Consider the following 55,067-nt stretch of genomic DNA (forward strand, 5'->3'; position numbering starts at 1 on the left):
TTTCGCCGTAGGCCACTTCCAGGTCGGCTACTTTATAGCCGTCTTCTTCGCTCATCTCCGCCAATGCGTAGATGCGGTCGCGCTCTTCCTTCACCGCCCACAGTTCGGTGTGACCCATGATCACGGTGTCCAGCACGCTGTACTGCTCGAAGGCGAACTGATCCTGACGCAGTTTACCCAGGCGCTCGTTCGGATCGAGGAACACGTTGCCGCCGCTCGGCACCAGATCGCCGCCGAGGATTTTCATAAAGGTGGACTTGCCGCAGCCGTTGGCGCCGATCAGGCCGTAACGGTTGCCGCCGCCGAATTTAACAGAGATGTTTTCAAACAACGGCTTACTGCCGAACTGCATGGTGATGTTGTTAGTGCTTAACACAGCGCTCGCTCTTTATACATAGGGAATGTGATTTGGCGCGCATTATGCCACAACGGGGTGCAGAGATCGCGGGAAGTTTCGGTGACATTTTGAGCGTCAGGCTGGTGCCGTTTGCCGGTGGGCATTGGCTTGCGTACAAAAAGTCTGCTCGATTCGCGCTTCATATTGAAAAGGATTTCTATGAAAAGCGCAAAGCAGATAGCCAACGACATGGCGGATGCCGTAAACATTGACAGCAATTTAGTGCGCGGGTTTGCACAAGGTTTTATCAGCGTACCGGTCGATTTCTACTACCTGGGCTACGACTATATTGATACTGAAAACATATGGTTAAACTCGCAAGATAAAGAGCGATTTATCAGACTCATCAAGTCAGGCCTGGCCAATAAAGCAAGCATCGAGAAAGTGGCTCATATCTTCATCGAAAACTTCGCCAGTAAGGTCAAGTTTGAAGATGTTAAGGACATGACCATAAGAACATCAGGCAAACTCATCGGCAAATTCGCCTTTAATCAGTTAGCCACCGCAAACATGGGATATATATTCTCTAAACAAATCATCCCACGGCTTGTCTCCGGTGTTGCCGTTGGCTCAATTCTCACCGCTGGGGCAAGCATATCGCGCTCTGTCTATACATCACGCGACTTGAGGGCAAGAAACTCACGGATGTATGATCAACTCAGACGCCTGGGAAACCTCGATCTGCTGTACTTTCTGTTAGAAAACAAAGTCCGACCATTCGAGGATGCCGTCTCGGTTTGGGAAAGAGATCGAAAGAAATTCAACCAAATTTGTCAGTACTTTTTTGCAAAGGTTAACGTATGAAGAACTTTATGCTGGCGGCTTTATCCAGAATTATTCAGGGCATTGGGTGCGGCGTTGTGGCCCTCTCGCTGTTAGCCATTGTCTGGTTCATGTTTTATTCCGACGATAGTTTTAAGTATCTGTGGGTTGCGACCTCCATAGCTGGAATTTTCTTAGGGTATTTCATTTTCAGGTTTGCGGTTAAAAAAATACACGACGGAAGCCCTGATTAAATAACATTGTGTTCAATTGAGCAGCAGATCACTCAGTCCAAAGAAACTCGCGTCAATTATTACATAGTTTGTCCTAATACCGACGCTCAGCGCAGCTGCTTCTCCAGCCACGCGCGCATATCCGCCACCACCCGCGTCATTTCACTCTCGCCATTTTCGCGCCGCATCACATGGTCTAAAGCCGGATAATTCAGGTAAGTGATATTCGTTTTGCCGTCGGCCCGCAGCTCGGCGATCATTTTCCCGACCGCCCCCGGCGAAACGGCGCGATCCTGGTCACCCTGCACGATCAGCACCGGCGTCTTGATGCTGCGCAGGGTGGCAAGCTGATCGATGTTCAGCATGCCATGCCACCAGGCATAGCCATGATCGCTGGCGTTCAGGGGGAACGGCGGCGCCGTCAGCACCTGCTGTAAAAATGCGTTCAGCCCGGCTTTCTCTTCTTTTGGCGCGTCGGCCACGCTGTGGCGCACATCGTCAATAAACCAGCGTCCGCCGCCGCTGAACGCCAGGGTGGCGTCAACCAGGCCCGAGGAGGCCGTCACCAGATTGGCGATCACCGCCCCTTCGCTGCCCCCCAACACCGCGACCTTTTGATAGCCGTTGCGCGCAATCACCGCCTGCAGCACCTGGGTGACATCGCTCACCCGCCGCTGCGGCGTATCATGCTGCACGAAAGCATCCGGGCAATCCTGCCGCGGTACTTCTTCGCGGTACGGCAACCGGTCGTCGATGCCGTATTTCTCCACCGTCAGCAGGTCTGCGGCGGGTAACACCTGCCGCATCGGCGTGACCAGGCGGATATGCCGCACGCTGTTGCAATCCGAGCCTTGCAGGATCACCAGCAGCGCCGGCGACGTCTCCCCAGGCACGGCGGCATCCAAATAGTAACGAATGCTCGATTTGTCTTCCCGCAGCAGCGTCAGCGCTGCAGATTGCGCCATCGCCAACCCGCTCCACAGCGCCAATACGCTCAGCATGCCTGTCGCCACTCTCATCACTTGCTCCTCTTCCCTGTTGCGTTCGGTTAATTCGTCTTTTCTGGTCTACGCTTCATGCCAATCACGTTTCTGACAGGGAAGCCTTACCATGCCACACCTCTATAACACCGCACTGCTGATCGGCGCCGCGCTGAGCACCATCGCCGCCCTGCTGCATATTTGGGTGATCGCCGCCGGGCCGCGCGGCTATCGGCTGTGCGGCGCCGGCGATCGCTTCATTAAGGCGGCGGAAGCGGGTAAAAAGTTCCCGGCTGTCGTCACCGCCGGTATCGCGCTGATGCTGTTTATTTGGGCGCTGTATGCGCTTTCCGGCGCGGGCCTGATCGCGCCGCTGCCACTGCTGCGGCCCGTGCTGTTTATCATTACCTTCATCTACCTGTTGCGCGGCGTCGCCGGCCCCTTCGCCCTGCGCGATACCGGCCGCAGCCAGCGTTTTATCGTCGTCAGCTCGCTGATTTGCCTCGGCTTCGGGCTGGTGCATCTGCTGGGGATGACGCAGCGCTGGAGTGCGTTGGCGTAACGCCCTGTTGCTGCAAAACGGCGATAAACGCCTGCGCGGCGGCGCTGCGGTAAGCGCCTTTGCGCTGCAGCCATACCGCCTGTCGCACCGGCATGGCGTTGGCCAACGCCACTTTTTTCAACTGCCGGTTCTCGCGTGCAATGGCGGCTGGCAGCAGCGTGGCAAGCTGCCCGCGCCGCACGATCTCGACGATGGCGCCCAGCGCATTGGCCTCTACCGCCACCTGCGGCCGAAACCCCTGTTGCGTGCAGTAGCGATCGATAAACTGCCGCGTGGCGAAGTCGCCACTCAGCAAAGCCAGCGGCAGATGTTGCCACTCTGCCAGCGTCAGCGGCCGGCGATGCGCCGCCAGGGGATGATCGGCGCCGACCATCAGCTCCAGCGTCTCGCTGAACAACGGCGTGGCTTCTACCTCCGCCGACTGCGCCATCTCGAAGGCGATCCCCAGGTCCAGCCGATCCTGCGCCAGCAGCGCCTCGATCCGCTCTTGCGCCATCTCCTCAATGCTCAGGGTAATCCCCGGGTAGCGGCGGTAGAACGCATCGATCGTCGGCCCCACCAGATAGGCGGTGAAGGTTGGCGTCATCGCCAGCCGCAAATGGCCGCGCGCCAGCGTCGCCACGTCATGGATCGCCCGCGCGCCGGCGTCCAAATCCTGCAGCGCCAGCCGCGCATAGCGCATCCACGCCTCACCGGCGTCGGTCAGGCGCACGGCTCTGCCACTGCGATCGAACAACGGCGCTCCTAGTGCGTCTTCCAACTGCTTGATCTGCTGGGACAACGTCGGTTGCGAGACGTGCAACGCTTCGGCGGCGCGGGTGAAGTTGCCCTGTTCGGCAACGGCCAGAAAATAACGGATGTGTCGCAGCAGCATAGCGCCCCAGCTATTAGTAAAACCTATAGCCAGCATTATAAATGGGTCTTAGACCCTATAGCCAGAAGCGTTCATCATGCCGCCATCGCATAACGACACCCAATGGAGAAACGGATGAAAGAGGTGATTGAAGGCTTCCTGAAGTTCCAGCGCGAAGCCTTTGTTGAACGCACGGCGCTGTTTCAGCAGTTGGCGACCCGCCAAAACCCGCGCACCCTGTTTATCTCATGTTCCGACAGCCGCCTGGTGCCGGAGCTGGTCACCCAGCGCGAGCCGGGCGATCTGTTCGTGATCCGCAACGCCGGTAACATCGTGCCTTCTTTTGGCCCCGAACCCGGCGGGGTGACCGCCTCGGTCGAGTACGCCGTCGCTGCGCTGGGCGTAGAAGACATCGTGATCTGCGGCCATTCCGACTGCGGCGCGATGACCGCCATCGCCACCTGCCAGTGTCTGGATCACCTGCCGACGGTCGCCGGCTGGCTGCGTTACGCCGATTCCGCCAAGGCGGTCAACCAGGCTTATCCGCACGCCTCCGACGCAGCCCGGGTCGCATCGATGGTGCGCGAAAACGTCATCGCCCAGCTCAACAACATCAAAACGCACCCTTCCGTCGCCCTGGCGCTGGATCAGGGCCGCCTGGCGCTGCACGGCTGGGTCTATGACATCGCCAGCGGCGCTATCGAGGCGCTGGACGGCGAAACCCGCCGCTTCGTGCCGCTCGCCACCCATCCCGAGGTGACCGCCACCCCGGCGATCGCCCGTTTTTAAGCCCACAAAAGGAGTCAACATGACACACTCTCTGCACAACACCGCCCCGCGCGAAGCGCTCACCGACACCATCATGGCCGCCAAGATCCGCCATAATCTGACGTTCGAAGCGCTGGCCGAGGGCACCGGTCTCAGCCTGGCGTTTGTCACCGCCGCCCTGCTGGGGCAGCATGCGCTGCCGGAACCGGCGGCGCGCACGGTAGCGGCCAAGCTGGGGCTGGACGAAGAAGCGGTGCTGCTGCTGCAAACCATCCCGCTGCGCGGCAGCATTCCCGGCGGCGTGCCAACCGATCCGACCATTTATCGCTTCTATGAAATGCTGCAGGTTTACGGTTCCACGCTGAAAGCGCTGGTGCACGAGCAGTTTGGCGACGGCATCATCAGCGCCATCAACTTCAAGCTGGATATCAAGAAGGTCGCCGATCCGGAAGGCGGCGAACGCGCGGTGATCACCCTGGACGGCAAATACCTGCCAACCAAGCCTTTCTAATTGGCCTTTCGCCGGCGGCCCGCGCTGCCGGCGAATTGACAGCCAACCTGCCATTGGCTACATTAACTGCGCTTAAACGCCGCCCTGGCGTTTTTCACTGCCCGAGGCCTGTATGTTGGAGATTGTAACCACCCGATAGTCGCTTCCTTGCCGTATGGCGAGGGACTCTGACGTATCCGACGCGCGTTTGCGCGGGGATGCGCGTATCTGGGGTTATTACAGGATCTCCCAACATGAACATTTCCAAAGCGGAACAACGCGTGCTGCACGTGTTGGCCAAAGGCGGCTATATCGCCTTCACCCGCAACGACGCCGGTCGCGTCACCCACGTCGAATGCTACACCCGCGAAGGGCTCGGCCTGGCCGACTGCTCGCTGGCCGTCTTCACCAAGCTCAAAACCAAACGCCTGATCCTCTCTCGCCAGGGGCGCCCTTATCGCGTCACCTTCGCCGGGCTCAAGGCCGTGCGGGCGCAGCTGGATAACCGTTAATCATCGATACCGGCCGGGCAGGCAGCCCGGTCGGCACAGCCTTATTTAATCAGGATACAACCATGAACATCACGTTACGCCACGAAACGCCGGCCGACGTCGGCGCCATCGCCACCCTGACCGCCGCCGCGTTCCTGCATGCCGAGCACAGCAGCCACACCGAGCAGTTTATCGTCAGCGCGCTGCGCGCGGCAGGCGCTCTCACCCTGTCGCTGGTCGCCGAGCAAAATGGCACACCGATCGGGCACGCGTCCATCTCGCCGGTCGTACTCAGCAACGGCGCCGCCGGGTGGTACGGGCTGGCGCCGGTATCGGTGCTGCCGGCCTGTCAGGGCCAGGGGATCGGCAGCCGACTGATCCGCCGGCTGCTGGCCGAGCTACAGGAACGCGGCGCCGCAGGCTGCGTAGTGCTGGGCGATCCGAACTATTACGGCCGTTTCGGCTTCCAGGCACAGACCGCGCTGACTCTGCCGGGCGTGCCGCAAGACTACTTCCGCGCCATCGCCTTCCAGGGCGCGCTGCCGTGCGCGGAGGTCACCTTCCACAACGCGTTTAACGCCGAAGCCTAACCCTGTTGCCGGCGCCGTCATGGCGCCGGTTTTCAGTCCCGTTCGCCATAACGCAAGACGGTCATCCCTTCCTCTTCCGCCGGGGGAACAAAGTACTGCGCCAGGCGCTCAAACTCCGCTTCGCTCAGGGCAAACGGGTGCTCGCCGCGCGCATTTCTCAGCGTTATCCGGCTCAGGCACTGCGCATGGCTGACATCGAGAAAGTGCAGGCAGTGTGCGACGCCGGCCTCCTCCGCCAAGGCTTTGGCCCAGCGCCGCCTGTCCGGCGTATTCATCGGAAAATCGAGCGCCACGGACCAACCGCCGCGCAGCAGCTGAACGAGGTGCCCGCCCAGCGCCCGCCGCAACCGGTCGGAACAGCGCGCGTAGTCTTGCAGACTGGCCATCTCCTGTTCATACAGCGTCGCCAGCCACGCATCTTCGCTCAGCAACAGCGTTTGCGGTTGCTGCGCCAAACTCTGCGCCAGCGTCGATTTGCCTGCGCCGGCCTTGCCGCACATCAGGTGTAAAACTGCAGGGTAGGTTTGCATGACGTTCTCCGGTCGTTGCCGGAAGGGGATAAAAAAACCCGCCTGCCGGCGGGTTTTTATTGGCGACACACGCGCTATCCCACCCTCTGGAGAAGGGTGATAATAATTTGCGCGAATGGGCGGTAGGATTTTTTCATAGCTAATGAATATGACAACCGTGCACCGTTGTCAATTCGCCGTCATCAATCCCTGTTCTCGCACAAACTCGGTGAATAAACTCACTTTCTGCTGCACATGCCGGCGCGTCGGGTAAACCGCGAAGACCTGATGCACGTCGGCAATCTGTTCAGGGAACAGCCGCACCAGTCTGCCGGCGGCGATCTCGGGATCCGCCACAAACGACGGCAGCGAACCGATGCCCAGTCCCGCCATCAGCATATCCCGCAGCATCAGGCTGTTGTTGGCGATCAGCCGGGGAGTGAACGTCACGCTCAGGCTCTCCTCGCCGGCGGTGAACTGCCACTGCCCCGGCTTTTCTGCCAGGGAATAGGCCAGACAGCTGTGCCGCGGCAAGTCATTGGGCGTTTGCGGCACGCCGTGCTGCGCCAAATAGCCGGGCGCGGCGCAAATTCGCTGGTGCACGTCACCCAGCGCCCGGGCGCTGAGGGAAGAATCCGGCAGTTGGCGGCGAATGCGCAAGGAAATATCGAAACCGGCCGCCACCACGTCCAATACCCTGTCGTCCAGCGTCAGTTCCACCTGCAGCTGCGGGTAACGTTGCATAAACGGCGGCAGCAGCGGCGACAGCACCGTCAGGCCGAACGAGAGCGGCGCATTGACCCGCAGCGTGCCGGAGACCTGCTGCGCGCTGGCGGCAACCGTCTGCTCCAGCGCGTCGAACTCGCCAAGCAACCGGCAGGCTTCCTGGTAATAGAGCTGCCCGGCTTCGGTCAGGCTCATGCTGCGGGTGGTGCGCACCAGCAACAGCGTCCCCAACCGACTTTCCAACTGCTTAATCTGCTTGCTCAATGCCGCCGGCGTGATCGCCAGATCCTCCGCCGCCTTATAGAAACTGTTGCGCTCAACCACGCGGCGAAAGGCGCGCATCGTCAGTAGCACGTCCATATTACGTCCTTCAGGTTAATTATTAATTCAATAAACCATAGATTATTAACCAAATAAATATCAGTAGACTTCATTCAACCGCTTCCCTGAGTGGGACGTGAATTTAATCTACTGATAATCATGGAGTTAATAATGAAAAAGACCCTAATCGCCCTGATGCTCGGCCTGAGCGCCGCCACCGCCCCCGTCGCCGCGCTGGCGCAATCCCCCGCCGCCGATAGCCGCCAGGAGGGTTATGTGCAACCGCTGACCGCCGACAACAGCCTGTTGCTGCTGGTCGATCTGCAGGACATGTTCGGCATGACCATTTCCTCTATCGATCAAACCAACCTGGTGAATAACGCCGCCGGCATCGCCAAGGCCGCCAAGGTGTTCAACGTGCCGACCATTCTGGCCTCGGCCAACGCCAAAAGCTTCGCCGGGCCGGTATTCCAGCAGGTGACGCAGGCACGCCCGGATCTGCAGGTGTACGATCGCACCGCCATCAACGTCTGGCAGGATCGGCGCGTGGTGGATCTGATCAAACAATCCGGCCGCAAGAAAATCATCATCGGCGGGCTGTGGACCGCCAGCTGCGTGATGCTGCCGGCGCTGTCCGCTCTGGGCGAGGGGTATGAGGTCTACATATTGTCGGACGTCACCGGCGACATTACGCCAGATAGTCAAAACAACGCCATGCAGCGCCTGATACAGGCAGGCGCCACCCCTATAAACTGGGTGGCGTTGATGCTGGAATGGCAGCAGGACTGGAACCGCAAGGCCACGGCGGGGGGCGTATTGCAGATCGCCCGCGACCACGGCGCCGCCTGGGGAATGGGCGCCCGCTACGCCGGGGCGATGAAGGTGGGCAGCGAAGCGAAATAAGCGGGTGAAAGCCCGCCGTCAGCGGGCTTTTTTCAGGTGCGGTGATAGCAACGGCTATCCTGCGGCGCCTGGTCGCGTCTCTCCAGCCCGTAATCCCGCACCACCTCCGCCACCCGCAGCCGATACTGCGCCAGCACCTCGCCACGGCCGCGCGCCTGCGCCCCCCGGTGCTGCTCGAGATTGCGCCACTGCTGCACCGCCGCTTCGTCGCGCCAGAAAGAGAGCGACAGCAGGCGCGCGGGATCGGCCAGGCTTTGAAAGCGCTCGATGGAAATGAATCCGTCGATCTGCGCCAACAGCGGCTTCAGCTCCGCCGCCAGCGCCAGATAGGTATCGCGCTGCCCGTCGGCAGCCTGCAGTTCAAAAATCACGGCGATCATTATCGTCTCCTCTCACGGTAAAATTCCGGTACGCACGCATGGTAAGAATGGCGCCACCGCACCGATTCCAACGCCCGCTCATCAATATCAAGCGGACACGGACGCACAGCACCAGAGTGCGATAACCACAGACTAACGATGGACGCGCAGTCATACTTCGTCTAACCTCGAAGTATGCATAACATCGACATTGAAGATCGTTTAGCGGCGCTGAGCGCCGCCATCGCCGACCGCACCCGGGCGCGCATGCTGTGCCTGTTGATGGACGGGCGCGCCTACACCGCCACCGAGCTCAGCGCGGCGGTCGAGGTTGCCCCGTCCACCGCCAGCGCGCATCTAGCGAAACTGCTGGAGCAGCGGCTGATCGCCTGCGTCAAACAGGGGCGCTATCGCTATTTCCGGCTGGCCGGTCAGCCGGTGGCCGACGCACTGGAAGGCCTGATGGCGCTGGCGGGCGTACCGCGCCCGTCGGTGAAAAGCAGCACGCCCACCACGCTGCAATATGCTCGCACCTGCTACGACCATATGGCGGGCGAGGTAGCGGTGAAGCTGCACGATCGGCTGCATGCGCTGAACTGGCTGGCCGGTGAAGAAGACTACCGATTAAGCGACGCCGGTCAGGCCGCGCTGACGCGGCTGGGCGTCGATTGCTCCCCCGCGCCCACTCGCCGCCGCTTCGCCTGCGGCTGTCTGGACTGGAGCGAGCGCCGATCTCACCTCGGCGGCGCGCTGGGCGCCGCGCTGTTGGCCGCCTTTATCCAACGCGGCTGGATCCTTCGCCGGCTCGACAGCCGCGAGCTGCAGCTGACCCCCGCCGGTAAAAAAGCGCTGGCCGCACATTTTGACCTCACGGTGTAACCCGGCGACAGGGTAGTTTTACTGCAATACTCTAGGGGTACGCTTAAGCGACCCCGCCAACCCGAGGAGTTTCCATGCTCGATTCCACCCAATTCCCGATCGTCAAACGCTGGCCGGCTCAGCATCCGGAATGGCTGCAGCTCTACTCTCTGCCGACGCCGAACGGCGTCAAAGTCTCCATCATGCTGGAAGAGATCGGCCTGCCTTATGAAGCGCACCTAATCGACATCGGCAACAACGAAACCTGGACGCCGGAATTCCTGGCGCTGAATCCGAACGGCAAGATCCCGGCGATCATCGATCCCGACGGCCCCGGCGGCCGGCCGCTGCCGCTGTTCGAATCCGGTGCCATTCTGCTCTACCTGGCGGAAAAGAGCGGCCGCTTCCTGCCGCAGGATCCAGCCCAGCGTTATGAAACCATTCAGTGGGTGTTCTTCCAGATGGCCGCCGTCGGCCCGATGTTCGGCCAGCTCGGTTTCTTCCATAAATTCGCCGGGCGCGAATATGAAGACAAGCGGCCGCTGGAGCGTTACAAAAACGAATCGAAACGCCTGCTTGGTGTGTTGGAAACGCGCCTGGAGGGCCGTGACTGGATCATGGGCGCAGACTACACCATCGCCGATATCTCGCTGCTGGGCTGGGTGCGCAACCTGATCGGCTTCTATGAGGCGCGCGATCTGGTGGAGTTCGACAGCTTCCCGCGCGTCGCGCAGTGGCTGGAGCGCGGTCTGGCGCGCCCGGCGGTGCAGCGTGGGCTCGCTATCCCGGCGCGCGCGGCCTGATTGTCAAACGGGATGGCCGCCGGGCCGTCCCGCCTTCCGCTGTCATAAAATTGTCATCCCTCTGCTCTACTCTCCTTTCGTAACAATTTGATGTTATTTACATTGTTGTATTACGACAAGGAGCTTACCCATGCAACCTGCTGTATCCCTGATCGCCGGCGCCGTGCTGTCCGCCCTGCTCTGTTCCTCCGCCATCGCGGCGGAAACCTCGGCCAATGCCGATGGCCTGACCGAGCGCGCCGCTCGCGGCACCCTCACCGAGCCGGGCGGCGCCCGTCGCCTGGCCGGCGATCAGACCGCCGCGCTGAAGGCGTCGCTGTCGGACAAAACGGTGAAAAACGTGATCCTGCTGATCGGCGACGGCATGGGGGATTCCGAGATCACCGCCGCGCGCAACTACGCTGAAGGCGCAGGCGGTTACTTCAAGGGCATCGACGCCCTGCCGCTGACCGGGCAATACACCCACTACTCGCTGGACAAGAAAACCCACAAGCCGGATTACGTGACCGACTCCGCCGCCTCGGCCACCGCCTGGGCCACCGGGGTGAAAACCTATAACGGTGCGCTCGGCGTGGACGTGAACGGCAAAGACCAGCCAACGCTGCTGGAGATCGCCAAGGCGGCCGGCAAGGCCACCGGCAACGTCTCCACCGCCGAGTTGCAAGACGCCACGCCGGCGGCGCTGGTGTCGCACGTCACCTCGCGCAAATGCTACGGCCCGGAAGAAACCAGCGAGAAATGTGCCGCTAACGCGCTGGAAAACGGCGGCCGCGGCTCGATCACCGAGCAACTGCTGAAAACCCGTGCCGACGTCACGCTGGGAGGCGGTGCGAAGTCCTTCAACCAGCTGGCGAAAAGCGGCGAATGGCAAGGAAAATCGCTGAAGGACCAGGCGGCGGCACAGGGTTATCAGTGGGTGAGCAACGCAGATGAACTGCAGGCCGTTACCCTGGCCAATCAGCAAAAACCGCTGCTGGGCCTGTTCGCCGACGGCAACATGCCGGTGCGCTGGCTGGGGCCGAAAGCCAGCTATCACGGCAACCTCGACAAGCCGGCGGTAACCTGTGAAAACAACCCGGCGCGCACCGCGGCCACGCCAACGCTGGCGGCGATGACCGACAAAGCGATCGCGCTGCTGAAAGACAACCCGAACGGCTTCTTCCTGCAGGTCGAGGGGGCGTCGATCGATAAGCAGGATCACGCCGCCAATCCGTGCGGGCAGATTGGTGAAACCGTCGATCTGGACGAAGCGGTGCAAAAAGCGCTGGCCTTCGCTCGCGCCGACGGCAACACGCTGGTGATCGTCACCGCCGACCACGCGCACTCCAGCCAGATCGTCGCCGCCGACGCCAAAGCGCCGGGCCTGACCCAGATACTGACCACCAAAGACGGTGCGCCGATGACCCTCAGCTACGGCAACTCGGAAGAAGAGTCGCAGGGGCATACCGGCACTCAGTTGCGCGTCGCGGCCTACGGCCCGCACGCCGCCAACGTGGTGGGATTGACCGATCAGACCGATCTGTTCTTCACCATGCGCGATGCGATGGGCATCAAGTAACCGCCAGCTGAACGATGGCCGCTCGCAACGACGGCCATTTATTATTGGTTACCGATAGGTATTTGCAATTTAACCGCAATTATTGTGTGATAATGAAATAATGTTTAATTGCGCGACAATTAACCCCTGAAAATAACGCGGTTATACGGCCTTTCTTCCCTCTCTGTTTATTCCTGCGACAGCAACCGCCCTATTTTTGCTTATATTCATTTTTTTTAGTTACAAAAGTAGTTTTTAACATTCTCGCAAACAATAATACCCCGCCAGTAACGTGAACCGATCAATTTGCATCCGGACGGCCTGCAATAGTTCACTTTTCGTTAAATACCCTATTAACAAAAAGGCATTATCGCTGCCTATCGGCTCATGCCGGGCGGTCGGCTTCATTATTTTCCAGGGTAACTCCCGCTAAATTCTTTCACCTGCAATGAGTAGAATTTACACACAAGAGATTTAATTCAATGAGAAAATTACTCGTCCTGATTTTCAGTCTCAGCCTGTTTAGCGTTACGCAGCAGGCGGCAGCTGAAGAGAAGAATAAAACCGTCGACGTGGTGTTGATCGGCGGCGGCATCATGAGCGCCACTTTGGGTACCTATCTGCATGAGCTGGAGCCGACCTGGACCATCGACATGTACGAGCGCATGAACGGCGTGGCGGAAGAGAGCTCCAACGGCTGGAACAACGCCGGTACCGGCCACTCCGCCTTTAGCGAAATGAACTACACGCCGGAAAAAGCCGATGGCACCATCGACATCAGCAAGGCGGTGAAGGTCAACGAGTCTTTCGAAATCTCTCGCCAATTCTGGTCTTATCAGGTGAAAAACGCTGTCCTGAAAGATCCGAAATCCTTCATTAACAGCGTGCCGCACATGAGCTTCGTGTGGGGTGACGACAACGTCAACTTCCTGCGTAAACGCTACGCGGCGCTGCAGCACAGCACCCTGTTCCGCGGCATGGAATATTCCGAAGACCCTGCGCAAATCAAGCAGTGGGCGCCGCTGGTGATGAACGGCCGCGATCCGGCGCAGAAAATCGCCGCGACCCGCATGCCGCTGGGTACCGACGTCAACTTCGGCGTGATCACCCACCAGTTGGTTGACGCGCTGAGCGCCAGCGACAAGTTCAAGCTGAACCTGAGCCACGAAGTGCGCGACATTAAGCGCAACGCCGACCAAACCTGGAGCGTGACCGTTGCCGATCTGAACCGCGACGGTAAAGAAACCACCGTTAACGCCAAGTTCGTGTTCATCGGCGCAGGCGGCGCGTCCCTGACCCTGCTGCAGAAATCCGGCATCCCAGAAGCCGACGGCTACGGCGGCTTCCCGGTCGGCGGCCAGTTCCTGGTCACTACCAACCCGGAGATCGCCAACCAGCACCTGGCCAAAGTGTATGGCCTGGCCAGCGTAGGTTCGCCGCCGATGTCCGTGCCGCACCTGGATACCCGCATGCTGGACGGCAAGCGCGTGCTGCTGTTCGGGCCGTTCGCCACCTTCTCCAGCAAGTTCCTGAAGAACGGTTCGCTGTTCGATCTGATGCACTCGCTGAGCACCTCGAACCTGATGCCGATGACCCACGTCGGTCTGGATAACTTCGATCTGGTGAAATACCTGGTCGGCCAGCTGATGATGAACGACGACGATCGCTTCGCCGCGTTGAAAGAGTACTTCCCGGACGCCAAGCAGGCAGACTGGAAGCTGTGGACCGCAGGCCAGCGCGTACAGATCATCAAGAAAGACGCGGATAAAGGCGGCGTGCTGCAGTTCGGCACCGAAGTCGTCAGCTCTGAAGACGGCAGCATCGCCGCTCTGCTGGGTGCTTCGCCGGGCGCTTCTACCGCTGCGCCGATCATGCTGCATCTGATGGAAACCGTGTTCAAAGACAAAGTAGCGACGCCGGAATGGCAGAGCAAGCTGAAAGAGATCATCCCGTCTTACGGCCATAAGCTGAACGGCGATATCGAGATGACCAACAAGATCCGCGGTTACACCAGCAGCGTGCTGGGTCTGAACTACATTGAAGTGAAACCGGAAACTAACTGATTTTCCATCGCTTCCTCCTGATAAGGCCGCTTTATGCGGCCTTTCTTTTATCCCCCTGCCGTTCAAAGAGCATTTTTGGCCACCTTTTTACCCCCGGTTTACCCTTGCGTAACGGCGTACTCACGCCTATTATCAAAGTATATTCTTGGATAATTAAGCTAAGTCACTGTGACCTGAATGTCGTTTTTGCGGGAGAACTAAAACCATGGATCGCGTCAATATCATTCACGATTTACTAGACTGGATTGAAACTCATCTGGACCAACCGCTGCTGCTGGATAACGTCGCCGCCAAGTCGGGCTACTCCAAATGGCACCTGCAGCGCATGTTCCGCAGCACCACCGGCCACGCACTCGGCAGCTATATCCGCGAGCGGCGCCTGTCGCAGGCGGCGCAGGCGCTGCGCTCCACCCCGCGTCCGATCCTGGATATCGCCCTGCAATACCATTTCGATTCTCAGCCTTCGTTCTCACGCGCCTTCAAGAAACAGTTCGGTAAAACCCCGGCGGTGTATCGCCGTACCACCCGCTGGGATGTTGCGGAGTGGCCGGCACAGCCGATAGAGGCGCAGGCTGAATCGCACCATGATGCCCCCACGCTGCCACGCTGGTACGCCGGCAAACCGCCGGAAGGCGTTTGCACCAGCTGGATGGGGCTGCGTTAATCGATAACGCAAAAAAGCCAATGGATAAAACCCATTGGCTTTTTCGTCGGAACGCGACTTAGTTGTACTCGATGGTAAAGGTGGCGGTCGACTTGATATTGCCGCCTTTAATCGTCGAACCGGTGCGATAGTAGCGTGCCTTCAGCGGCAGCGTTAAGGTATTGGCCTGGTTGGGAATGGTACGTCCGGCATTGACCGCATCGCCATTTTTGATCGGCTGGGTCGTATTGCCGGTCAACAGCTGGACGGCAACACCGGATGCTGTGTTGGCGCCAGGCTCGGATTTGATCACCCCAGGTGCATTGGAAGCATCCTGCGTATAGTCAAAACGCACATTGACGATCCCTTGTCCCGCACTGCCTGGCAACAGATCCTCACCAACGCCGCCAACGCAATTGATATTGATATCAAATGCTTTTTCACCCTGCGTTGAACCTACGCCGCCAAACGAGGCTGCAGTGACAGTATCCAGATTAACCACCTTGTTCTTGGAACCGCTGTCCACGTTGCAAGTCGACGTCACGATCGTCAGGCTGTTGGCATCGACGATCGATTCCAGCATCGGCAACCCCTGACCGGAACCATCCATATAGTAAGTCGTGTACTTGCCTGGGACCAGTTGGCCGGTGCCGGTTTGCGCGGCGGTTTTCACAATGTCGATCTTAAAGTAACCGCCATTCAGGTTGACGGTTGTATTACCCCGTAATGCCAACGTGTGGGGATAATAAGTACTTATTGTCCCCGCTTCACGGTATAAACGAATCCCGATACCTGGAATATTGGTGCTCCATACATTGCTGAAGCTCGTCCGGCTGCCCTGGAGGATCTGCCCAATCGCGCTACCGCCGTTATAACAACGACCATAACCGGAGACCGGGTTAATCGCGAACTGACCGGTGACCAAGGTGTCTCCAACCTGGCTGCTTGGCGTAACCAGCACGCGCCCAAGCTTCATGTTGATCACCTGCGCCTTGTAACCATTATTAACGTAACAGGCGGCGTAAGCGCTCTGGCCGCCCGCCATCAGCAGTCCGAGCAGCATCAGGCATTTCGCTGGCGCTTTATTCAGCGGTGGAACACGCGTAAACTTTATCATTTGCAACTCGCTTCAATAATTTCGTAGTCAGGATTATTGCTTTGCGCCTTGGCGCTATAGCTGACAGAGCACTGCTGCGTTGGCTGTGTGCCCCACTTAATCTGCAACAAACCTTTCTTAGCTTCGGTACGCAAGTAGATGCGACTGCCCTGCCCAACAATGCCGACCACCTGATTACGGGTATCCAGCACTTCAGCGCCAAACGGCAGCGCGTTGCCATCAGGGCCGAGCGCATGAATGATCAATGCCTGGCCTTTCGTTGTTTTGAATTCCAACCGGGCAACCGCGCCGGCATATGGCGCAACCTGTTGGCTGCTGCTTTCCAATTCAACATCGCGTGACATGCCGCTCGGATCGAGCGTTACGCTCGTCATGCGATATGGTGCAACATAAGGAACCACAGCATAACCGTTGTCATCGATACGAACGCCTGGCGAGTTGGTCACAATCGCGCCAGCGGCGTCTGGCGCTTCCACCAGCACCATGGTCTGTCCGCGTTGCGGTGTCAGCGTGACGCCGCCGCTATGGGCAACCACGCTGCCCGATGCACCGATCGACGACTGACGGTAATCTTTACCATAGCTGTAGGACCCGTTCATCGTGGCGAAACGGCTACGGTATTCACCGCTCACGCTGCTGTTGGTGCCGCCTGAACGATCGTTGGCTAACGTAGCGCTATAGCTGATGTTGTTGTCTTCGCCGGTTGAACCATTCATGCCCACACGGCTGCTGTCGTAACCGTTGTCGGTGTAGCCCAGTGAACTGTTCAGGCTCAGGGTTTGCGAACCGACGCTGAATGGAATCGACAGTGTCAGGTAATAACGAGTCTCATCTCGGTTATACATATCCGAGGTGCGCATGGCGGAAAGGCCATAGGTCACGCGACCATAATAGTTGTTATAGCCCACCTGGTACTGCTTGGTGCTCCCGCCACGGTTCCAGTAGTCGCGTACCGAACCGGTGATGTACAAGGAACCGTAATTGTCGCCCAGCCCTTGGTTCAGCGTCAGCTGGTATTCGCTACGCTGGCGGTTAACCGCATCTGCGCTTAAACCCTTGCGCTCATTGTCACGGGAGTAGACGGCATCCTGCAAAGAGAGGTAGCCGGAAGTCGAATAGCGATAAGCAGCGATCGTGAAGTTGGTGTTGGTTTCGGTCATCAACTTGCTATAGCTGAGCTTATAGCTCTGGCCTGATTGGTCGCCCTGCTTCAAGCGGGTATTGGACTGCGTGACGTCCAGCGCAAATGCGCCAACCGGTGTCGCGACCGCGCTGCCCACCAGCACTGCACCATAGCCATCGCTGACGATCCCGCCTGTGTATCCCGTAAGAATGTTGGTAAAACCGCGCTGATAAGTCGCCTGGAACATGTCGGGTTCCTTGCTTAAATTATCATCGCGTACTCGACCCGCAGTGATGGCATAACGCTGAATACCTGGACGAAGCATCTGCGCTACCGAAGCATAGGGAACGCTGAACTGGCGTTTGCTGCCGTCGGCCTCGTTAATGGTGACATTCAGATCGCCGCCGTAACCCGTAGGGTAGAGATCGTTGATGATGAACTCGCCCGGAGCGACGGTAGTTTGGTAGATCAGCTGGTTATTCTGACGTACTTCCACCAGGGCGTTGCTTTGCGCGACCCCACGCACAACCGGCGCATACCCGTTCAATGAATCAGGCAGCATGCGATCGTCCGTGGCGATCTGCACGCCGCGAAAACCGATGGAGTTGAAGAAATCACCGCTGGTGTAACTGTCGCCCAACGTCAGCATGCCGCGGATAGACGGCATTGCCCGCTGCGCGTAAGTCGCGGTGTTTTGCCAATGGGTGCTGTCGTTAGAACGCCAGTTCACGTTGGAATCGTGACGCAGCTGCCAACCCGCCACGTTTAACCCGGCATTCAACGTTAAATATGCATTAGTTGAATCGGAGTTGCTGCCGTTGGCAGAGCTGTGGGTATTGAACGCATTGAAATTATACGACAGGCTGCCGGCGGTAATACCGCGATCCCAGAAGCGCGGATCGACATAACCGCGAGCGCTGCGGCGCAGCGCCGCCTGAGGGATGCTGATATCCATGCGCAGCGTACTGGTGTCCAAGCGGTAATAGGCTTCCGGTACCCATTGAGTCAGCGTTTTGCACGTCTCGGTATTAACGGCAGGATCCCCGCTCATTGTGGCGGTATCCACACCGAACTCATCCAACGACAGTAAGCTAAAACAGGTATCGGCGCTGTTTTTCCCCGGCACGTTTTTAAAGTCGATACTTTTTTTGCCTTTCCACTCGCCGTTCACATACACGTCGAGCGAATATTTTCCCGCCAAGATCGGGTTACCATCACGGAAGCGTGAAAGATCCACGCCCTGCGCTTCCCCAATCAGGAAGCTGCTGTTAAAAGTCGCTTCAACCGGTGCTGCCGGCTTTTTGCTATCGGCAACCCCCTCCGCCCAAGACGTCGCAGGGGCCGCCAGACAGAGCGCGCTACCGGTTAACAGCAGAATCGATTTATAATTGGACAGCGCCATTTTAACAGCTGCAGAGATAGGTAACTCTTTCATATAAAGCATTCCTTTACCAAATTAAGCTCGCCCTCTGAAATAAATTGCTCTGGGCCTGAGGCTCTGTTCCAAGAGTTACTTTTGCTTATTCTTAGTACGGGACACGCGTCCGCCAAAATCATTAATAGTGGTGTAGGCAATGTCAGCAATGCGCGCGCTGTCGCCGGAGAACGACAATGTCTTTTCCTGTCCGGGTGCCAGCATGTCGCCGTGCGGGGCCAACGGCACACGTTTTTGGTTCACGACAGCATTAATCTCGGTAAATGACACATAGTACGGCGTTGGGTTTTTCACGCTGACGCCCCCAGCGCTGAAGCTCCACTGCAGTTTTTCCGGCGCATCATTCGCTTCTCCCGCCAGACCGGTCGGCCGATACAGCAGTTTTACGCGGGTACGGAATGCCACCTGTAAAAAGTTTTCAGGTGCGCCATTGTTTGCCCCGGTTGGTGCTGGCGGGATCTCCAGTACGTTCAACCAAAACAAGGATTCTTTGTCTTGCGGCAAACTCGCCGTGGTCAATGAAACGCGCAGCGCTTGGCCGGTAGCCGGTTCAACACGGCTGATTGGCGGTGAAACGATAAATGGCGCTTTGCTGTTTTCTGGTGTGGTTTTTGCGTCGCCTTCATCAATCCAAGACTGAATAAGTGCCGGTGAAGCACCATTATTTGATAATTGGACGGTAACTTCCCGTTGCTTTCCCGGATAAATAATACGAGTACCGTTAATAATGACACTGGAAAAAACGCTGCTACTGAAAAGCATGGCGCTCAGCAATATGCTGTATTTTTTAAATGAGTTCTTCATTATCTTATCGCTACGGTAAGGGAAAACGGTGGGGGCATAACTCCCCCACCCGAATAAGAATATTACTTAAAGAAATATTACTTACTGGTAAATGATGGTGTACTGAACGCTAGAAGTCACATCACCAGCGCCGGCAGCGTTGGTAGCGTAATATTCAGCGTAGTAGTTCAGGTCAGCAGAGTCGCCTTCGTTAGCAACGGTAACCCACTGGGAGTTATTCTGCGCACCATTAGCACCAGCAGCCAGGATAGGCAGGAATTGGTTGTTGCTGCCCAGAAGCTGGATCTGCACGTTAGTTGCAGCATCAGTCTGCGCCTGGTTGTTCAGACGGCCAGTATTGAAATCAACAGTAGCGCCCGGTTCGAAATAAGTAGCTACCTGGCCTTTAGAGCATTTGGTCAGGTTGATCGCGAACGGAGTACGGCCAGCAGTTGCGCTCTGAGTTGCCAGAGTAGAAGCAGAAACAGTTGGCAGAGTTACGGTGAAATCTTTACCGCCTGGGGTGCTGATAGTACAAGTTTGGTCAGTCACTTTACCGTTGAAAGTAATAGTCCCGTCAGCAGCTTGAGCAGAGAAAGAAGAAATAGCAGCAGTGCTTACAGCCAATGCCAATACAGCAGACAGTTTAGAGATTTTCATATTTAGACTCTCGATGAATTAATACGCTTATAAAGTACATTCAGCGATGCTACTCCTTGTCAGGAATGAAGCCCGATGAATCCATTGCCGGACGAAATATAGACTAAGCATATTCTTAATGTTAAATCGTTTAAAACATTCATAAGGCCCCTCTTGATAGGAATAAACTATCGGAGGATACCTATCGATCGATGTTGACGATTCATATGAATAGGAATAATCTGTGTTTGGGAAAGCTTCAGAGTTCAAGATTTTGCATTAAGGCCTGAAAATCAGAATATTATCCCAAATATTTACATTTAGTAACATATTGCGACGTTTGGAATTTGGCACGAATTACGCGTTAAATGGTCTGTCGACACGCTTCGGCCATTCTGACGTTTTAAATAAGAAATTTACCAATAAACCTGGAGTAACTTTCTTTTTAAGCATTTAAAATCAACAAGTTAAATATCAATCCAAGGATTGGGAAATGAGCGGTTCTTTCAGAGAGAAAAATAACGGCATTAATTATGTTTTTCAGCCAATGTTCGCGAAATCGGGACAATTGCTGGCCGTTGAATGTCTGTCTCGCTTTACGTTTAATAGCGAATACGCCCATTTTTCTCCTGAACAGTTCTTTCGTCACGCCGACAGCGCAACCCGGATTGAGATTTTGATGGATCAGATCAATCTGATCGATAAATACAAACACTGGTTTCATGAAAACCAAGTGATAGCCACTTTGAATGTTGACGATTATTCCCTGCAATCGCTGGCTAACACTCACTTTGCCGAAAGAATTAATGCCCTGCGCTGTATTCATTTTGAGATCAGCGAGAATTCAACCCGGCTGGTGAAAGATCGCGTGCACGGCGATCCGTCATTGAATAGTTATTCATTTTGGCTCGATGATTTTGGTTCTGGCTATGCGGGTTTTTCCGCGTTGTACAACAGCCAGTTCCGCTTCGTTAAGCTCGACCGTTTTCTGCTTTGGGACTTCATGAAAAAGTCCGGCGGCGAGGGCTTGATGCGCGCGTTACTGCGCTTTTTTTACCTTAATCATTACAAGGTAATTATCGAAGGAGTTGAAACTCCCGAACACAAGAAATGGCTGGATGAAATGCCATATTACGCACTGCAGGGAAAGCTGTGGAAGGAATCCAGCATCAAGGATTTGAACTCGCTTCTTACAGCTGAATACTTTTAACTCGGTATTGGTGTTTGCCCTATGTCTAAAAACAACGTTCTTGTGATTAGTGAGTGTAAGTACAGCTATGTTGGCCTGTCGGTGCTGCTAAAGAAACACTACGGCGCGTACGATATCCGCCTGTTTTCCGATTTCATGCACGGCGGCGCCAAAGCAGAGAAGATCACCAAGCACGATATTGCGCTGATTTTCACCTCGCAAAACCTGGAACAGAGCGTCAACGTGATCGAAAGCCTGGTGTCCCTGCATCAGCAGTACAACAGCAAGACGCGCCTGCTGGTGTTTTATGACGACGAGCGGGTAGTGAAACTGTTGTCGATCCTGGGGATTTCCGTCGAGTTGGTCTCCACCCGCATTCCGCTTTATTCGCTGCAGGAAAAAATCCAGCGGCTGCTGGAAAGCAAGGAACCGGGCGGTATCCGGGTGCAGAAAACCCGCGAGCTCAGTCCGGCGGAAAGCGACGTGATCTTCAACCTGCTGCGTGGCGACAGCCTGCTGCACATTGCGGAAAAGCGCGGCACGCACCCGAAAACCATCTTCTCGCAGAAATACAGCGCGATGAAAAAACTGCGGCTGCGCAGCATGAGCACCATCTTCGTCGCAGGCAAATAAATACCCAGGCTTGTTGCGCGGTTCGCCGCGCGGCAACCCGCCCCCCTTCCGTCACGTTAAATTAATGTAACAACTGGCGACAAAGCAGCAACAGACACACAACATCCCCTCCTGTTGGTTACGATTTGCACACGGATTATCCGTGAGTCATGTCGTGTGGATTAAAATAAACATCAGGAGATGTTATGAAGTCGTCCTTATTCAGCCGCTATACCTGCTTTGTGCTGAGCATCTTGCTCACCCTGGTTTTCTTGATCATGATGCACAATCATCCGTGGTTCTGGCTGCCGGCCCTGGCCTGCGGTTGCCTGATGGTGCTGGGTATCTACGATCTCACGCAGCAACGCCACGCCATTTGCCGCAACTACCCGATCATCGGCCGCTTGCGCTTCTTCTTCGAGTTCATCCGCCCGGAACTGCGCCAGTATTTCCTCGAGCAGGACAATGAAGAGATCCCGTTTTCGCGCACCCAGCGCACGCTGGTGTATCGCCGGGCGAAAAACGAGATGGGCGACAAGCCGTTCGGCACCCTGCTGGATGTGTACCAAACCGGCTATGAGTGCATCGGCCATTCCATGCGGCCGGTGGAAGCCGCCGATCCGACCAGTTTTCGCGTCACCATCGGCGGCGCCGACTGCCGCCAGCCCTACTCCGCGTCAATCTTCAACATTTCGGCGATGAGCTTCGGCGCGCTCTCCGCCAACGCCATCCGCGCGCTCAACCTCGGCGCGGCCAAAGGCAACTTCTACCACGACACCGGCGAGGGCAGCATCAGCCGCTATCACCGCGAAAACAACGGCGATCTGGTGTGGGAGCTGGGCAGCGGCTATTTCGGCTGCCGCACCGCCGACGGCCATTTCGATCCGCGCCGCTTTGCCGAACAGGCGCAAAGCCCGCAGGTGAAAATGATTGAAATCAAGCTCAGCCAGGGCGCCAAACCGGGCCACGGCGGCATTCTGCCGGCGAAGAAGGTGGATGCGGAAATCGCCGCCACCCGCGGCGTGCCGGAAGGCGTCGATTGCATCTCGCCGGCTTCGCACAGCGCCTTCACCACCCCGCTGGAAATGATGCATTTCATCCAGCAGTTGCGCGAGCTGTCAGGCGGCAAACCGGTCGGTTTCAAGCTGTGCATCGGCCACCCGTGGGAGTTCGTCGCCATCGTCAAGGCGATGCTGCACACCCGCATTCTGCCGGACTTTATCGTGGTGGACGGCAAGGAAGGCGGCACCGGCGCCGCGCCGCTCGAACTCTCCAACTATATGGGTATGCCGCTGCGCGAAGGGCTGCTGTTCGTGCATAACACGCTGGTGGGCTGCGGCCTGCGCGACCAAATCAAGATTGGCGCCAGCGGCAAGATCATCAGCGCCTTTGACATCGCCAGCGTACTGGTGCTCGGCGCCGACTGGGTGAACTCGGCGCGCGGCTTTATGTTCGCCGTCGGCTGCATCCAGTCGCAAAGCTGCCACACCAACCACTGCCCGACCGGCGTCGCGACGCAAGATCCGCTGCGTCAGAAGGCGTTGGTGGTGCCGAACAAGGCGGAGCGCGTCTATCACTTCCATCAAAATACGGTGAAAGCGCTGGCGGACATGCTGGCGGCGGCCGGCGTCAGCCGCCCGGAGCAGCTGACCTCGCACCATATGCTGCGCCGCATCACGTCGACCGAGATCAAGGTGTATGCCGATATCTATTACTACCTGGAGCCGGGCGCGCTGCTGCAGCCGGAGATCAAAAGCGAGTTCTACGCCCGCATGTGGCGCATGGCGACGCCCAACAGTTTCGATCAGGCGATCTCGCTGCCGGCGGCATGATGGGATAAGGGATAAAAAGAGAGTTGCCCCCTCGCCTTGGGGAAGAGCATATGGAGAGGGGTTGCTTGCTACGGCGGCCCTCCCCCTCAACGGCGAGAGGGCGTGTCGGTTACTGCTTGCGCACCGGCGCATCGCCGGCGACGTAGTAGTCGGCGGTGCTACGCGGCAGCGGCGCACGCTGGCGAATGCGATCGGCGATCTTCTCGGCGATCATGATGGTGGTGGCGTTCAGGTTGCCGGTGATGATCAGCGGCATAATCGACGCATCCACCACCCGCAATCCTTCCATGCCGTGCACCCGGCCCTGGCCGTCGACCACCGCCATCTCATCCTCGCCCATCTTGCACGAGCAGGACGGGTGGAAGGCGGTTTCGGCGTGCTCGCGCACAAAGGCGTCCAGCTGTTCGTCGGTCTGCACGTCCGGCCCTGGGCTTATCTCGCGGCCGCGGTATTCGTCCAGGGCCGGCTGCGCCATGATTTCGCGCGTGATGCGGATAGCGTCGCGGAACTCCTGCCAATCCTGTTCAGTCGCCATGTAGTTGAACAGAATGCTCGGGTGCTGACGCGGATCTTTCGATTTCACCTGCACCCGGCCGCGGCTCGGCGAACGCATCGAGCCGACGTGCGCCTGGAAGCCGTGCTCTTTCACCGCGTTGCTGCCGTTATAGTTAATCGCCACCGGCAGGAAGTGATACTGAATGTTCGGCCAGGCGAACTCTGCGCGGCTGCGGATGAAGCCGCCGGCCTCGAACTGGTTGCTGGCGCCGACGCCTGTGCCGTTGAACAGCCACTCCGCACCGATCTTCGGCTGGTTAAACCATTGCAGCGCCGGGTACAGCGACACCGGTTTCTTGCAGGCGTATTGCAGGTACATCTCCAGGTGGTCCTGCAGGTTTTCTCCGACGCCCGGCAGATCGTGCACCACGTTGATGTCCAGGCTTTTCAGCAGCGCCGCCGGGCCGACGCCCGAACGCTGCAGAATTTGCGGCGAGGCGATGGCGCCGGCGCACAGCAGCACTTCGCGGCGCGCTTTGGCATAGGTCAGCTGATTGCTGTCGCCCTGCAGATAGTTGACACCCACTGCGCGCTTGCCGTCGAACACGATATGGTCGGTCAGCGCATGGGTGACGATTTTCAGGTTCGGCCGCGAACGCGCCTGATCCAGATAACCGCGGGCGGTGCTGGCGCGGCGCCCTTTCGGGGTCACGGTGCGATCCATCGGGCCGAAGCCTTCCTGCTGGTAACCGTTCAGATCGTCGGTGCGCGGGTAGCCCGCCTGCACGCCGGCTTCCACCATCGCGTGGAACAGTTCGTTGTTACCGGCCTTCGGCGTGGTGACGCTCACCGGGCCATCGCCGCCGTGGTAATCGTTCGGGCCGATATCGCGCGTTTCCGCCTTGCGGAAATACGGCAGGCAGTCCAGATAGGTCCAGTCTTCCAGACCCGGCGCCTTGGCCCAGTTGTCGAAATCCATCGCGTTGCCGCGAATATAACACATGCCGTTGATCAGGGACGAACCGCCCAGCCCTTTGCCGCGGCCGCATTCCATCCGGCGGTTGTTCATGTGCGGCTCAGGATCGGTTTCATACGCCCAGTTATAGCGGCGGCCCTGCAGCGGAAACGCCAGCGCAGCCGGCATCTGAGTACGGAAATCCATCCGGTAATCGGGGCCGCCGGCTTCCAGCAGCAGCACGCTGACGTCGGCGTCCTCGGTCAATCGGGTGGCTAACACGTTGCCGGCGGAACCGGCACCGATAATGATGTAGTCAAATTCCATTCATTATCTCCTTACTTTATAGGCCTGCACGATGCGAAAACGCGAAGCGCTGATCCGCAGCAGGCGGTGTATTTGGCTCTCGAGGAGTGTCGGCCGCAGCCAACGCGGCTGCGGCTCGAAAGGCGACGGGAAGATCAGAATACCGAGGCGTATTCGCCCAGCTCGACCTGCACCGATTTGATCTGGGTGTAGTGCTCCAGCGTGGTCAGGCCGTTTTCGCGGCCGACGCCGGACTGCTTATAGCCGCCGACCGGCATTTCCGCCGCCGACTCGCCCCAGGTGTTGATCCAGCAAATGCCGGCTTCCAACTGATGAATCACGCGGTGTGCGCGGGCCAGATCGTGGGTCACCACGCCCGCGGCCAGGCCGAAGCTGGTATCATTGGCGCGGCGCACCACTTCCTCTTCACTCTGGTAGCTGAGAATGCTCATCACCGGCCCGAAGATCTCCTCGCGCACGATTTCCATCTCGTCGCGGCAGTCGCTGAATACCGTCGGCGCCACATAAGCGCCCTTGCCGAATTCGCCATGGGTGACGCGTTCGCCGCCGCACAGCAGGCGCGCGCCGCTGTTCTTACCGCTTTCGATAAAGCGCAGCACCGACTCCATGTGCGCGAAGCTGACCAGCGGCCCGAAGTTGGTCTGCGGATCGGTCGGATCGCCGAGGCGAATGCGCTTCACGCGTTCGAGGATCTTCGCCTCAAACTGCGCCTGCAGCGCCGCCGGCACAAAGACGCGGGTGCCGTTGGTGCACACCTGGCCGGAGCTGTAGAAGTTGGCCATCATGGCGATATCGGCGGCGCGATCCAGATCGGCGTCGTCGAAGATAATCAGCGGCGACTTGCCGCCCAGCTCCATGGTGACTTCCTTCAGCGTCGAACCCGACGCGTTGGCCATCACCTTCTTGCCGGTTTTCACCCCGCCGGTGAAAGAGACTTTGGCGATGCCCGGATGGTCGGTCAGGTACTGCCCCACCTCCGCACCGCTGCCGGTCACCACGTTGAACACGCCGTCCGGCAGGCCGGCTTCGGTGTAGATTTCCGCCAGCTTCAACGCCGTCAACGACGTAACTTCACTCGGCTTGAAGATCATCGCGTTGCCCGCAGCCAGCGCCGGCGCGGACTTCCACAGCGCGATTTGAATCGGGTAGTTCCAGGCGCCGATGCCGGCCACCACGCCCAGCGGTTCGCGGCGGGTGTAAACGAACGAAGTGTCGCGCAGCGGGATCTGTTCGCCTTCAATGGCCGGGATCAGGCCGGCATAATACTCCAGCACGTCGGCGCCGGTGACGATGTCCACCGCGGTGGTTTCCGACATCGCTTTACCGGTATCCAGCGTTTCCAGCGCCGCCAGCTCATCGTTGCGCTCGCGCAGAATATCCACCGCGCGACGCAGGATGCGCGAACGCGCCATCGCCGTCATCGCCGCCCACACCTTCTGCCCGCTGGCCGCGCTGGCCACCGCACGATCGACGTCTTCAGCGCCGGCGGACTGGACTTCAGCCAGAACTTCGCCGTTCGCCGGGTTAATGGCGTTGAAGGTTTTTCCAGCGGTGCTGTCTACATAGGCGCCATGAATATAGAGCTTCTGCAAGCCAAAACGGGACATAGGATCTCCTTGAGTTAGCCTCCGGGCGGCGTCTGCCCCCGGAGTTGGAACGTGATGTATTCGGTCGTGAGCGTCAACGCCTGCGACTGATTGAACGCCGAGCCGCGCAGCGCGCTGCGCAGCCACAGCCCATCGATCAGCGCCGCCAGCCCCTTGGCCGCCAACCGCGCCTGCGGCTGCGGCATAACGCGGCGAAACTCGGCGCACAGGTTGGAATAAAGCCGGCGGCCGTTCACCTGTTGCAGCCGGTTGAGCTGCGGCTGGTGCAGGCTGCTGGCCCAAAAGGCCAGCCAGGTCTTCATCGCCGCGCTGTTGATCTGGCTGTCGTCGAAGTTGCCGGCGACGATCGCCTGCAGCCGCGCCGCCGGGCTGTTATCGGTCAGCGCCTGCAACCGCAGCTTCACCGCCTCGCCCAGATGGCTGATCAGATAGCGCATCGTGGCTTCCAGCAGGCCGTTCTTGTCCTTGAAATAATGGCTGATGATGCCGTTGGAAACGCCGGCCCGCCGCGCGATCTGCGCGATGGTGGCGTCATGCATTCCCACTTCGTTTACCGCGGCGAGCGTGGCATCAATCAACTGCTGCCTTCTGATTGGCTGCATTCCTACCTTTGGCATATTTCGACTCTCACAAAACCGACTTCGGCCTTATCTCAGCGGGCAAATTTCACTGCCGTTTCGCCCGTGATTCAGGTCATCATGAGGACTATTAAACTTTTTTTTGATTGAACGTTCAATAAAAATTGCATATATTTTATTGCCGCCTGGTTAAAAATTTGTACTATCTGGTTGTGGAACTGGCTGATTTTTGTGAGGTAATTAACGAATCTGACCAAAATCAGTGGCTGTAAGCGGTTCCCACCACGAAGCGCTCCGGTGCTTCAGCAACAGGCGAAAGCGGCGTTTTTCAGGCCATTCCCATGGGGATGGTCGCCGCCTTCATTCGCCCGTTTTCCGGCGGCGCCAACGCGCCCCGAAATGCGGAGCGGCACGATTTTACTCAGTTCAGAGGATGACGATGACAACACGCGAAACCTCCTCCAAACCGCAGCAGGACCGCCTCAACCCTGTGGTTTTCTTCACCTCGGCGGGGCTGATCCTGGCCTTCTCGCTGATGACCATCTTTTTCACCGACTTCTCCGGGCAGTGGATCACCCGCACGCTGAATTGGGTGTCGACCACCTTCGGTTGGTACTACCTGCTGGCGGCGACGCTGTACATCGTGTTCGTGGTGTTTATCGCCGCCTCGCGCTTCGGTTCCATCAAGCTCGGGCCGGAACAGTCCAAACCGGAGTTCAGCCTGATGAGCTGGGCGGCGATGCTGTTCGCCGCCGGCATCGGCATCGACCTGATGTTCTTCTCGGTCGCCGAGCCGGTGACCCAGTACATGATGCCGCCGGAAGGCGACGCGCAAACGCTGGAGGCCGCGCGCCAGGCAATGGTCTGGACGCTGTTCCACTATGGCCTGACCGGCTGGTCGATGTATGCGCTGATGGGCATCGCCCTCGGCTACTTCAGCTATCGCTACAATCTGCCGCTGACCATCCGCTCGGCGCTGTACCCGATCTTCGGTAAACGCATCAACGGCCCGATCGGCCACAGCGTGGACATCGCCGCGGTGCTCGGCACCATCTTCGGCATCGCCACCACGCTGGGCATCGGCGTGGTGCAGCTCAACTACGGCCTCAAGGTGTTGTTCGAGATCCCAGAAAACCTGACGGTGCAGGGCTCGCTGATCCTGCTGTCGGTGATCATGGCCACCATCTCGGTGACTTCCGGCGTCAACAAGGGCATCCGCATCCTGTCCGAGCTAAACGTGCTGCTGGCGCTGGGCCTGATCCTATTCGTGCTGTTCTTCGGCGACACCGAGTTCCTGCTCAACGCGCTGGTGCTCAACGTCGGCGATTACGTCAACCGCTTTATGGGCATGACGCTCAACAGCTTCGCCTTCGATCGGCCGGTGGAGTGGATGAACAACTGGACGCTGTTCTTCTGGGCCTGGTGGGTGGCGTGGTCGCCGTTCGTCGGCCTGTTCCTGGCGCGCATCTCGCGCGGGCGCACCATTCGCCAGTTCGTGGTCGGCACGCTGATCATACCGTTCGTGTTTACCCTGCTGTGGCTGTCTATCTTCGGCAACAGCGCGCTGTACCAGATCATCCACGGCAACGCCGAGTTTGCTCAGGAAGTGATGCAGTTCCCGGAACGCGGCTTCTACAGCCTGCTGGCGCAATACCCCGGCTTCACCTTCAGCGCCTCGGTGGCCACCATCACCGGCCTGCTGTTCTACGTCACCTCGGCGGACTCTGGCTCGCTGGTGCTGGGTAACTTCACCTCGCGCCTGGCCGATATCAATAATGATGCACCGAACTGGCTGCGGATTTTCTGGTCGGTGGCCATCGGCCTGCTGACGATCGGCATGCTGATGACCGACGGCGTACCGGCGCTGCAGAAAACCACGGTGATCATGGGCCTGCCGTTCAGCTTCGTGATCTTCTTTGTGATGGCCGGGCTGTATAAATCGCTGCGGGTGGAAGACTACCGCAAGGCCAGCGCGCTCAGCACCCTGGCGCCGGTGCCGGTCTCCAGCCACGATGTGCTCAATTGGAAACAGCGTCTGTCGCGGGTGATGAACTACCCGGGCACGCAGTACACGCAGAAAATGCTGGATAAGGTTTGCCGCCCGGCGATGCAGGACGTGGCGCGCGAGCTGGAGTTGCGCGGCGCGAAAGTGGAGTTCAGCGAAGTGCCGCCGACCGAAGACGAGCGCCTGAACCACCTGGAACTGCTGGTGCACCTGGGCGAGGAACAGAACTTCATCTATCAGATCTGGCCGATGCGCTACTCGGTGCCGGGCTTCACCTACCGCGCCCGCTCCGGTAAATCGCACTACTACCGGCTGGAAACCTTCCTGATGGAAGGCACCCAGGGCAACGACCTGATGGACTACAGCAAGGAACAGGTGATTGGTGACATTCTCGACCAGTACGAGAAGCACCTGAACTTCCTGCACATTCATCGCGAGGCGCCGGGGGGCACCCTGACCTTCCCGGATATGTGATGGCCGAGAAATAACCACAGGGCGTAGCCAGGCTACGCCCTTTTTTATGCCTGCTCGGCCGGTAAATCGGCCTTCAGCAGCACCAGGGAACCGGCCAGCAACACCAGATCCTTAATTAAAAAACTGGTGGCCCCGGCCATGGCGGGAAAACCGCCGGCGGAGGGCTCCCAGGCACCCGGCGTGGAAAAGATCAGCGTCAGCGTGGTCAGGTAGGTCACCGTCGATCCGATCGCCCCCAGCAAACCCAGCCGCCGCGACCAGAACCCCGCCAGCAACAGTAAACCGAAGCTCCATTCGGCGACGCCCAATGCATAACTGGCGCCGCGAATGCCGAACGCCTGATGCATCCAGCTCAGCAGCGGGCTGTTACCGATCAGAGGCACTAACCCCTGCGCTTCGTAATCAAACCATTTGGCGTAGCCGAAGGCGGCGAAGATCACCACCAACGCCGCACGCATAAAGATAACGTCCCCGTTCGAGCGCCGAAAGCGCCACAGCCATGTCGCCAGCATCATCCTCTCTCCTTATGTTGCCCGCAGCCGCTTGCGGCCGCGGGGTGAGGCGGCTTAGTGCCCCATCGCATCCTTTTTCATCTCGTCTTTCTTCATACCGTCTTTGGCCATACCGTCTTTCGCCATGCCATCCTTTTTCATGGCGTCTTTCCCCATCTTGTCTTTCTTCATGCACGCCTTGCCCATGCACTCTTTCTTCATCCCATCTTTCGCCATGCCGTCGTGCGACATCTGGCTCATACCGTCCTTTTTCATCGCGTCTTTGCTCATGCCGTCCGCGGCGTTGGCGCCGGCCACACCCAGCATCAGCGCGCTGCACATCATCATTGCGAATAACTTTTTCATGGTATTTCCTTCCGTCATGTCAAAGGCACCGGAGTGCCGGAGAATGGCCGGCGGCCGCCTCAGCTGCCGCCAAACCAGTTGTAACCCTGATCTTCCCAGTAACCGCCCGGGAAGTGGTTGGTGACCTCGATCACCTGAATGTGCTTCGGATTCTTGTAGCCCAGCTTGGTCGGCATGCGCAGCTTCATCGGATAGCCGTACTTGCGCGGCAAGATCTGGCCGTCGTAGGTCAGCGCGATAATCGTCTGCGGATGCAGCGCGGTGGCCATGTCGATGCTGGTGTAGTAGTCATCGGCGCATTTGAAGCTGACGTAGCGGGCGCTCAGATCCGCGCCGATCGCCTTGAGAAAGGTGGCGAACGGCACACCGCCCCACTTGCCGATGGCGCTCCAACCCTCAACGCAAATATGGCGCGTCACCTGGCTGACCTGCGCCATCCGATGCAGCTGCGGCAGGCTCCAGGCGCGCTTGTCCTGCACCAACCCCGCCACTTCCAGCCGATAGTCGTCGCCGTTGATATCCGGCGCGTCCTCCTCGGCGTAAAAGGCGTTGAACGGGAACGGCCGGGTGATCATCGATTCCGGGTAGACCGGCGCCAGGCGATCGCCGTTGAACAGCCAGCCCTGCACCCGATCATTGAGGCGCGACATGCGGCTTAGCGCCTGCTCGACGTTGGCGTTGTCGCTGAGATCGCAGCCGGTGAGCATGGCGATGCCGCCCAGCGTCAGACCATTGCGCAAAAAGCGGCGGCGCGAAGGCGCGCTCAACAGCCGCTGCGCTTCTTTGACGATCGCCTGCCCTTCGCCGATCGTCATGATCTGTTTATCCTTTTTCATCGTGAACTCCTTAACGTCCGCGCAGCATAGCCAGCAGCGTCCGCGGCACCAGCGCCACCATCACCAGGTGGATCGCGACGAAGGCCACCAGCGCCGACATGGCGAAAAAGTGGATATAACGCGCCGCCTCATAGCCACCGAGCAGCGTGCGCAGCAGCGGAAACTGCACCGATTTCCACAGCACCAGTCCGGACAGCGCGCTTATCACGCCGAGGAGCATCACCGACAGATAGGCCACGCGCTGTACCATGTTGTAGTGGCGCAGATCGGCGTGCTGCAGCCTGCCGCGCAGCGCCGCGCCGACATCGGCGAGAAACTGCTTCGGGCTGAGCGGCCAATATTTGCGTTTGAAGCGCCCGCTGGTGAGGTTCAGCAGCAGGTAGCACAGCCCGTTGATGCCAAACAGCCACATGCCGGCAAAGTGCCACTGCAGCGCGCCGCCCAACCAGCCCCCGAGCGTCAGCTCGTTGAAAAAGCTGAAGTTGAACAGCGGCGAAGCGTTGTAGATGCGCCAGCCGCTGGTCACCATGATCAGCATCGCCAGCGCATTCAGCCAATGCGTCAACCGCAGCCACAGCGGATGTACGGTCTGTCGTTGTTCCGGAGTGAGGGTGAGGCTCATAACGATTCCTGCCAGCTAACGATGCGATGAGCCGAGTATTCCCCGGATTTGTTCCCCAAGACCTCACGCAAAGTTAAATAAAATGTGATAACTCCACCGGTGGGGGTTGTGTAGACTTCAGAGAGGATCGGGCAATCAGCGGTAATGAGAATGGAAAAGCCAAAACGAATTTTGATCGTCGAGGACGACGGCGACATCGCCGAGCTGCTGCAGCTGCATCTGCGTGACGAGGGTTACGCCATCAGCCACGCCGCCGACGGCAATCAGGGCATGGCGATGCTGGAACAGGGCGGCTGGGATGCCCTCATCCTCGATCTGATGCTGCCGGGCGTGGACGGATTGGAGATTTGCCGCCGGGCGCGCACCATGACGCGCTACACGCCGATCATCATCACCAGCGCGCGCTCCAGCGAGGTGCACCGCGTGCTGGGGCTGGAGCTGGGCGCCGATGACTATCTGGCCAAACCCTTCTCCATGCTGGAGCTGGTGGCTCGAGTCAAGGCGCTGTTTCGCCGCCAGGAGGCGATGAGCCGCAACCTGCGCATGGACGCCGGCGTGCTCAGCTTCAACGATCTGACCATCGACCCCATCGCCCGCGAAGTGCACCTGCATCAGCAGCCGGTCGAGCTGACGCCGCGCGAATTCGACCTGCTGTACTTTTTCGCCCGCCATCCGGGCCAGGTGTTCTCGCGCCTCAGCCTGTTGAATCAGGTCTGGGGCTATCAGCACGAAGGGTATGAGCACACCGTCAACACCCATATCAACCGGCTGCGCATCAAGATCGAGCGCAACCCGGCGGAACCCGAGCGCATCCTCACGGTGTGGGGCATGGGCTATAAATTCGCGGCCACGCCGCATGAGTGAGCCATGAAAAACCTTACGTTAGCGCAACGCCTCACGCTGATCTTCACGCTGCTGATCGTCATCGGCTGCGCCTTTTCCGGCTGGATGCAGGTACGCAGCAGCACCCAGTACAGCCAGGCAGTGATCCAGCGCCTGTCAGGCAACCTGGCGCAGCATATCGCCGACAGCAATCCGCTGCTGGGAGTGAACGGGCCGGATCCGCAGGCGGTGCATACCCTGTTCGACCAGCTGATGGCGGTGAACCCCAGCGTGGAGGTTTACCTGCTCGACAAACAGGGCGCGATTATCGGCAATGCCGCGCCGGCCGGGCATCTGAAGCGGCAGCGGGTCGCGCTGGCGCCGCTGCAGGCGCTGCTCGATGGCGCGCAGATGCCGGTGTATGGCGACGATCCGCGCAGCGCGGACGGGCGCAAGGTGTTCAGCGTCGCGCCGCTGAAGGTCGACGGCCGGGTCGAAGGCTATCTGTACGTGGTCTTGCTCGGCGAAGAGTACACGGCGCTGGCCAGCAACGCCCAGTTCAACTCGGCGGTCAGGATGGCGCTGTGGACTTCTGGGTTGATGGTGCTGTTCAGCCTGCTAGCCGGCGGTTTCGCGTTTTATTGGGTAACGCGCCCTATCCGTCGCCTGACCCGCCAGGTCAGCGCGCTGGACAGCGGCGGCATTGAGGCGGTGCAGGCCTACGCGGCGCTGCCTGCAGTACCGGCCGGGCGCGACGAAGTCAGCCAGCTGCAACAGGCCTTCCACCGCATGGCGCAGCGCCTGGCCGAACAATGGCAAACGCTGGCGCAGCAGGATCGGCTGCGGCGTGAATTCATCGCCAACGTCTCGCACGATCTGCGCACCCCGCTCACTTCGCTGCACGGCTATCTGGAGACGCTGTCGGTTAAGGCCGCCACCCTGAGCGAAGCCGATCGGCGGCGCTATCTGGAGATCGCGCTGGCGCAAAGCCGCAAGGTGGGCAAGCTGGCGCAGGAGCTGTTCGAGCTGGCTCGATTAGAGTATGGCGTGGTGAAGCCGCAGAAAGAGCCCTTCTCCCTCAGCGAGCTGTTGCAGGACGTGTTCCAGAAGTTCGAGCTGGCGGCAGAGGCGCGCAACCAGCGGCTGCACGCCGACATCGCTCCCGGCATTCCGCCGGTGTTCGCCGATCTCAGCATGATTGAGCGGGTGCTGACCAACCTGTTGGACAACGCCATTCGCCATACGCCGCCCGGCGGCGACATCGGCGTGCGGCTGTGGCGGCAGGACGATCGGGTCATGGTCCAGGTCAGCGACAGCGGCCCCGGCATTCCGCAGACGCTGCGCGCCGATCTGTTCGTGCGCCCGTCTGTCCTGAGCGGCGCCCGGCGCCCTTCCGGCGGACTGGGGTTGATGATCGTGCGGCGTATTCTGCAGCTGCACGACAGCGATATTCAGCTGATCGAACAAGCGCAAAGCGGCGCCTGCTTCCGCTTCGCCATTCCGCCGCGTTAACACGGCACAACGGTTATTGTGCGATCGGGAACCGCAGGCTGAAGAGGATGTTGGCGACAGGCGCGCGCCCGATACATTCGGCGCGCACCTCACCGCCGTGCAGCGTCATGATGGCGCGCACGATAGACAGCCCCAGCCCACTGGCATGATTGCCGGCGCTGCGTGCGGGATCGGCGCGATAGAAACGATCGAACAATTTTTCCAACTGTGCCGGCGCGATCGGCTTCCCCTGATTGATGACCTGCACCCACCAGGCATCGGCGCGCCGTTCAGCCCGCAGGACGATCAGGCTGTTTTCGTCGGCATAACGCACCGCGTTGGCCACCAGGTTGCTCAGCGCCCGCTGGAACAACATCGCGTCCGCCTCCAGCGCGCCTTCCCCTTCGCAGCTCAACGCAATGCCGCGTTCTTCCGCCAGCCCTTCGAAATAATCCGCCACCCGCCGCAGCTCCAGCGCCACATCCAGGCGGCTGTAGTTCAGCGCAGACTGCGCCTCGCCGGCGCGCGCCAGAAACAGAATGTTTTCCACCATGCGGGAAATGCGCTCCAGCTCATCCATATTGTTCGACAGCAGGGTTTCGTACTCCTCCACGCTGCGGGGCTGGTAAAGCGCCACCTGGCACTGGCCCATCAACGCCCCTACCGGCGTGCGGATCTCATGGGCCAGATCGGCGGAAAATTGCGTCAGCCGCTGATAGCCTTCATTCAACCGATCGAGCATCGCATTGAACGAACGGGTCAGCTGCTGCAACTCCTTCGGCGCCCCCTGCTCGCTGAGGCGTGTCGACAGCGTATTGGGCGCAATCTGCGACGCCTGCGCCGCCATGCGCCATAACGGCTTCAATCCCCGCCGCATGACCCCATAGCCCAGCAGCGCAATCAGCAGGAAAGCCACCGCGACCGCCGCGACGATGCGCCACAGGTAACGCGCCAGCATCTTCTGCTCGTTGGCCATCACATGCGCGGCGGAGATCTGCAACAGGCTGCCGTCTTCCAGACGCACCATCGCCGAAGCGGCGCGCAGCGGCACCCCCTGCGCCGTTTCTCCGCCACGCACGGCGGCCAGCGTCTGCGCCTGTTCAGGCGGCGTCGGCGCGATCGGCGGCAGGGCCACCCTGGCGGGGTTCACGTTGATGAGCGGTTTTTGCCCCGGGATTTGGAAAATCAGCACGTCCTGTTCATTGCCCAGCATGTTTTCAAACAGGCCGTTATTGGCGGTCAGGCGCGCCAAAGGAAAGCGCTGCCCCAGTAAATGACGGAAATACTCTACGCGCCCGGTCACCTGCAGATCGCTGCGCAGCGTCATTTCCTGGCGCATGGCGCTAAACAGATACCCGCCTGTCCCGCTCACCACCAACGCGGCCACCAGCGCGAACAGCGTAGCGGTGCGCAGCGTCAGCGACACCGGCCGACGTGACGTGCGCCCGCTCACGAGCGTGGCTCGCAGACATAGCCGATGCCGCGCACGCTGTGGATCAGCTTGACGTCGAACGGCCGGTCGATTTTGGCGCGCAGGCGTTTGATCGCCACGTCAACCACATTGGTGTCGCTGTCAAAATTCATGTCCCACACCTGAGAGGCGATCTGCGTACGCGACAGCACTTCGCCCTCGCGCCGCACCAGCAGGTGCAGCAGCATGAATTCCTTGTTGGTCAACGGGATCACCTGATCCTGGCGCACCGCCCGACGGCGCAGCACGTCCAGCTGCAGATCGGCGATAGCGTAATGATCGGCTTCGCGCGCCGGCCCGCGGCGCAGCAAGGTGCGTAAACGCAGCACCAACTCGGTAAAGGAAAACGGCTTGATAAGATAGTCGTCCGCGCCCAGCTCCAGGCCGTGGATGCGATCCTGCACGCCATCACGGGCGGTGAGAAACAGGATCGGCACGTCGCTTTTCTTGCGCAATACCTCGATGATCTGCCAACCGTCCAGCCCCGGCAGCATCACATCGAGCACGATCGCATCGTAGTCCTGCTCCAACGCGCGAAACAGCCCGTCGGTGCCGGTGCGCGCCAAATCGACGCCGTAGCCCGCTTCCCCCAGCCCTTTCTTCAGGTAATCCCCTGTGCCGATATCGTCTTCAACTACCAGTATTCGCATGCTCACCACCTCGTTACGTCTGCAAAAATACTAGCAGCTTCGGCGGACAAACTTGATGACATTAATGTCATCAAACGGCCATGGCGCTGACCCAGTAGGTCAACCATGCTTAACCGGCAAACTCATTTCAGGAGAACGTTATGATTACCCGTCATCGTATAGCCGGTTTACTGTTGTCCACGTTACTGCTTTCCAGCGGATTGGCCGCCGCCGCCCAACCGCCGGGCAAGGTGATTGCGCCGCTGCGCGGCACCATCACGCAGGTTGCCGACGGCAATCTGCAGCTGACCGACCGCAAGGGCGAGACACTCAGCGTCAAGCTGAACGATCAGACCAAAGTGCTCAGCGTTTCCAAAGCCACGCTGGACGATATCAAACCGGACAGCTTTATCGGCACCGCCGCCGTGCCGCAGCCGGACGGCACGCTCAAAGCGCTGGAAGTGCACGTGTTCGCCGCCAGCCTGCGCGGCACCGGCGAAGGGCACTCGGCCTGGGAATCCGCCGACGGCAAAGTGGACACCATGACCAACGGCACCGTCGGTAAACTGGTGAAATCCAACGGCCGCACCCTGACCGTCACCTACGGCAACCAGCAGAAAACCGTCGTCGTGCCGGAAGACGTGCCGATCGTGACGCTGGATCCGGGCGATCTGAGCCTGCTGAAACCGGGCGTGCACATCGTGCTGTTCTCCGCCGCCGACGATAAGGGCGAACGCATCGCCACCCGCATTTCCGCCGGCAAAGACGGCACTGTGCCGCCGATGTAACCGGAGGAAAGCCATGAAGACCAACGCGTCGCCGCCGGTGCATCGCTGGCCGGTTCGAATCACTCATTGGATCAACCTGTTCGCCATGGTGTGCATGTTCATGAGCGGTTGGGAAATCTACAACGCCTCGCCGCTGTTCGATTTCCGCTTTCCGCCGCAGATGACGCTGGGCGGTTGGCTGGGCGGCGCGATTGGTTGGCATTTGGCGGTGATGTGGCTATTGGCGCTCAACGCCGTCTGCTATCTGTTGTGGAGCCTGTTCAGCGGTCATTTTCGCCGCGATCTGTTGCCGCTTCGCCTCGGCGCGCTGCGGCAGGATATCTGGCTGGCGTTGACGCTGCGCCTGCGCCACCGGCATGGCCGCTATAACGCCATTCAGAAACTGATGTACCTCGGCGTACTGGCGCTGGGGCTATTACTGGTGCTGTCCGGCCTGGCGATTTGGAAGCCGGTTCAGCTGCAGGGATTGGTCGCCCTGTTTGGCGGCTTCGATTTCGCGCGCTACGTGCATTTCTTCGCCATGGCCGGCATTGGCCTGTTTGTGGCGATCCACGTCTTTATGGTGGCTGTCGTGCCCAAAACCCTGTGGGCGATGATAACGGGTGGCAAACATGAATGAGAAAAAACCGCGGGCAACCGCGCCAAAACTGGAACCGGACCAAAAAAAGCAGCTGGTCAATCTGCAGCGCCGCCTGATGTTGCGCTCCGGGCTGACACTGGGCGGCATCGCCATGCTCACCGGTTGCAACCTGCAAGACGGCGATCGGGTGGATAAGGTGCTGTGGGCTATGTCGCGCTGGAACGACCGGGTGCAGGCCTGGCTGTTCAGCGGCCAGCGGCTGGCGCAAACTTACCGGCCGGACCAGATCACCCACCCTTTCCCCTTCAACGCGTTTTACCCGGAATACAACGTCCCCGAGATCGATCTCGCCGGCTACCGGCTTGAGGTCGCGGGGAAGGTGGAGAAAAAAGCCCCCTGGACGCTGGAACAGCTGCAGCGGCTGCCGCAGCAAAGCCAGATCACGCGTCTGATCTGCATTGAGGGCTGGAGCGCCATTGGTCAATGGGGAGGCGTGCCGCTGCGCACCTTTCTGCAGCACGTCGGCGCGGATCTGAATGCCGGTTACGTCGGCTTCAAATGCGCCGATCGTTACTACGCCAGCCTCGACATGGCCACCGCGCTGCACCCGCAGACCATCTTGGCGCTGGATTTCGGCGGCAAGGCGCTGCCGGCTGACTATGGCTACCCGTTGCGGCTGCGCGTGCCGACCAAACTGGGGTTCAAAAACGCCAAACATATCGCCGCGATCTTCGTCAGCGACGTCAATCCAGGCGGGTATTGGGAAGATCAGGGCTACAACTGGTTCAGCGGCATTTAGTTTTGCGCGGCGCTGCGCACAACTTTCATCGGCGGCTGGAGGATCGTCTCCGCTGCGATTATTGGTTTTCAGCGTACCGCTCAGGCCAGCGTTAGCCAGAATTTACGACTCGCTCTTGAAAAAACACGCGCATCGCGTACATTATTTGTACAACCAAGCGCTTATTGAGGACGGATTATATGTCATCGAAATCCCGCCTGTTAACGGCAGAATCCCACCCAATCCCTATGAGCATGAAGGAACGGCACCAAAAAGAGATGCAAGCCTTCCACGAAGAATGGGCTGAACAAAGGCGCCGCGAATGGCGTGAACGCGGCGGCGTTGAAGCCAGTGAACCGCCCGCACGTAGCATCGATACCGAACTTTCATCCTGATTCCGGTTCGTCCTTATTCTTCTTCTCCCGCCGTCAGCAATGCAATCCCCGCTTGCTCAATGGCCTCCCGCGCGGCGGCGGGCAACCCCTCGTCGGTAATGACAGCGTCAAAGGCAGCAATCGGCAGCGCCAGGTAGGTCGCGACCTTGCCGTATTTGGACGTATCGCTGAGCAGAATGCGGCGGCGGCTGGCCTCGACGATGGCCTTCTTCACCATCACCTTGTCTTCGTTCGGCGTCGACAGGCCGCGCATGCTCCACGAAGAGGCGGAGATAAACGCCAGATCGATAAACAGACCGCGCAGCGCCTGCGCCGCCGCTTCGCCAACGCAGGAACGGTTTTCCCGGCACACGGTGCCGCCGGTGTGGATGATTCGGCACTGGCTATGCTCTATCAGGAACCCGGCGATGACAAAGTCGTTGGTCACCACCGTCAAATCTTCACGTTCACCGATCTGTTTCGCCAGCGCCAGCGTGGTGGTACCAGCATCCAGATAAATACAGCTGTTGGCGGGAATTTGCCGCGCCGCCAGCCGGCCAATGGCGATTTTCTGCCGGCTGAACATCCCTTCTTTGGCCTGGTGCGAAGGTTCGCTTGCCACCCGCTCAGGCGCCTGCACGCCGCCCGAGACCGACTGCACCGCGCCCTGTTCCTCCAGCTTTTGCAAATCGCGGCGGATCGTCATGTGCGACACCCCCAGCCGTTCGGTCAGCTCGGCAATGCTGACGACGCCGCGTTCGGATACCAGCGCAAGAATTTGTTGATGGCGTTCTACAGGTATCACGGTTCCCTCTCGTTGCTGCGGTGATAATAATTGTGATTTTACGTCAATTTTCGTTCGCCGATAGCCCTAATTTTTCGCGGCGTGACGGCGAGCGCAGTTAGGTCAGGTAAACATAATCTTATTTAAAAACATAATAGTAATGTTGATACGGACCAGAAATCACCCGAAAAATTCGTTTCACACATTGTTAATTATTGTGATATCGATCGCGGATAAACGGCCACTAAGCGCTTACATTTAACACAACAAAACAAATTATCACTAAAATTAACAGGAGTGTAGTATGACACACCCAGGGAATTATGCCGTTTGCGTCATCGGACTGGGGGCGATGGGCATGGGCGCGGCACGCTCGTGCCTCCGCGCCGGATTGACCACCTACGGGGCGGACTTGAATCCGCAGGCGCTGGCGGCGCTGCAACAGGCCGGCGCGAAGCAAACGTCCCCCAGCGCGTGCGACTTCGCCGCCGAGTTGGACGCCGTGCTGCTGCTGGTGGTGAACGCCGCCCAGGTGAAGCAGATCCTGTTCGGCGAACAAGGCCTGGCGCCAAAGCTCAAGCCAGGCACCGCGGTGATGGTCTGTTCGACCATTTCCGCCGATGACGCCAAACAGATCGAGCAACGGCTGCTGGACTACGGGCTGCCGATGCTGGATGCGCCGGTTTCCGGCGGAGCGGCCAAGGCAGAGGAAGGCCAGATGACGGTGATGGCCGCCGGCGCAGACGCCACCTTCGCGCGCCTGCAACCCGTGCTGGACGCCATCGCCGGCAAGGTTTACCGCATCGGCGAAACGATCGGCCTGGGCGCGACGGTAAAAATCATCCACCAGCTGTTGGCCGGGGTGCACATCGCCGCCGGTGCGGAAGCCATGGCGCTGGCCGCCCGCGCCGGCATCCCGCTGGACGTGATGTACGACGTGGTCACCCACGCCGCCGGCAACTCCTGGATGTTCGAAAATCGCATGCGCCACGTGGTCGACGGCGACTATACGCCCAAATCGGCGGTGGATATCTTCGTCAAGGATCTGGGGCTGGTGGCGGATACCGCCAAGGCGCTGCATTTCCCGCTGCCGCTGGCCTCCACCGCCTTCACCATGTTTACCGCCGCCAGCAACGCCGGCTACGGTAAAGAAGACGACAGTGCGGTAATCAAAATCTTTGCCGGCATCGATTTGCCGCAAAAAAAGGAGGCGCTCTGATGCTGCTTGGCGTAATCGCGGATGACTTTACCGGCGCGACCGACATCGCCAGTTTTCTGGTGCAAAATGGCCTGCCGACGGTGCAGCTGAATGGCGTGCCGCAAGACGAAACGCAAATAAACGCACAGGCGGCGGTCATTAGCCTGAAATCGCGTTCCTGCCCGGCAGAGCAGGCGGTCGAACAGTCGTTGCAGGCGCTGGCCTGGCTGCAAGAACAGGGCTGCCGTCAGTTCTACTTCAAGTACTGCTCCACCTTCGACAGCACCGCACAGGGCAATATCGGCCCGGTGACCGACGCCCTGCTCGCCGCGCTGGGAGAAAATTTCACGGTTGTCTCACCGGCGTTGCCGGTAAACGGCCGCACGGTCTATCAGGGCCACCTGTTTGTCGGGGAACAGCTGTTGTCTGAATCCGGCATGCGTCATCACCCTGTCACACCAATGACCGACAGCAACCTGCTTCGCCTGATGGAATCCCAGGCCACCGGACGCTGTGGGTTGGTGACGGCGGCAGAAATGGATCGCGGCGCCGAGGCGGTCAGCGAGAAGCTGCAGCAATTGGCGCAGGACGGCGTGCGCTACGCAGTGCTGGATACGCTCAACGAACGGCATCTGCTCACCCAGGGTGAAGCGTTGAAAACGATGAAGCTGGTGACCGGCGGTTCGGGCCTGGCGATCGGCCTGGCGCGTCAATGGGCGCAGAATGGCGAACGTTCGGCAGAGGCGGCCGGTGCGCCGCAGGGGGAAAAAGCGGCGGTGCTGTCGGGCTCGTGTTCTGTGATGACCAACCGGCAGGTGGCGCACTACCGTGAACGCGCGGCGGCGCAGGCCATCGATATCGGCCGCTGTCTCGATCCGCAGGCGCGAGCGGCCTACGCCGCCGAGTTGGCGCATTGGGCGCAGCGCCATACCGGGGAAGCGCTTGCCCCGCTGATCTACGCCACTGCATCGCCGGAGTCGCTGCAGCAAACGCAACAACGGCATGGCACCGCCGCCAGCGAAGCGGTAGAAGCCTTGTTCGCCGAACTGGTGGTGCAACTGCATCAGTTGGGGTTCAACCGCTTTATCGTCGCCGGCGGCGAAACCTCCGGCGTAGTCACGCAGGCGCTGGGCATTCGCGGCTTCCATATCGGCCCCAGCATTTCCCCCGGCGTTCCCTGGGTGCGCGCCAGCGATCGGGCCATTTCCCTGGCGTTGAAATCAGGCAATTTTGGCGATGAAGCCTTCTTCTCACGCGCGCAAACGGAGTTCCCGGTATGAGCATGACGATTGAACAGCAGGCGCGTGAAGAGATGGTGCGCCTGGGCGCCTCGTTTTTCCAACGCGGCTACGCCACCGGCTCTGCCGGCAACCTCTCGCTGTTGCTGCCGGACGGCGCGCTGCTGGCGACGCCGACCGGCTCCTGTCTCGGCGAGCTGCAGGCCGATCGCCTGTCTAAAGTGAGCCTGAACGGCGACTGGCTCTCCGGCGACAAGCCGTCGAAAGAGATCAGCTTTCATCGGGCGCTCTATCTGAACAACCCGGAATGCAAAGCGGTCGTGCACTTGCATTGCACCTACCTCACGGCGCTCTCTTGCCTGCAGGGGCTGGACGCCGACAACGCCATCAAACCGTTCACCCCCTATGTGGTGATGCGCGTCGGCAAGGTGCCGGTGGTGCCTTACTACCGGCCCGGCGACGAAAGGCTGGCACAGGATCTGGCCCGCCTGGCGCCGACCCACCGTGCCTTTTTGCTGGCCAACCACGGGCCGGTGGTGACCGGTAAAGACCTGCGAGCGGCGGCGGACAATGCCGAAGAGATGGAAGATGCGGCGCGACTGATCTTCACCCTCGGCGATCGTCCGATCCGCTATTTGACCGATGATGAAATTGCCGAATTACGGAGCTGAACCATGCCTAAATTTGCCGCCAATTTGTCGATGATGTTTACTGAGGTGCCATTCCTCGATCGCTTCGCCGCCGCTGCCGCACAGGGCTTCAACGCGGTGGAATTCCTGTTCCCTTACGAGCATCCCGCGGAGCTGTTGGCCGAGAAGCTGCGCGAACACGGCCTGCAACAGGTGCTGTTCAACACCGCGCCCGGTGATGCCGCCACCGGCGAGTGGGGGCTGGCGGCGCTGCCGGGCCGCGAGCGGGATGCGCGCGCCGATATCGATCGCGCGCTGGCCTACGCCATCGCCCTTTCCTGCCCCTGCGTGCACCTGATGGCCGGCGTAGTGCCCGCGGGCGCTGATCGACAGCGTTATCTCGACACCTTTATCGCCAATGCGCGCTATGCCGCCGACGCCTTCGCCCCGCACGGCGTCAAGGTGCTGATCGAAGCGCTCAGCCCGCCGGTCAAGCCCGACTACCTGTTCGCCAGTCAACATCAGGCGGCGGAAGCGGTGGCGGCGATCGAAAGACCGAACGTGTTCATTCAGTTCGACTTTTTCCACGCGCAGTTGGTGGACGGCAATATCAGCGGGCTGCTGGAGACGCTGGCCGGGCGCTACGCGCATATCCAGATAGCCTCGGTGCCGGATCGCCATGAGCCTGACGAGGGCGAACTGAATTACCCGTGGCTGTTCGACAAGCTGGATGCGCTCGGCTATCAGGGCTGGATCGGTTGCGAATACCGCCCGCGCGGCGACACCGCCGCCGGGCTCGGCTGGCTGAAGCCTTACCGCTAAAGCCGCACGCCGACACCAGGAAATCGATTTTATAACAATGAAACGCACCCGTATCGCCACGCGGCGATCGCGGTGCCAACGCTTACCCAACGAAAGGCTTTTTCATGTCTACCTCTCTGCTGTTGCTGATTGCCGTACTCGGCGTGGTGCTGCTGTTATTGATGGTGATTAAGGCGAAGGTGCAGCCCTTTGTCGCGCTGTTGGTGGTCAGTCTGCTGGTGGCGTTGGCCAGCGGCATTCCGACCGGTGAAGTGATGAAAGTAATGACCGCCGGGATGGGCGGCGTGCTCGGCTCGGTGACCATCATCATCGGTCTGGGGGCGATGCTCGGGCGCATGATCGAACACTCAGGCGGCGCCGAGTCGCTGGCGCAGCGCTTCAGCCAGGGGCTGGGGCCGAAACATACCGTCGCCGCGCTGACCCTCGCTGCATTTATCCTCGGCATTCCGGTGTTCTTCGACGTCGGCTTTATCATTCTGGCGCCGATTATTTACGGCTTCGCCAAGGTCGCCAAAGTGTCACCGCTGAAGTTCGGCCTGCCGATGGCCGGCGTGATGTTGACGGTACACGTCGCGCTACCGCCACACCCCGGCCCGGTCGCCGCCGCCGGCTTGCTCAACGCCGACATCGGTTGGCTGACCATCATCGGCCTCGCGATCTGTATCCCGGTCGGCGTGATCGGCTATTTCGCCGCCAACTACCTCAACCGCAAAACCTATCCATTATCGATAGAGGTGCTGGAACAGCTGCAGCTGGCGGCGCCGGAGCCGCGTCCGGAAGGGCAAGCGCCCCTCAGCGATCGCATCAACCCGCCTGGCGCCGGCCTGGTGGCGGCGCTGATCGTCATCCCGATCGCCATCATCATGCTCGGCACCGTCTCCGCCACGCTGTTGCCGGCAGGTTCGGCGCTGCGCGATGCGCTGTCTCTGCTGGGCTCGCCGGCGGTGGCGCTGATGATAGCCCTGCTGCTGGCCTTCTATTTCCTGGCGCTGCGCCGCGGCTGGAGCCTGCAACACGCCAGCGACGTGATGGGCGCCGCGCTGCCGACCGCCGCGGTGGTGATCCTGGTGACTGGCGCGGGCGGCGTGTTCGGCAAGGTGCTGGTGGAATCCGGCGTCGGCAAGGCGCTGGCCGAAGTACTGACGGCCATCGGCCTGCCGCTGGTACCCGCCGCCTTTATCATTTCGCTGGCGCTGCGCGCTTCACAGGGTTCCGCCACCGTGGCGATCCTGACCACCGGTGGTCTGTTGTCGGAAGCGGTCAGCGGGCTGAATCAGCTGCAGCTGGTGCTGGTGACGTTGGCGACCTGTTTTGGCGGGCTGGGGCTTTCCCACGTCAACGACTCCGGTTTTTGGATCGTCACGCGCTATTTGGGGCTGTCGGTGGCCGATGGCCTGAAGACCTGGACGGTGCTGACCACCCTGCTCGGTCTGAGCGGCTTTCTGTTCACCTGGCTATTGTGGCTGGCGGTGTGATTTCTCTGGCATACTGAACGCCGTTGTTTTTCATCGCCTTTCACCCTGTGCAGGAGCAGCAACATGACCGTAATCAACACCGCGCCAACGCTTGTCACCGAACGCCTGCGGCTGGACGCACACACGCTGGACGACTTCGACTCGCTGGCCGCTCTGTGGGCCGATCCGCTGGTGGTACGCTATATCGGCGGCACCCCGCGCGACCGAGAAGACTCCTGGGGGCGCCTGATGCGCTACGTCGGCCACTGGGCGCTGTTGGGGTACGGGTATTGGGCGGTGCGTGACAAACAGAGCGGCGAGTATCTCGGCAGCATCGGCTTCTCCGACTTCCTGCGCGACATCACCCCAGCGCTCGATGCGCCGGAGATGGGCTGGACGCTGGTGAGTTCGGCGCACGGCAAAGGCTATGCCACCGAGGCGCTGCGGGCGGCGCTGGCCTGGGGGAAAACGCACCTGCCGGGGGAAAAAACCGTCTGCATCATCTCGCCTGAAAACCAGGCTTCGCTGGCGTTGGCGAAAAAGGTCGGCTTCAGCGAAAGCCACCGCAGCGAGTATCACCAGAGCCCGATCGTGGTGATGCATTGCCCGCTTTGAATGCCTAAGCGCGTTGCACCGCCAACGCCGTCTGAATGAAGTTGTCCCGCAGCGCGTCGGTGCGCTGCGGATCCCAGGCGATACCGACCTGCCACTCCGTCTCCTCGCCGCTCAGCGGTAAAATGTCGATGCCGGCCGGCGCGATATGCGTGATGCTGTGCGGCAGCAGCGCGACACCGACGCCGGCGGCGACCAGCGCCAACAACGTTTGGATATCACCGGCCTGCTGCACCACGTTCGGCGTCAACCGGTGAGCGGCGATAAACCGCAGCGACTGATCGCTCAGCCCGCGCCCGCGTTTCGGCGTCAACTGCAACAGCGGCAGCAGATTGAAACGCGCCATCAGATCGTCGGTGCGCAGCGCCAGCGCGCCCGGCGCAGCCAGCACCAACCGATCGCTCAACAACGCGACGCCGCACAGCGGCGTATTGACCGGCAAGCGCGCGAACCCCGCCTGCAACTCTCCCTGCAGCAACAGCTGATACTGCCGTTCGGACGGCAGATCTTCGAGGCCAATCGCCACCTCGGGAAACCGTTGGCGAAAGGCGGCCACCAGCTGCGGCGCCAGATGAAAGCTGGAAAGGCCAAATCCCAGCGACAGCCGCCCCGCTTCCCCGAGCGCCACCCGCCGAGCGCGCTGCTGAAACTGCTGGTACTGCGCCACCAGCACCTGCGCCTCCGGGTAGAGCCGCTGCCCGCCGGCGGTGAGCACAGCCCCCTGTCGGCCACGCTCGAACAATCGAACGCCGAGCTGGGTTTCCAGCGCCTGAATTTGCTTGCTCAGCGCCGGTTGGCTGATGCATAGCCGGCTCGCCGCCTGACGATAGTTGCCCTGTTCGGCCAGCGCCACCAGGGCGCGCAGTTGTTTTATATCCATTCCATTAAGTTATCGAATAGGGAATTTAATTGATTATACAGTAATCAATTCGCCTGCTGTAATCAACGCAGACCCTAACCGGAGAGACACCATGACCATCTCATTACGCGCCGCCACGGTGCAATTCCAGCATCGCGCCAACGATAAAAATTACAACCTGTCGACCATGGAGCGCTTTATCGCTCAGGCGGCCGAGCAGCAGGTACAGCTGCTGGCCTTCCCGGAAATGTGCGTCACCGGCTATTGGCACGTGCGCCATCTGTCCGACGCCGAAGTGCGGGCGCTGGCGGAGCCGATCGTGAGCAGCCCCTCGCTGGCGCGCATTCGCCCGCTGGCTGAGCGTTACAACATGGCGATTGGCGTCGGGCTGATCGAGCTGGGCGATGATGGCCGGTGTTACAACGCCTATGCCGTTTGTCTGCCGGACGGCGAACTGCATGTGCACCGCAAACTGCACGCCTTCGAGCACCCGGCTATCGCCAGCGGCGACCGCTATACGGTGTTCGATACCCCCTGGGGCGTACGCGTGGGCGTATTGATCTGCTGGGACAACAATCTGGTGGAGAATGTGCGCGCAACGGCGCTGCTGGGCGCGGACGTGCTGATCGCCCCGCACCAGACCGGCGGCACCCATTCGCGCAGCCCGCACGGCATGAAGCCGATCCCGCAGGCGCTGTGGCAGCGGCGGGTGGAAGATCCGCAGGCGATAGAAGCCGCCTTTCGCGGCGAACACGGCCGCGGCTGGCTAATGCGCTGGCTGCCGTCGCGCGCTCACGACAACGGGCTGTTCTTGCTGTTCAGCAACGGCGTGGGCCGAGATGACGATGAAATACGCACCGGCAACGCGATGATCCTCGATCCTTACGGCCGCATCGTAGCGGAGACCTGGGCGGCGGAAGACCGGCTGGTCAGCGCCGATCTCGATTTGACGCTGATCCCGCTCAGCACCGGCCGCCGCTGGATTTACGGACGCCGCCCCGAGCTGTACGGGTTGTTGACCGAACCGCAAGGCTATGAACGCGATGCCCGCAGCGCGCGCTTTTCGACACAGCCGACGGGGCGCGGCAGCCGATAACAGATAAAAAAAATCCGCCCGGAGGCGGATTTTTTATCGGTGCGACAAAAGCTGCCGCAGGTTCATGCCCTCAGGCACGAACACACTTAGAAGCGGTAGCCTACGCCAACGTTCCAGGTGCCAACGTCAACGCTACGAATGCGGTTCTGCTCGTAACCGACATCCAGGGCAACGTTCTCGATTGGGTTGAACTGCAGACCGGCACCGTAGGTGAAGCCGTAGTCAGCGGTATCGTGACGAGAAGTACCGTTCTGAGCGTTGGTAGTGAATTTACCGTAACCCAGACCAACCAGACCGTAGATGCTCGCCCAGTCATTGATGCGGTATGCTGGACCGGCAGAGATAGAGTTGTACTGAGCTTTGTTGTAGAAACCGTCCTGAGAACCGTCCTTTTCCAGGTGGGTAAAGGAACCGATTACGCCCAGTGGGTTGTTGTCGAACTCGTAACGGTATTTCAGGTTGAAACCGTCGGCCTTGTTAGCAACGCCTTGGAAATCACCCTGCGCATAGCCAGCGGATACGGTGCTCTGACCAGCGAATGCGGTACCTGCGCTAACTGCTAATACGCAAGCTGCTACTGCGGAAAGACATGCAATTTTTTTCATAACCACCTCAAACGCGTTTTATTATTAAGTACATCCATTTGTTCATGCTTTGAAAATATAACAAAAATTAGCGTGAAACTCTGCCTTGAAATGAGTGTCTAATGCTTTATATCGTGTAACAGAAGATTTCAAGAACAGTGTATCTGCTTCTTTTCGCTCTATTTTCGGCCATATTCTACGGCTTTCTGTGACAAAAATCACCAATTTAATATCCAGATAATTCTTAAGAAAAAGCGCACTTTTTGACCAAATTCACCCCATCTCATCCGAGGATCGGTGGATTTCACCGCGATGCGCGCTTTTCTCAGACAGATTTTCGCCATTTCATTTACACTGCTCGCATCCCCGTTTCGACCGTTTTCTCAAGGCTGAGGAACGGCGCATAAAAGGCCCGTTAAGGATGTCGTTATCTACTTCCGGCAGAGCGCCCTCCGCGCTGCTGCCTATCTGTCTGTTAATCATCGCCATGGTGTCTATCCAGAGCGGTGCCTCGTTGGCCAAAAGCCTGTTCCCGATCGTGGGTGCGGAAGGCATTACGACGCTGCGTCTTTTCATCGGCACTCTGATTCTGTTCATTATCTTCCGCCCATGGCGTATGCGCATCGCCGCCGGTAGCCGCTTGCCGCTACTGATTTACGGCCTGTCGCTCGGCGCGATGAATTACCTGTTCTACCTGTCGCTGCGCACCGTGCCGCTCGGCATCGCCGTGGCGCTGGAGTTTACTGGCCCGCTCGCGGTGGCCATGTTCTCCTCGCGGCGGCCTATCGACTTCCTCTGGGTGGCATTGGCGATCGCCGGATTATGGTTCCTGCTGCCGCTCGGCCACGGCGTGGGCGGGATAGACCCCTTCGGTGCCGCCTGCGCGCTCGGCGCCGGCGCCTGCTGGGCGGTCTATATCATCTTCGGCCAGAAGGCCGGCGGCGATCACGGCCCCGGCACGGTAGCGCTCGGCTCGCTGATCGCCGCGTTGGTGTTCTGCCCGATCGGCGCCTGGCAAACCGGCAGCGTGCTGTTCAACGTTGAGATTCTGCCGATAGCCCTGGCGGTAGCCATCCTCTCCACCGCGCTGCCTTATTCGCTGGAGATCATCGCGCTGCCCAAAATTCCGGCGCGCACCTTCGGCACCTTGATGAGCCTGGAACCGGCGATGGCGGCGTTATCCGGCATGCTGTTCCTCGGCGAACACCTGAGCGGCGTGCAATGGCTGGCGCTGGCGGCGATCATCGCCGCCTCCATGGGCTCCGCCCTCACCATTCGCCCCAAACCTCGCCTCGAAAGCCTTTCCTGATCGCCCGACCCGCCTGCAGACCGCAACGTCGGAATGCAGGCGGGTTAACTGTTTTCCTCGTGACAAGTCGGCATACTTCCCCTTAGCCTGTATCGCAGGCTCTTTGGACTTTCGCTCACATGGAGAATAACAGTGATTCACAACAGCCTGTTCAACCCACGCTTCGGCCGCGGACTCGCGCCGGCGCTGGTTTCAACCCTGACCGAGTTGCGCCGATGCGACCTGCCCGAACTGGCGCTGGGGCATCACCCGATAGACGGCGACAACATATTTATGGACGTGATGACGCTGACCACCGCGCCGGCGGCGGAAAAGCGCGCCGAAATGCATCAGGAATACATCGCGCTGCATCTGCTGATCAGCGGTGAAGAGCGAATCGAATACGGCCTGGCGGGCAACGGGCATCGTGAACACCCCCACGCGGAAAATAGCGATCTGCTGCTGCTGGACATCAAACGCCACCCGCAAACGCTGCACATGACGCACGGTATGTTCGCGATCTTTTTCCAGATGGAACCGCACAAGACCGGCTGCCTATGGCAGCGCCCGCAGCACATTAAGAAAGCGGTGGTGAGGATCCATCACCGCCTACTGCTGTGACCCTGCGGCAGCGCCCGTAGAAAATCGGCGGCCTGGCGGGGAGAGCGCAAGCGCTTGAAATGGCGCCCTACATCGGTACGGGCCATCTCCGCCAGGTATTTTCGCCGGTTCTTCGAGTAAGTGCGGATCGTCCACAACACGATCGACTCACGGCTGAAGAAAGAACGGCGGAAACTTTCACGATTGCCGGTGCCCGGCCACAGCTCACGTTTGCTGGCCGCGCGTCGGCACGCCCGGCGCACGGCCTGCCACAGCGTGCGGCAGAAGCCGTAGTCCAACCACAGGATATAATCGACTTCGCGCCACTTAATCGGTTGCGTGCGGCTGTAGTTGCCGTCCAGCACCCAGCCTCCTCCCGCTTCGGCCAGCGTCTGCTCTAACCGCGCCAGGAACGCGTCATCGGGCGTACCCTGCCACTCGGGCCGCCAATACAGGCTGTCCATCTCGATATAGGGAACGTCAAGCCGTTCCGCCAATTGACGCGCCAGGGTGCTTTTACCGCTGCCGCTGGTGCCGACGACGTTAATTTTCATCACTCGCCAATAAAAACTGGGATAATTCCCTTACTTTAACCGCATCAATTACGGCTATCAATCTGAATAGGCTTACAATTAACAGCACGATAACAATATGGATATTTAGTCGAATCAGCCTATCCGCAGAAAATAAGATAACAGGGATAAATCGTCACTAACCAAAACAATAACAAAAAAATAAAAATAGCAATTAAATTCATTGCATTACATAGAAACACAAACCAAATTAAAATATTGACATTAGACCAAGCCTATTTGTGCAATAGCCATTTTCGTACGGCAAAAATAAATACCCCTGCTATAATTGATCCCGTAACGAAATAGGACAACGACTAATCAAGAGGATATCTGATATGAGTACCGCTAAACTGGTGAAAACGAAATCTTCTGATCTGCTGTATACCCGTAACGATCTGGACGAAAAAGTCAAACTGGCCGCCATCAAGGCGCTGAACCATCAGGTCGTGCAATTTATCGATCTTTCGTTGATCACCAAACAGGCGCACTGGAACATGCGCGGTGCGAACTTCATCGCGGTTCATGAAATGCTGGACGGCTTCCGCACCGCCATCATCGAGCATCAGGACACCTTCGCCGAGCGCGTAGTGCAACTGGGCGGCGTGGCGCTGGGCACCGTACAGGTCGTTAACGATCAGACGCCGCTGAAAAGCTATCCGACCAATATCCACAGCGTGCAAGAACACCTGAAAGCGCTGGCCGATCGCTACGGCGCGGTGGCGAATGACATCCGTAAGGCCATTACCGAAGTGGAAGATGAAGACACCGCCGACATGTTCACCGCCGCATCGCGCGATCTGGACAAGTTCCTGTGGTTCATCGAATCCAATATCGAATAACGCCGCAACGCGTTGCAGACCGCCCGTCGTGCCGGGCAGAACAGGCTGGGCTTCGCCCGGCCTGTTTTCTTTTGCGCGGTCGTTGAATTGTGCAAAAAACGGCCCATATTAAACGGTAGAGTTCCCTTGTTAGGAGGTGATGATGGCCAGCGGCTGGGCGGCAGACGGCGCCGTACAAGATCAGATTGACTCCACCGTCGACGATGCGGTGCAGCGTGCGCGTGATGCGCTCGGGCATGGCGAGAGCGAACGCTATTGCCAGGAATGCGGAGAACCGATCCCCGAGGCGCGCCGCAAGGCGTTAACAGGCGTGCGTTTTTGTCTCGCCTGCCAGGCAGAACAAGACAAAAAACACGCGGCCAATAGCCTGTACAACCGGCGCGGCAGCAAAGACAGCCAGTTGCGTTAGCATTATCTGCTCCCCTTTTTCTCCTCTCGCGGCCCCCGCTTGCACCGTCGGTGCATCATGAAAGTTAGAGTTAGTTATCAATATTGAAGCAAAAACGTTAAAGAACGGTTGTTTCACAGCCAAAATTTGGTTAATGATAGCCCCGTGCACCAAGATAATTCTTACGCACCATTTCGGTGCCTCATTGTGGTGCACAACCATAACAATTCGCCTTTTCGGCACAACATCACGAAGTAACTCTTTGTTTTTATAGTAGTTGAAAACATGGCACGATTTTTTCATGGCACCAACTGCAATATAAAAAATGGGTAATCCGCAACCTGTACAGGAATTCCTCTCATGAAGTCGATTTTTAAAGTCTCCCTGGCCGCACTCTCTCTGGCCTTTGCCGTAAGTTCCCACGCAGCAGACAAACTGGTGGTTGCCACCGACACCGCTTTCGTTCCTTTTGAGTTCAAACAAGGCGACAAATACGTCGGCTTCGACATCGATCTGTGGGCGGCTGTCGCCAAAGAGCTGAAGCTGGACTACACCCTGAAACCGATGGACTTCGGCGGCATCATTCCGGCGCTGCAGACCAAAAACGTCGATCTGGCGCTGGCCGGCATCACCATCACCGATGAGCGCAAGAAAGCTATCGACTTCTCCGACGGCTACTACAAGAGCGGCCTGCTGGTAATGGTCAACGCCGACAACAACAGCGTGAAAAGCATCGACGATCTAAATGGTAAAGTGGTGGCGGTGAAGAGCGGCACCGGTTCGGTGGATTACGCCAAGCAGCACATCAAAACCAAGGATCTGCGTCAGTTCCCTAACATCGACAACGCCTACATGGAGCTGGGCACCAAGCGCGCCGATGCGGTGCTGCACGACACGCCAAACATCCTATACTTCATCAAGACGGCCGGCGCCGGCAAGTTCAAAACCGTCGGCGATTCGCTGGAAGCGCAGCAGTATGGCATCGCCTTCCCTAAAGGCAGCGACGAGCTGCGCGAGAAGGTGAACGGCGCGCTGAAAACCCTGCGCGAGAACGGCACCTATAACGAAATCTACAAGAAGTGGTTCGGTACCGAACCTAAGTAAGCTGTGAATTTGGCAAGCTATTAACTTAAGCACAGGGGGTCGCTTAACCCCCTGCGCTTCGTTGTATCTGATACCCACGTTTGGGATCACCGGGAGAAATATCATGCAGTTCGACTGGAGCGCCATCTGGCCCGCCATTCCTATCTTGTTAGAGGGCGCCAAAATGACCCTGTGGATTTCGGTCCTCGGTCTGATTGGCGGCCTGATCATCGGCCTCGTCGCCGGCTTTGCCCGCACCTACGGCGGATGGATCGCCAACCACATCGCGTTGGTGTTTATCGAAGTGATCCGCGGCACGCCGATCGTGGTGCAGGTGATGTTCATCTACTTCGCCCTGCCGATGGCATTTAGCGACTTGCGTATCGATCCGTTCACCGCGGCAGTGGTGACCATCATGATCAACTCCGGCGCCTACATCGCGGAAATCACCCGCGGCGCGGTGCTGTCGATTCATAACGGTTTCCGCGAAGCCGGCCTGGCGCTCGGCCTGTCGCGCCGCGAAACCATCCGCTACGTCATTATGCCGCTGGCGCTGCGTCGCATGCTGCCGCCGCTGGGCAACCAGTGGATCATCAGCATCAAAGACACCTCGCTGTTCATCGTGATCGGCGTGGCGGAGCTGACCCGTCAGGGTCAGGAAATTATTGCCGGTAACTTCCGCGCGCTGGAAATCTGGAGCGCCGTGGCGGTTATCTACCTGATTATTACCCTGGTGCTGAGCTTCGTGCTGCGTCGTCTGGAAAGAAGGATGAAAATCCTGTGATTGAATTTAAAAACGTCTCCAAGCATTTTGGCCAAACCCAGGTGCTGCACAACATCGATTTGAAGATCGACAAAGGCGAAGTGGTGGTGATCATCGGGCCATCCGGCTCTGGCAAATCCACCCTGCTGCGCTGCATCAACAAGCTGGAAGAGGTGACCAGCGGCGATCTGATCGTCGATGGCCTAAAAGCCAACGATCCGAAAGTGGACGATCGGTTGATCCGCCAGGAAGCCGGCATGGTATTCCAGCAGTTCTACCTATTCCCGCACCTGACGGCGCTGGAAAACGTCGCCTTTGGCCCGATCCGCGTGCGCGGCGCGAAGAAGTCCGATGCGGAAAAGCTGGCGCGCGAGCTGCTGGCTAAGGTCGGTTTGGCGGAGCGCGCCCACCACTACCCGTCCGAACTGTCGGGCGGCCAGCAGCAGCGCGTGGCCATTGCGCGCGCGCTGGCGGTGAAGCCGAAAATGATGCTGTTCGACGAGCCGACCTCCGCGCTCGATCCGGAGCTGCGCCACGAAGTGCTTAAGGTGATGCAGGATCTGGCCGAGGAAGGCATGACGATGGTCATCGTCACCCACGAAGTCGGCTTTGCCGAAAAAGTGGCGTCGCGCCTGATCTTTATCGATAAGGGCCGGATTGCCGAAGACGGCAACCCGCACGACCTGATCAACCATCCGCCAAGCCCGCGTCTGCAGGAGTTCCTGCAGCACGTTTCCTGATCCTGGCGGTTTAACGGCGGGCGCGCCACGCGCCCGCCGCTTTCATTCCGCACGCGTTCCCACGCCCCATCGCGTTTCCTTTCCTACTATATTCATTGTTTTCATCGTATTGCTCTGACATCCGCCGATCACAGAACGCCAAAGAGAGGAACAATGCCGCCAAACGCATACTCCCGACGAGGTTCTCATCTGCGAGAACACCTGCTTTTCCTGCTGCTGTTGCTGACCTTGAGCGTCTTCGCACCACC

The 55,067-nt window shown here is 59.3% G+C and carries 61 protein-coding genes (2 of these 61 only partly in view); 38 read left to right on the plus strand and 23 right to left on the minus strand.

Annotated elements, in window-relative coordinates:
• Window positions 1-376 carry the start of an ABC-F family ATPase gene (locus tag N6G83_RS10890; RefSeq protein WP_025302134.1) on the minus strand. It extends 1,217 nt beyond the left edge of the window, so only the first 376 of its 1,593 coding nucleotides appear in the window; its start codon is at window positions 374-376; its stop codon lies beyond the left edge, outside the window.
• A 180-nt stretch (window positions 377-556) separates the two neighbouring features.
• On the opposite strand from N6G83_RS10890, the gene N6G83_RS10895 reads away from it, so the two are divergent.
• Together N6G83_RS10895 and N6G83_RS10900 are read left to right on the plus strand one after the other, a co-directional pair.
• A complete protein-coding gene (locus tag N6G83_RS10895; protein ID WP_260515310.1) occupies window positions 557-1,201 on the plus strand; it encodes a hypothetical protein in 645 nt (214 codons plus the stop codon).
• Complete coding sequence (locus tag N6G83_RS10900) at window positions 1,198-1,413, plus strand: hypothetical protein (RefSeq protein ID WP_025302132.1); 216 nt, start codon at window positions 1,198-1,200, stop codon at window positions 1,411-1,413. Before N6G83_RS10895 ends, N6G83_RS10900 begins: the two co-directional genes overlap by 4 nt.
• A gap of 86 nt (window positions 1,414-1,499) precedes the next feature.
• Here N6G83_RS10900 and N6G83_RS10905 read toward each other — a convergent pair whose 3' ends face one another.
• The gene (locus N6G83_RS10905) at window positions 1,500-2,411 is read right to left on the minus strand and encodes an alpha/beta hydrolase family protein (protein WP_238969187.1); all 912 of its coding nucleotides are present in this window, start codon (window positions 2,409-2,411) and stop codon (window positions 1,500-1,502) included.
• A 91-nt stretch (window positions 2,412-2,502) separates the two neighbouring features.
• On the opposite strand from N6G83_RS10905, the gene N6G83_RS10910 reads away from it, so the two are divergent.
• A complete protein-coding gene (locus tag N6G83_RS10910) occupies window positions 2,503-2,934 on the plus strand; it encodes a hypothetical protein (RefSeq protein WP_025302130.1) in 432 nt (143 codons plus the stop codon).
• On the opposite strand, the gene cynR is transcribed toward N6G83_RS10910, so the two are convergent.
• Entirely contained in the window at window positions 2,858-3,808 is a 951-nt protein-coding gene (cynR, locus tag N6G83_RS10915) for a transcriptional regulator CynR (RefSeq protein ID WP_025302129.1), read from the minus strand. The two genes, N6G83_RS10910 and cynR, sit on opposite strands and share 77 nt — an antisense overlap.
• Before the next feature lie 114 nt (window positions 3,809-3,922).
• Between cynR and N6G83_RS10920 the strand changes: the two genes are divergently transcribed.
• The 4 genes from N6G83_RS10920 to N6G83_RS10935 all read left to right on the plus strand — a co-directional run bounded on the left by N6G83_RS10920 (window position 3,923) and on the right by N6G83_RS10935 (window position 6,126).
• Complete coding sequence (locus N6G83_RS10920) at window positions 3,923-4,576, plus strand: carbonic anhydrase (RefSeq protein ID WP_049203432.1); 654 nt, start codon at window positions 3,923-3,925, stop codon at window positions 4,574-4,576.
• A gap of 19 nt (window positions 4,577-4,595) precedes the next feature.
• Entirely contained in the window at window positions 4,596-5,066 is a 471-nt protein-coding gene (cynS, locus tag N6G83_RS10925) for a cyanase (protein ID WP_049203430.1), read from the plus strand.
• A gap of 233 nt (window positions 5,067-5,299) precedes the next feature.
• Window positions 5,300-5,557, plus strand: coding sequence for a YjhX family toxin (locus N6G83_RS10930; RefSeq protein WP_004939031.1), 258 nt, complete (start codon window positions 5,300-5,302; stop codon window positions 5,555-5,557).
• Window positions 5,558-5,619: 62 nt separating this feature from the next.
• Window positions 5,620-6,126 carry a GNAT family N-acetyltransferase gene (locus N6G83_RS10935; protein WP_060447547.1) on the plus strand — a complete coding sequence of 169 codons (507 nt, stop codon included), beginning with the start codon at window positions 5,620-5,622 and terminating at the stop codon, window positions 6,124-6,126.
• A 32-nt stretch (window positions 6,127-6,158) separates the two neighbouring features.
• Here N6G83_RS10935 and N6G83_RS10940 read toward each other — a convergent pair whose 3' ends face one another.
• Window positions 6,159-6,656, minus strand: a complete 498-nt coding sequence (locus N6G83_RS10940) for an AAA family ATPase (RefSeq protein ID WP_049295266.1) — start codon at window positions 6,654-6,656, stop codon at window positions 6,159-6,161.
• 168 nt (window positions 6,657-6,824) lie between these two features.
• The gene (locus N6G83_RS10945; RefSeq protein ID WP_197790532.1) at window positions 6,825-7,721 is read right to left on the minus strand and encodes a LysR family transcriptional regulator; all 897 of its coding nucleotides are present in this window, start codon (window positions 7,719-7,721) and stop codon (window positions 6,825-6,827) included.
• Window positions 7,722-7,853: 132 nt separating this feature from the next.
• Between N6G83_RS10945 and N6G83_RS10950 the strand changes: the two genes are divergently transcribed.
• Window positions 7,854-8,585, plus strand: coding sequence for an isochorismatase family protein (locus N6G83_RS10950; protein WP_260515315.1), 732 nt, complete (start codon window positions 7,854-7,856; stop codon window positions 8,583-8,585).
• A 32-nt stretch (window positions 8,586-8,617) separates the two neighbouring features.
• Here the strand turns inward: N6G83_RS10950 and N6G83_RS10955 are convergent, their stop codons facing one another.
• The gene (locus N6G83_RS10955; protein WP_173889025.1) at window positions 8,618-8,965 is read right to left on the minus strand and encodes an antibiotic biosynthesis monooxygenase; all 348 of its coding nucleotides are present in this window, start codon (window positions 8,963-8,965) and stop codon (window positions 8,618-8,620) included.
• A 174-nt stretch (window positions 8,966-9,139) separates the two neighbouring features.
• Between N6G83_RS10955 and N6G83_RS10960 the strand changes: the two genes are divergently transcribed.
• The 5 genes from N6G83_RS10960 (at window position 9,140) to N6G83_RS10980 (ending at window position 14,869) form a co-directional block, all read left to right on the plus strand.
• Entirely contained in the window at window positions 9,140-9,823 is a 684-nt protein-coding gene (locus N6G83_RS10960; RefSeq protein ID WP_049208883.1) for an ArsR/SmtB family transcription factor, read from the plus strand.
• A 74-nt stretch (window positions 9,824-9,897) separates the two neighbouring features.
• Window positions 9,898-10,605 (plus strand): glutathione S-transferase N-terminal domain-containing protein, encoded by a 708-nt coding sequence (locus N6G83_RS10965; RefSeq protein ID WP_025302120.1) that lies wholly within the window; start codon window positions 9,898-9,900, stop codon window positions 10,603-10,605.
• A 130-nt stretch (window positions 10,606-10,735) separates the two neighbouring features.
• Window positions 10,736-12,163: an alkaline phosphatase gene (phoA, locus tag N6G83_RS10970; protein WP_025302119.1), complete on the plus strand. Its 1,428-nt coding sequence runs from the start codon at window positions 10,736-10,738 to the stop codon at window positions 12,161-12,163.
• 461 nt (window positions 12,164-12,624) lie between these two features.
• Window positions 12,625-14,205 carry a malate dehydrogenase (quinone) gene (gene mqo / locus N6G83_RS10975; RefSeq protein ID WP_049203423.1) on the plus strand — a complete coding sequence of 527 codons (1,581 nt, stop codon included), beginning with the start codon at window positions 12,625-12,627 and terminating at the stop codon, window positions 14,203-14,205.
• A gap of 205 nt (window positions 14,206-14,410) precedes the next feature.
• The gene (locus tag N6G83_RS10980) at window positions 14,411-14,869 is read left to right on the plus strand and encodes a helix-turn-helix domain-containing protein (protein ID WP_025302117.1); all 459 of its coding nucleotides are present in this window, start codon (window positions 14,411-14,413) and stop codon (window positions 14,867-14,869) included.
• A 58-nt stretch (window positions 14,870-14,927) separates the two neighbouring features.
• Here N6G83_RS10980 and N6G83_RS10985 read toward each other — a convergent pair whose 3' ends face one another.
• The 4 genes from N6G83_RS10985 to N6G83_RS11000 all read right to left on the minus strand — a co-directional run bounded on the left by N6G83_RS10985 (window position 14,928) and on the right by N6G83_RS11000 (window position 19,966).
• Window positions 14,928-15,965 carry a fimbrial protein gene (locus N6G83_RS10985; RefSeq protein WP_025302116.1) on the minus strand — a complete coding sequence of 346 codons (1,038 nt, stop codon included), beginning with the start codon at window positions 15,963-15,965 and terminating at the stop codon, window positions 14,928-14,930.
• A complete protein-coding gene (locus N6G83_RS10990; RefSeq protein WP_025302115.1) occupies window positions 15,962-18,523 on the minus strand; it encodes a fimbria/pilus outer membrane usher protein in 2,562 nt (853 codons plus the stop codon). Before N6G83_RS10990 ends, N6G83_RS10985 begins: the two co-directional genes overlap by 4 nt.
• A gap of 75 nt (window positions 18,524-18,598) precedes the next feature.
• Window positions 18,599-19,327: a molecular chaperone gene (locus N6G83_RS10995; RefSeq protein ID WP_025302114.1), complete on the minus strand. Its 729-nt coding sequence runs from the start codon at window positions 19,325-19,327 to the stop codon at window positions 18,599-18,601.
• Window positions 19,328-19,408: 81 nt separating this feature from the next.
• On the minus strand, window positions 19,409-19,966 hold the full coding sequence (locus tag N6G83_RS11000; RefSeq protein ID WP_041034152.1) for a fimbrial protein: 558 nt from the start codon (window positions 19,964-19,966) through the stop codon (window positions 19,409-19,411).
• A gap of 472 nt (window positions 19,967-20,438) precedes the next feature.
• Here N6G83_RS11000 and N6G83_RS11005 point away from each other — a divergent pair, with 472 nt between their 5' ends.
• From N6G83_RS11005 to N6G83_RS11015, 3 genes are all read left to right on the plus strand, one after another.
• Complete coding sequence (locus N6G83_RS11005; protein WP_016928483.1) at window positions 20,439-21,155, plus strand: EAL domain-containing protein; 717 nt, start codon at window positions 20,439-20,441, stop codon at window positions 21,153-21,155.
• A 21-nt stretch (window positions 21,156-21,176) separates the two neighbouring features.
• The gene (locus N6G83_RS11010; RefSeq protein ID WP_004939094.1) at window positions 21,177-21,767 is read left to right on the plus strand and encodes a LuxR family transcriptional regulator; all 591 of its coding nucleotides are present in this window, start codon (window positions 21,177-21,179) and stop codon (window positions 21,765-21,767) included.
• 185 nt (window positions 21,768-21,952) lie between these two features.
• A complete protein-coding gene (locus N6G83_RS11015; RefSeq protein ID WP_260515317.1) occupies window positions 21,953-23,578 on the plus strand; it encodes an FMN-binding glutamate synthase family protein in 1,626 nt (541 codons plus the stop codon).
• Between the two features lie 109 nt (window positions 23,579-23,687).
• Here N6G83_RS11015 and betA read toward each other — a convergent pair whose 3' ends face one another.
• From betA to betI, 3 genes are all read right to left on the minus strand, one after another.
• The gene (betA, locus tag N6G83_RS11020; protein WP_049208885.1) at window positions 23,688-25,355 is read right to left on the minus strand and encodes a choline dehydrogenase; all 1,668 of its coding nucleotides are present in this window, start codon (window positions 25,353-25,355) and stop codon (window positions 23,688-23,690) included.
• 134 nt (window positions 25,356-25,489) lie between these two features.
• Window positions 25,490-26,962: a betaine-aldehyde dehydrogenase gene (betB, locus tag N6G83_RS11025; RefSeq protein ID WP_260515320.1), complete on the minus strand. Its 1,473-nt coding sequence runs from the start codon at window positions 26,960-26,962 to the stop codon at window positions 25,490-25,492.
• A gap of 14 nt (window positions 26,963-26,976) precedes the next feature.
• Window positions 26,977-27,579, minus strand: a complete 603-nt coding sequence (betI, locus tag N6G83_RS11030; RefSeq protein WP_025302109.1) for a transcriptional regulator BetI — start codon at window positions 27,577-27,579, stop codon at window positions 26,977-26,979.
• Between the two features lie 400 nt (window positions 27,580-27,979).
• Here betI and N6G83_RS11035 point away from each other — a divergent pair, with 400 nt between their 5' ends.
• Window positions 27,980-30,019, plus strand: a complete 2,040-nt coding sequence (locus N6G83_RS11035) for a choline transporter (RefSeq protein ID WP_004939112.1) — start codon at window positions 27,980-27,982, stop codon at window positions 30,017-30,019.
• A 44-nt stretch (window positions 30,020-30,063) separates the two neighbouring features.
• On the opposite strand, the gene N6G83_RS11040 is transcribed toward N6G83_RS11035, so the two are convergent.
• From N6G83_RS11040 to N6G83_RS11055, 4 genes are read right to left on the minus strand one after another with little or no spacing between them, the layout of a single operon-like run.
• Window positions 30,064-30,534, minus strand: a complete 471-nt coding sequence (locus N6G83_RS11040) for a YkgB family protein (protein ID WP_049203419.1) — start codon at window positions 30,532-30,534, stop codon at window positions 30,064-30,066.
• A 51-nt stretch (window positions 30,535-30,585) separates the two neighbouring features.
• Window positions 30,586-30,876 (minus strand): pentapeptide MXKDX repeat protein, encoded by a 291-nt coding sequence (locus N6G83_RS11045; protein ID WP_049203418.1) that lies wholly within the window; start codon window positions 30,874-30,876, stop codon window positions 30,586-30,588.
• A 59-nt stretch (window positions 30,877-30,935) separates the two neighbouring features.
• Window positions 30,936-31,712, minus strand: coding sequence for a molybdopterin-dependent oxidoreductase (locus tag N6G83_RS11050; protein ID WP_049295259.1), 777 nt, complete (start codon window positions 31,710-31,712; stop codon window positions 30,936-30,938).
• Window positions 31,713-31,722: 10 nt separating this feature from the next.
• Window positions 31,723-32,334, minus strand: coding sequence for a cytochrome b/b6 domain-containing protein (locus N6G83_RS11055; protein ID WP_099816781.1), 612 nt, complete (start codon window positions 32,332-32,334; stop codon window positions 31,723-31,725).
• Window positions 32,335-32,484: 150 nt separating this feature from the next.
• Between N6G83_RS11055 and N6G83_RS11060 the strand changes: the two genes are divergently transcribed.
• Together N6G83_RS11060 and N6G83_RS11065 are read left to right on the plus strand one after the other, a co-directional pair.
• Complete coding sequence (locus tag N6G83_RS11060; RefSeq protein ID WP_141997590.1) at window positions 32,485-33,198, plus strand: response regulator transcription factor; 714 nt, start codon at window positions 32,485-32,487, stop codon at window positions 33,196-33,198.
• Window positions 33,199-33,201: 3 nt separating this feature from the next.
• Entirely contained in the window at window positions 33,202-34,668 is a 1,467-nt protein-coding gene (locus tag N6G83_RS11065) for an ATP-binding protein (RefSeq protein WP_025302103.1), read from the plus strand.
• 13 nt (window positions 34,669-34,681) lie between these two features.
• Here N6G83_RS11065 and N6G83_RS11070 read toward each other — a convergent pair whose 3' ends face one another.
• Both N6G83_RS11070 and N6G83_RS11075 read right to left on the minus strand, forming a co-directional pair.
• On the minus strand, window positions 34,682-36,100 hold the full coding sequence (locus tag N6G83_RS11070) for a heavy metal sensor histidine kinase (RefSeq protein ID WP_025302102.1): 1,419 nt from the start codon (window positions 36,098-36,100) through the stop codon (window positions 34,682-34,684).
• Window positions 36,097-36,768 (minus strand): heavy metal response regulator transcription factor, encoded by a 672-nt coding sequence (locus N6G83_RS11075; RefSeq protein WP_021504273.1) that lies wholly within the window; start codon window positions 36,766-36,768, stop codon window positions 36,097-36,099. Before N6G83_RS11075 ends, N6G83_RS11070 begins: the two co-directional genes overlap by 4 nt.
• A 140-nt stretch (window positions 36,769-36,908) precedes the next feature.
• Between N6G83_RS11075 and N6G83_RS11080 the strand changes: the two genes are divergently transcribed.
• From N6G83_RS11080 to N6G83_RS11095, 4 genes are all read left to right on the plus strand, one after another.
• The gene (locus tag N6G83_RS11080) at window positions 36,909-37,535 is read left to right on the plus strand and encodes a hypothetical protein (protein WP_025302101.1); all 627 of its coding nucleotides are present in this window, start codon (window positions 36,909-36,911) and stop codon (window positions 37,533-37,535) included.
• 13 nt (window positions 37,536-37,548) lie between these two features.
• Complete coding sequence (locus tag N6G83_RS11085; RefSeq protein WP_049203409.1) at window positions 37,549-38,154, plus strand: cytochrome b/b6 domain-containing protein; 606 nt, start codon at window positions 37,549-37,551, stop codon at window positions 38,152-38,154.
• Window positions 38,147-38,914, plus strand: a complete 768-nt coding sequence (locus N6G83_RS11090; RefSeq protein WP_025302099.1) for a molybdopterin-dependent oxidoreductase — start codon at window positions 38,147-38,149, stop codon at window positions 38,912-38,914. Before N6G83_RS11085 ends, N6G83_RS11090 begins: the two co-directional genes overlap by 8 nt.
• A gap of 179 nt (window positions 38,915-39,093) precedes the next feature.
• Entirely contained in the window at window positions 39,094-39,288 is a 195-nt protein-coding gene (locus N6G83_RS11095; RefSeq protein ID WP_154219752.1) for a hypothetical protein, read from the plus strand.
• 13 nt (window positions 39,289-39,301) lie between these two features.
• Here the strand turns inward: N6G83_RS11095 and ygbI are convergent, their stop codons facing one another.
• Window positions 39,302-40,072: a DNA-binding transcriptional repressor YgbI gene (gene ygbI, locus N6G83_RS11100; protein WP_025302098.1), complete on the minus strand. Its 771-nt coding sequence runs from the start codon at window positions 40,070-40,072 to the stop codon at window positions 39,302-39,304.
• Between the two features lie 283 nt (window positions 40,073-40,355).
• Here ygbI and ltnD point away from each other — a divergent pair, with 283 nt between their 5' ends.
• The 6 genes from ltnD (at window position 40,356) to N6G83_RS11130 (ending at window position 46,007) form a co-directional block, all read left to right on the plus strand.
• Window positions 40,356-41,270, plus strand: a complete 915-nt coding sequence (ltnD, locus tag N6G83_RS11105; RefSeq protein ID WP_025302097.1) for an L-threonate dehydrogenase — start codon at window positions 40,356-40,358, stop codon at window positions 41,268-41,270.
• On the plus strand, window positions 41,270-42,529 hold the full coding sequence (gene otnK / locus N6G83_RS11110) for a 3-oxo-tetronate kinase (RefSeq protein WP_308317655.1): 1,260 nt from the start codon (window positions 41,270-41,272) through the stop codon (window positions 42,527-42,529). The genes ltnD and otnK overlap by 1 nt, the downstream gene beginning before the upstream one ends.
• Window positions 42,526-43,158, plus strand: a complete 633-nt coding sequence (locus N6G83_RS11115) for an aldolase (protein ID WP_373276029.1) — start codon at window positions 42,526-42,528, stop codon at window positions 43,156-43,158. The genes otnK and N6G83_RS11115 overlap by 4 nt, the downstream gene beginning before the upstream one ends.
• Before the next feature lie 3 nt (window positions 43,159-43,161).
• On the plus strand, window positions 43,162-43,938 hold the full coding sequence (gene otnI / locus N6G83_RS11120; protein ID WP_025302094.1) for a 2-oxo-tetronate isomerase: 777 nt from the start codon (window positions 43,162-43,164) through the stop codon (window positions 43,936-43,938).
• 104 nt (window positions 43,939-44,042) lie between these two features.
• A complete protein-coding gene (locus tag N6G83_RS11125) occupies window positions 44,043-45,413 on the plus strand; it encodes a GntP family transporter (protein ID WP_048795956.1) in 1,371 nt (456 codons plus the stop codon).
• A 63-nt stretch (window positions 45,414-45,476) separates the two neighbouring features.
• On the plus strand, window positions 45,477-46,007 hold the full coding sequence (locus tag N6G83_RS11130) for a GNAT family N-acetyltransferase (RefSeq protein ID WP_025302092.1): 531 nt from the start codon (window positions 45,477-45,479) through the stop codon (window positions 46,005-46,007).
• Window positions 46,008-46,011: 4 nt separating this feature from the next.
• Here N6G83_RS11130 and N6G83_RS11135 read toward each other — a convergent pair whose 3' ends face one another.
• A complete protein-coding gene (locus tag N6G83_RS11135) occupies window positions 46,012-46,884 on the minus strand; it encodes a LysR family transcriptional regulator (protein WP_025302091.1) in 873 nt (290 codons plus the stop codon).
• A gap of 91 nt (window positions 46,885-46,975) precedes the next feature.
• On the opposite strand from N6G83_RS11135, the gene N6G83_RS11140 reads away from it, so the two are divergent.
• Entirely contained in the window at window positions 46,976-47,959 is a 984-nt protein-coding gene (locus N6G83_RS11140; RefSeq protein WP_025302090.1) for a nitrilase family protein, read from the plus strand.
• 86 nt (window positions 47,960-48,045) lie between these two features.
• On the opposite strand, the gene ompX is transcribed toward N6G83_RS11140, so the two are convergent.
• Window positions 48,046-48,564 carry an outer membrane protein OmpX gene (ompX, locus tag N6G83_RS11145; RefSeq protein WP_019454480.1) on the minus strand — a complete coding sequence of 173 codons (519 nt, stop codon included), beginning with the start codon at window positions 48,562-48,564 and terminating at the stop codon, window positions 48,046-48,048.
• A gap of 400 nt (window positions 48,565-48,964) precedes the next feature.
• Here ompX and rhtA point away from each other — a divergent pair, with 400 nt between their 5' ends.
• The gene (gene rhtA / locus N6G83_RS11150; protein WP_025302089.1) at window positions 48,965-49,852 is read left to right on the plus strand and encodes a threonine/homoserine exporter RhtA; all 888 of its coding nucleotides are present in this window, start codon (window positions 48,965-48,967) and stop codon (window positions 49,850-49,852) included.
• A 132-nt stretch (window positions 49,853-49,984) separates the two neighbouring features.
• Window positions 49,985-50,452 (plus strand): N-acetylneuraminate anomerase, encoded by a 468-nt coding sequence (nanQ, locus tag N6G83_RS11155; RefSeq protein WP_060432710.1) that lies wholly within the window; start codon window positions 49,985-49,987, stop codon window positions 50,450-50,452.
• On the opposite strand, the gene N6G83_RS11160 is transcribed toward nanQ, so the two are convergent.
• The gene (locus N6G83_RS11160) at window positions 50,434-50,985 is read right to left on the minus strand and encodes an AAA family ATPase (protein WP_025302087.1); all 552 of its coding nucleotides are present in this window, start codon (window positions 50,983-50,985) and stop codon (window positions 50,434-50,436) included. The genes nanQ and N6G83_RS11160 overlap by 19 nt on opposite strands.
• Window positions 50,986-51,341: 356 nt before the next feature.
• On the opposite strand from N6G83_RS11160, the gene dps reads away from it, so the two are divergent.
• The 6 genes from dps to ybiO form a co-directional block, all read left to right on the plus strand.
• The gene (gene dps, locus N6G83_RS11165; protein WP_025302086.1) at window positions 51,342-51,845 is read left to right on the plus strand and encodes a DNA starvation/stationary phase protection protein Dps; all 504 of its coding nucleotides are present in this window, start codon (window positions 51,342-51,344) and stop codon (window positions 51,843-51,845) included.
• 142 nt (window positions 51,846-51,987) lie between these two features.
• A complete protein-coding gene (locus tag N6G83_RS11170; RefSeq protein WP_049208895.1) occupies window positions 51,988-52,254 on the plus strand; it encodes a DksA/TraR family C4-type zinc finger protein in 267 nt (88 codons plus the stop codon).
• 339 nt (window positions 52,255-52,593) lie between these two features.
• Window positions 52,594-53,337, plus strand: a complete 744-nt coding sequence (gene glnH / locus N6G83_RS11175; RefSeq protein WP_004939223.1) for a glutamine ABC transporter substrate-binding protein GlnH — start codon at window positions 52,594-52,596, stop codon at window positions 53,335-53,337.
• Window positions 53,338-53,440: 103 nt separating this feature from the next.
• Window positions 53,441-54,100, plus strand: coding sequence for a glutamine ABC transporter permease GlnP (glnP, locus tag N6G83_RS11180; protein WP_019454487.1), 660 nt, complete (start codon window positions 53,441-53,443; stop codon window positions 54,098-54,100).
• Complete coding sequence (gene glnQ, locus N6G83_RS11185; RefSeq protein WP_004939230.1) at window positions 54,097-54,819, plus strand: glutamine ABC transporter ATP-binding protein GlnQ; 723 nt, start codon at window positions 54,097-54,099, stop codon at window positions 54,817-54,819. The genes glnP and glnQ overlap by 4 nt, the downstream gene beginning before the upstream one ends.
• 153 nt (window positions 54,820-54,972) lie before the next feature.
• Window positions 54,973-55,067, plus strand: partial view of a mechanosensitive channel protein gene (ybiO, locus tag N6G83_RS11190; protein ID WP_197758631.1) — the start only. It continues 2,125 nt past the right edge of the window; only the first 95 of its 2,220 coding nucleotides appear in the window; the start codon lies at window positions 54,973-54,975; the stop codon falls past the right edge of the window.

It is taken from the genome of Serratia sp. PL7, assembly GCF_945957435.1.

Bases quoted from the DNA above. Each gene is read 5' to 3' on its own strand.
- N6G83_RS11140 (WP_025302090.1), top strand. From the start codon at position 46,976: ATGACCATCTCATTACGCGCCGCCACGGTGCAATTCCAGCATCGCGCC.
- N6G83_RS11135 (WP_025302091.1), bottom strand. From the start codon at position 46,884: ATGGATATAAAACAACTGCGCGCCCTGGTGGCGCTGGCCGAACAGGGC.
- N6G83_RS11160 (WP_025302087.1), bottom strand. From the start codon at position 50,985: ATGAAAATTAACGTCGTCGGCACCAGCGGCAGCGGTAAAAGCACCCTG.
- N6G83_RS10995 (WP_025302114.1), bottom strand. From the start codon at position 19,327: ATGAAGAACTCATTTAAAAAATACAGCATATTGCTGAGCGCCATGCTT.
- otnK (WP_308317655.1), top strand. From the start codon at position 41,270: ATGCTGCTTGGCGTAATCGCGGATGACTTTACCGGCGCGACCGACATC.
- N6G83_RS11035 (WP_004939112.1), top strand. From the start codon at position 27,980: ATGACAACACGCGAAACCTCCTCCAAACCGCAGCAGGACCGCCTCAAC.
- N6G83_RS11045 (WP_049203418.1), bottom strand. From the start codon at position 30,876: ATGAAAAAGTTATTCGCAATGATGATGTGCAGCGCGCTGATGCTGGGT.
- N6G83_RS10990 (WP_025302115.1), bottom strand. From the start codon at position 18,523: ATGAAAGAGTTACCTATCTCTGCAGCTGTTAAAATGGCGCTGTCCAAT.
- N6G83_RS10960 (WP_049208883.1), top strand. From the start codon at position 9,140: ATGCATAACATCGACATTGAAGATCGTTTAGCGGCGCTGAGCGCCGCC.
- N6G83_RS10905 (WP_238969187.1), bottom strand. From the start codon at position 2,411: ATGAGAGTGGCGACAGGCATGCTGAGCGTATTGGCGCTGTGGAGCGGG.
- N6G83_RS10980 (WP_025302117.1), top strand. From the start codon at position 14,411: ATGGATCGCGTCAATATCATTCACGATTTACTAGACTGGATTGAAACT.
- N6G83_RS11090 (WP_025302099.1), top strand. From the start codon at position 38,147: ATGAATGAGAAAAAACCGCGGGCAACCGCGCCAAAACTGGAACCGGAC.
- N6G83_RS11130 (WP_025302092.1), top strand. From the start codon at position 45,477: ATGACCGTAATCAACACCGCGCCAACGCTTGTCACCGAACGCCTGCGG.
- cynS (WP_049203430.1), top strand. From the start codon at position 4,596: ATGACACACTCTCTGCACAACACCGCCCCGCGCGAAGCGCTCACCGAC.
- dps (WP_025302086.1), top strand. From the start codon at position 51,342: ATGAGTACCGCTAAACTGGTGAAAACGAAATCTTCTGATCTGCTGTAT.
- N6G83_RS10945 (WP_197790532.1), bottom strand. From the start codon at position 7,721: ATGGACGTGCTACTGACGATGCGCGCCTTTCGCCGCGTGGTTGAGCGC.
- N6G83_RS11085 (WP_049203409.1), top strand. From the start codon at position 37,549: ATGAAGACCAACGCGTCGCCGCCGGTGCATCGCTGGCCGGTTCGAATC.
- N6G83_RS11010 (WP_004939094.1), top strand. From the start codon at position 21,177: ATGTCTAAAAACAACGTTCTTGTGATTAGTGAGTGTAAGTACAGCTAT.
- ompX (WP_019454480.1), bottom strand. From the start codon at position 48,564: ATGAAAAAAATTGCATGTCTTTCCGCAGTAGCAGCTTGCGTATTAGCA.
- N6G83_RS11075 (WP_021504273.1), bottom strand. From the start codon at position 36,768: ATGCGAATACTGGTAGTTGAAGACGATATCGGCACAGGGGATTACCTG.
- betB (WP_260515320.1), bottom strand. From the start codon at position 26,962: ATGTCCCGTTTTGGCTTGCAGAAGCTCTATATTCATGGCGCCTATGTA.
- N6G83_RS11065 (WP_025302103.1), top strand. From the start codon at position 33,202: ATGAAAAACCTTACGTTAGCGCAACGCCTCACGCTGATCTTCACGCTG.
- N6G83_RS11015 (WP_260515317.1), top strand. From the start codon at position 21,953: ATGAAGTCGTCCTTATTCAGCCGCTATACCTGCTTTGTGCTGAGCATC.
- N6G83_RS11095 (WP_154219752.1), top strand. From the start codon at position 39,094: ATGTCATCGAAATCCCGCCTGTTAACGGCAGAATCCCACCCAATCCCT.
- phoA (WP_025302119.1), top strand. From the start codon at position 10,736: ATGCAACCTGCTGTATCCCTGATCGCCGGCGCCGTGCTGTCCGCCCTG.
- N6G83_RS11055 (WP_099816781.1), bottom strand. From the start codon at position 32,334: ATGAGCCTCACCCTCACTCCGGAACAACGACAGACCGTACATCCGCTG.
- N6G83_RS10965 (WP_025302120.1), top strand. From the start codon at position 9,898: ATGCTCGATTCCACCCAATTCCCGATCGTCAAACGCTGGCCGGCTCAG.
- rhtA (WP_025302089.1), top strand. From the start codon at position 48,965: ATGTCGTTATCTACTTCCGGCAGAGCGCCCTCCGCGCTGCTGCCTATC.
- N6G83_RS11125 (WP_048795956.1), top strand. From the start codon at position 44,043: ATGTCTACCTCTCTGCTGTTGCTGATTGCCGTACTCGGCGTGGTGCTG.
- N6G83_RS10985 (WP_025302116.1), bottom strand. From the start codon at position 15,965: ATGATAAAGTTTACGCGTGTTCCACCGCTGAATAAAGCGCCAGCGAAA.
- N6G83_RS10955 (WP_173889025.1), bottom strand. From the start codon at position 8,965: ATGATCGCCGTGATTTTTGAACTGCAGGCTGCCGACGGGCAGCGCGAT.
- glnH (WP_004939223.1), top strand. From the start codon at position 52,594: ATGAAGTCGATTTTTAAAGTCTCCCTGGCCGCACTCTCTCTGGCCTTT.
- N6G83_RS11115 (WP_373276029.1), top strand. From the start codon at position 42,526: ATGAGCATGACGATTGAACAGCAGGCGCGTGAAGAGATGGTGCGCCTG.
- N6G83_RS10895 (WP_260515310.1), top strand. From the start codon at position 557: ATGAAAAGCGCAAAGCAGATAGCCAACGACATGGCGGATGCCGTAAAC.
- N6G83_RS11170 (WP_049208895.1), top strand. From the start codon at position 51,988: ATGGCCAGCGGCTGGGCGGCAGACGGCGCCGTACAAGATCAGATTGAC.
- otnI (WP_025302094.1), top strand. From the start codon at position 43,162: ATGCCTAAATTTGCCGCCAATTTGTCGATGATGTTTACTGAGGTGCCA.
- betA (WP_049208885.1), bottom strand. From the start codon at position 25,355: ATGGAATTTGACTACATCATTATCGGTGCCGGTTCCGCCGGCAACGTG.
- N6G83_RS10940 (WP_049295266.1), bottom strand. From the start codon at position 6,656: ATGCAAACCTACCCTGCAGTTTTACACCTGATGTGCGGCAAGGCCGGC.
- N6G83_RS11005 (WP_016928483.1), top strand. From the start codon at position 20,439: ATGAGCGGTTCTTTCAGAGAGAAAAATAACGGCATTAATTATGTTTTT.
- N6G83_RS10910 (WP_025302130.1), top strand. From the start codon at position 2,503: ATGCCACACCTCTATAACACCGCACTGCTGATCGGCGCCGCGCTGAGC.
- mqo (WP_049203423.1), top strand. From the start codon at position 12,625: ATGAGAAAATTACTCGTCCTGATTTTCAGTCTCAGCCTGTTTAGCGTT.
- N6G83_RS10920 (WP_049203432.1), top strand. From the start codon at position 3,923: ATGAAAGAGGTGATTGAAGGCTTCCTGAAGTTCCAGCGCGAAGCCTTT.
- N6G83_RS10930 (WP_004939031.1), top strand. From the start codon at position 5,300: ATGAACATTTCCAAAGCGGAACAACGCGTGCTGCACGTGTTGGCCAAA.
- glnP (WP_019454487.1), top strand. From the start codon at position 53,441: ATGCAGTTCGACTGGAGCGCCATCTGGCCCGCCATTCCTATCTTGTTA.
- N6G83_RS11000 (WP_041034152.1), bottom strand. From the start codon at position 19,966: ATGAAAATCTCTAAACTGTCTGCTGTATTGGCATTGGCTGTAAGCACT.
- betI (WP_025302109.1), bottom strand. From the start codon at position 27,579: ATGCCAAAGGTAGGAATGCAGCCAATCAGAAGGCAGCAGTTGATTGAT.
- N6G83_RS10900 (WP_025302132.1), top strand. From the start codon at position 1,198: ATGAAGAACTTTATGCTGGCGGCTTTATCCAGAATTATTCAGGGCATT.
- N6G83_RS11050 (WP_049295259.1), bottom strand. From the start codon at position 31,712: ATGAAAAAGGATAAACAGATCATGACGATCGGCGAAGGGCAGGCGATC.
- N6G83_RS11080 (WP_025302101.1), top strand. From the start codon at position 36,909: ATGATTACCCGTCATCGTATAGCCGGTTTACTGTTGTCCACGTTACTG.
- N6G83_RS11040 (WP_049203419.1), bottom strand. From the start codon at position 30,534: ATGATGCTGGCGACATGGCTGTGGCGCTTTCGGCGCTCGAACGGGGAC.
- N6G83_RS10950 (WP_260515315.1), top strand. From the start codon at position 7,854: ATGAAAAAGACCCTAATCGCCCTGATGCTCGGCCTGAGCGCCGCCACC.
- ltnD (WP_025302097.1), top strand. From the start codon at position 40,356: ATGACACACCCAGGGAATTATGCCGTTTGCGTCATCGGACTGGGGGCG.
- cynR (WP_025302129.1), bottom strand. From the start codon at position 3,808: ATGCTGCTGCGACACATCCGTTATTTTCTGGCCGTTGCCGAACAGGGC.
- N6G83_RS11060 (WP_141997590.1), top strand. From the start codon at position 32,485: ATGGAAAAGCCAAAACGAATTTTGATCGTCGAGGACGACGGCGACATC.
- N6G83_RS10935 (WP_060447547.1), top strand. From the start codon at position 5,620: ATGAACATCACGTTACGCCACGAAACGCCGGCCGACGTCGGCGCCATC.